The organism is Streptomyces sp. NPDC006368, assembly GCF_040612535.1.
In the GTDB taxonomy this organism is placed as follows: domain Bacteria; phylum Actinomycetota; class Actinomycetes; order Streptomycetales; family Streptomycetaceae; genus Streptomyces.
Map to the genome: position 1 here is coordinate 1 of NZ_JBEXQK010000029.1, position 55996 is coordinate 55996.

Consider the following 55996-nt stretch of genomic DNA (forward strand, 5'->3'; position numbering starts at 1 on the left):
CCCGCCTCCCGTCAGGGGAGGCGGGCCCTCGGTCATGCTCCGGGTGGCGGCGGCGGGGCTCGGCAGGGGCGGCGGTCAGACCACCTGATGGAGCCAGCGGACCGGTGCGCCCTCGCCCGCGTACCGGAAGGGCTCCAGCTCGTCGTCCCACGGCTTGCCGAGCAGTTTGGCGATCTCGGCCTCCAGCTGCGTCTCGCCCCGCGCCGAGCGGGCCAGCGCCGCGCGCAGCCGGTCCTCGGGGATCAGGATGTCACCGTGGATGCCGGTGACGGCGTGGAAGATGCCCAGGTCGGGCGTGGCGCTGTAGCGCTCGCCCTCCGCGGTGGTGCACGGCTCCGCGGTCACCTCGAAGCGCAGCATCTGCCAGCCGCGCAGCGCCGAGGCCAGCTTGGATGCGGTGCCCGGTTCGCCGCGCCAGGAGAACTCGGATCTCCAGGTGCCCGGGGAGGCCGGCTGCCGGATCCAGTCGAGCTGGACCCGCCCACCGAGCACACCCGCCACCGCCCATTCGACGTGCGGACACAGCGCGCGCGGTGCGGAGTGTACGTACAGGACTCCACGTGTCGTCACCGGGACCTCCAGTGTGGGACGAGGTTCGCCTTTCCCAGCGGCCTCAGTAAACAGCATCGGGAGCGAAACTCCGCAAAAGGGACAGCATGTGACGTGATGTAATTTACCGGAGCCGATGGGCGAAGGCGCCTGACGGTTCGACGGGGAAAAGCTACCGTGCGCCGGGCCGCTCGGTATGACGTACGGTCGGTCCGGTGGTCCGATGACACCAAGGTTTCACTCGCCAGGACGTCGACGAAAGGCCCAGGGGGATGCCCGCCGCCATACGCCCGCGCTCCGCCGCCACCCGGTGGGGAGCCGCGATCCTGCTGGTCGCAGCGGCCCTGACCGGATGTCAGGAGCCCGGCGGCGGTACGAGGACGGCGCCACGGCCGTCACCCTCGCCGACGCCCCTGTGGGACCGCAGCCCCGCCTCGCTCGCCGCTGTGGGTGACTCGATCACGCGTGGTTTCGACGCCTGTGGTGTCCTGGCCGATTGTCCCGAGGTTTCGTGGGCGACCGGTACCGACAAGCGGGTGAACAGTCTCGCCCTGCGGCTCCTCGGCGCGCCGTCGGCCGCCTCCCGCAGCTGGAACCTCGCGCGCTCCGGTGCCCGCATGGCGGAGCTGCCCGAGCAGATGGCGCGGGCCGCCGCGTACCGGCCGGAGCTGGTGACGGTGATGGTCGGTGCCAATGACGCCTGCCGGGACTCCGCCGATCTGATGACCCCGGTCGCCGATTTCCGCGCTTCCTTCGAAGAGGCGATGCGTGAACTGCGCAGGACGGCGCCCCGGGCGCAGGTGTACGTGGCGAGCGTGCCGGACCTGAAGCGGCTCTGGTCGACCGGGCGCACCAACCCGCTCGGCAAGCAGATCTGGAAGCTGGGCCTGTGCCGCTCGATGCTCGCCGACGCGGACGACCTGGGCCCCGCGGCCGAGCGGCGGCGCGAGCTGGTCCGGGCACGGGTCGTGGCGTACAACGAGGTCCTGCGGGACGTCTGCGCCCGGGACGCGCGGTGCCGGGACGACGGCGGCGCGGTGTTCGCGTACCGCTTCACTGGCGAGCAGCTGAGCCCGTGGGACTGGTTCCATCCGAGCAGCGACGGGCAGGAGCGGCTGGCGGAGATCGCCTTCCGCCAGGTCACGGCGGACCGCCCGCCCGTGTAACGGGCTGTCACGGGGCGAAGGGGTGGTGGTCCCCGGACGGTTGCCCGGGACCGCCCCGGGGCCGGCCTGGAGCAGGTTCAGACGTCGAGGGCGGCGCCCGGACGGCGGCCGGTGAGGGACCGGCCGGCCTGGATGTCATACGTCCCCGGGATCGCCCTCCACTCCCCCCGCCCTCGTCCCGGATCCCGAAGGCCCGGCGCGGCAGCGGGATGTCCGCCCGGACGGTCTCTCCGGGGGCCGCTTCGACCACCTCGGCGAGCAGCGCGTCGGGGTCGCGGCGCGGCCCGAGGTGGACGAGGGACAGCAGCATGCCCGGCAGCGGCGCCCCGTGCTCCCCGTCCAGCGGGTGGAGGAGGGACACCTCGACCGGGACGTCCCTGGTGAGGTGGACCTTGCCGCGCCCGGTCGGGCGGGCTTCGTGCAGACCTTCTCCGCGCTGCTCGACGAGAGCGTGACGGAGGGCCACCCGGCGCGGGAGTTCTTCACCCGGCGCCACACCCAGGTGCGGGCGGAGATGGCGGGCGTGGCTGCCGGGTGGGCTGGCGCCGGAACAGGCGGCGCCGCTGCTGACGGCGGTGATGGACGGGTTGCGGTAGCTGTGGCTGCTGGACCCGGAGTCGGTGGGCATGCCGGCCGCTTCCCGGGCCTTTCTGGGGTCGTCGGGGGCGCGGTAACGTTCCGGGACCCGACGGAAGGACGGCTTTCCCGTGTCCCCTGCCCCCTCTCTCGCCCGGATGGGTACGACGCTGGTGCTGGTGCTCACCGCGCTGGCCGCTTCGGCGCCGGCCTCGGCGACCGCCCCGAGCGCCGCCCCGGTTTCGGCGCCGACCGGATCCCCGCCCACCACCGAGGGAGGCGCCGAGGAGGCCCGCCTCGACCGGGCCGTACCGCGCGAGATCCTGCGGCGCGGCGGATTCGACACGGTGACCCCCGAGTTCGCGCGGGCGCTCGCCGGGGCGGGGTCGTACGCGGCGGCCGAGCGGGCCGTCGTACGGCACGGGTCGCTGCTGTGGCGGCGGGCGGTGGACCGGGTCCAGGGGCGCGGCCCCGCCGGCGGCGACCTGAGCCGGGACGACGACCGGCCGCTGTACTGGGCGCGGCTGGGCATGGCGCGTGAACTGCGCGGGTGGGAGCCCGGCTTCACCCTGCCGGCAGCACAGCGGGCCCGCCTCCTGGACCGGTTGGAGGTGACGTCCCGGGGCCAGGAAGAGATCCGCTTCCCGTCCGCGGGCAAGGGCGTCAAGCGGGTGCTGATGACCGGGTTCGACCCGTTCACGCTGGACCGTGACATCCGGATCAGCAACCCGTCGGGCGCGGCGGCCCTGGCGCTGGACGGGACGCTGGTCCGTACGGCGGACGGCGGCTGGGCGCGCGTCGAGACGGCCGTGTTCCCGGTGCGCTGGCGGGACTTCGCCGACGGTACGGTCGAGCGGGCCCTGCGCCCGCACCTGCCGCGCGTGGACCTCTTCACGACGGTGAGCCAGGGACGGGTGGGCCGCTTCGACATCGAGCGGTTCAACGGGGCCTGGAGGGGCGGTTTCCCCGACAACGAGAACGTGTCCGCGACAGGGCCGGTACCGGTCGCCGACCCGGCGTCGCAGCCGCAGTGGACGACGACGACCCTCCCGTACGCGGACCTCGTGGCGGCGGACACGGGCCGCTTCCCCGTGTACGACAACACCTCCGTGACCGAGGTCCCGCAGGGGGCGGCCGATCCGGTGGTGCGCCCCGCCGGGCCGACGCCGGGCTCGGCGGCCCGCGCGGGCGGCGGTGGCGACTACCTGTCCAACGAGATCGCCTACCGTGCGACGCTCCTGCGCGACCGGCTCGGCCTGCCCGCCCTGCCGGGCGGCCATGTGCACACGCCAGTGCTGCGGTTCGCGGCCGGCAACGCGGACGCGGTGACGGATCCGGAGTTCCTGCGCGACCGCGCGGACATCACGGCGCAGGTGCGGGCGATCATCGCGGTGGCGGCGGACACGGCCGGGTAGCCGTCGCCGCCGGGCGCGTCAGCGCTTGTGGAGGGTGTACGGGTTCGGCGCGGTGGGCGGGACCTGCGGATGCCGCGGGTCCTGGGGGGCCGTCAGGTCGCGGGCCATCAGGGTGGCACCGGCCACCGCGCCCGGCATCAGGAACACCGCGACGAACGGAACCAGGAACGCGAGCGTCAGGGGGACGCCGAAGCCGAGCGTGAGCATGCGGCGACCGCGCAGCAGGGCGAGGCGTTCCTTCAGTTCGACGCGGCGCCGCTGGAGGGCGACCGCCGTGAGCTCCTCGGCGAGGAAGAAGCCGGAGACGCAGAAGCCGATGACCGGGACCACGGTCTGGCCGATGACCGGGATGAAGCCCAGGGCGAAGAGGAGGATGCCGTACAGCGCGACGAGGGCGAGGACGCGCAGGCTGTCGCGGCCGGAGATCCACAGTTCGCGCCAGAGCGGCAGTCCCGACTCGGGAACGTCGCCGCCCTCGGTGCGGTCGACCTGCTCGGAGAGCGACTCGTAGAAGGGCTGGCCGACGAGGAGCGTCACGGCGGTGAAGGTGACCACGACCAGGAACAGGCCGAAGGCGAAGAGGAGGGCGGTCAGGAAGCCGCGGAACATGGACTGCCAGGGCGACGACCAGTCGTCCGCGAAGGGGGTGGCCCACGCGGTGAGGTCGTCGGCGCCGTACGCCAGGCCGATCAGCGCGCCGGCGTACAGCACGAGGGTGACCAGGCCGGGCAGCAGCCCGAACCCGAACCACCGGCCGTGCCGGCCGACCCACCGCTGGCCCTTGACCAAGTAGCCGAAGCCCACCCCGAGATCACGCATGGGGGCCACCCTATCGGGGGACGGCGGCAGGGCCGCACCCCGCGTGGGGTGCGGCCCTGCCGGACGACCGTGCCGGACGACCGTGCGTACGACGCGCGTCGCTGACGACGCGTACGTACGGACGCGATCAGACAGCCAGCTCGACCGTGATGTTGCCGCGGGTCGCCTTGGAGTACGGGCAGACCTGGTGGGCCTTCTCGATGAGCTCCTTGGCGGTGGCGGCGGACACGTTCGGGATCTTCGCGGAGATCCGGACGATGATGCCGAAGCCCTCGGCGTTCTTGCCGATGCCGACCTCGGCGGTGACCGTCGAGCCCGAGATGTCGGCGCCCTCCTGGCGGGCGACCACGCCGAGCGCGCCCTGGAAGCAGGCGCTGTAACCGGCGGCGAAGAGCTGCTCCGGGTTGGTTCCCTCGCCGGAGCCGCCCATCTCCTTGGGCGGGTTGACCACCACGTCGAGCTTGCCGTCGTCGGTGGAGACGCGGCCGTCACGGCCGTTCTCGGCGGTGGCGACGGCGGTGTACAGGACGTCGGACTGCTGTATGGACATGTAAGAGGTTTCCTCCTGTGTTGCGCCGCGACTCGCGCCCACGATCACGGCGGCCTGGAGTGAGCCTAACGGGTGAGCGAAACGATCATCTTGCCGGTGTTCTCGCCGCGCAGCATGCCGAGGAAGGCCTCGACGCCGTTCTCCATGCCCTCGACGACGGTCTCGTCGTACTTGAGCGAGCCGTCACGCAGCCAGCCCGACACCTCCTGGACGAACTGCGGCTGGAGCGCGGCGTGGTCGCCGACGAGCATGCCCTGCAGGCGCAGCCGCTTTCCGATGACCAGCGCCATGTTGCGCGGGGCGGGCGTCGGCTCGGTCTCGTTGTAGCCGGCGATCATGCCGCAGATGGTGACGCGGCCGTGCACGTTGAGCCGGGAGATCGCGGCCTCGAGGTGGTCGCCGCCGACGTTGTCGAAGTAGACGTCGATGCCGTCGGGGGCGGCCTGCTTGAGCTGCTCGGTGACGGAGCCGTTCTTGTAGTTGAAGGCCGCGTCGAAGCCGTACTCCTCGGTGAGGAGCTTGACCTTCTCGTCCGAACCGGCCGAACCGATGACGCGGGACGCGCCCTTGAGCCTGGCGATCTGGCCGACCTGGCTGCCGACGGCGCCGGCCGCGCCGGAGACGAAGACGGCGTCGCCCTCCTTGAAGGAGGCCACGTCGAGGAGGCCGGCGTACGCGGTGAGGCCCGTCATGCCGAGGACACCGAGGTACGCGGAGAGCGGGGCGAGGGACGCGTCGACCTTGGTGGCGTGCTTGGCGTTCACCTCGGCGTACTCGCGCCAGCCGAGGCCGTGCAGGACGTGGTCACCGACCGCGAAGCCCTCGGCGTTGGAGGCGACGACCTCACCGACGGCGCCGCCGTCCATGGGCTGGTCGAGCTGGAAGGGGGGTACGTAGGACTTGACGTCGTTCATCCGGCCCCGCATGTACGGGTCGACCGAGAAGTGCAGGTTGCGGACGAGGATCCGGCCCTCGCCCGGCTCGGCGACCGGGGCCTCCCGGAGGGCGAAGTCCTCGGGCTTCGGCCAGCCGTGCGGGCGGGCGACGAGGTGCCATTCACGGCCGGACGCGGGAAGAGCGGACATGGTGCGGTGCCTCCTGGAAATTGCTTCACTACCTGAAACAACCGTGGGGTAGATATTTCATGTTGTCAAGTAACTGGGTATCCTGGTGCCCATGGCCAGCAGCACACGCCCCGCAGACCCGCTCACCCTCGAGGTGGTCGAGCTCATCGCCACCGTCGTGGCCCGCTACCACGAGGAGTACGAGCAGGCAGCGGCGAAGCACTCCCTGACCGGCGCCCAGGCGCGCGTCCTCGGGCTGCTGTCGCTCGAACCGCTCCCGATGCGCCACATCGCGACTTCCCTGCGATGCGAGCCGTCGAACATCACGGGCATCGTGGACCGCCTGGAGGCACGCGGCCTCGTCGAACGCCGCCCGGACCCGGCGGACCGCCGGGTGAAGCTGGCCGCCGCGACCCCGGAGGGCCACGCGACGGCGCGCCGCCTGCGCGACGCCCTGCACTTCGCGCGCGAGCCGCTGGCGGCGCTCTCGGAGGAGGAGCGGACGGCCCTCCGCGACCTGCTGCGCCGGATGCTGGGGGAAACGGAGCTCTAGGTCCTCGAGGTGGCGTCGTCCGCCCGTAGGGCGGGCCCGGCGGCGTCTGGGGCGGACGAGTACTTCCCCGATCACGTCGTCGACAGGGGCAGAGCGATCCTGCTGCGGCTGTGCGAGCGGATCGAGGCTGAGCAGCCGTCGGACCTCGTGGCCCGCTACGTGCTCACCCAGGCCGCGACGGAGGAGTTCAACCTGCTGGAGGCGGAGTTCGAGGCAGCCGGGAGTGAAACCGAGACGGCTGCGCGGGAGGAGCGGTGCCCTCCTTCGAGCGGTCTCCTTCCTGCGGTCTCCTTCGGGGCAGGGGCTCGCCCGCAGCGCGCTCGCGCATGGGAGCGGCGCGCCGGCGCAGGGGCCTGAGAGACCCCCCCGGTCGCGTCAGACGCACCACCACAGGAACCAGTCGCACGACTCCGTCTGCGACGGTTCCGGCGCCGGCTCGGGCGGGGGCTCCGGGGCTGGGTCGGAGGTGGGCGGGTCGCCGTCGCCGCCCGGGTCCCCGTCGCCGCCCGGGTCGCCCTGGTCGCCGGGGCCGTCAGGGTCGCCCGGGTCCGCCGGGCCGGGATCGGCGGGGCGGGGATCGCCCGATTCGGGGTCGGCCGGGGCGTCCGGGGACCCGGGGGCCGACGCGGAGAAGGAGGCACCGGGGGCCGGGGCGCCCGCGGAAGCGGAGGCGCTGGGGGCACCGGACGCCCCGTCGCCGCCGCCCGACTCCTCGTCGCCCGACGGGCCGGGCGCGCCGGAGGTCGCGGAGCCGGTTTCGTTCACGGGGCTGGGACCGTCCGGCCGCTCACCGTCGTCCGACGGCCCCAGCGGTGCCGGTTCCGACGTCCGCGCCGCGTCCTCTTCCCGTACGGCGGTGGCGGCGCCGTCCTCCCCCGGGTGCTCGATCGCCAGCTCGGCCAGGCTCAGCGCGCCGGCCGCCAGCACCAGGGCCCCCAGCACGATCAGCGCCTTGCGGCCACGGCGCGTGCGGGCGCGGCGGCCGGACGTGCGGGCCCGGCGGCGGGTGTCCTGGGCGCGCGCACGGCGGGGCCCGGCGGGCGCGTGGCCCTCGTCCCGGCTCAGCTCGATGACGAGGTCGTCCGCCGCGGATATGTGCGGGGCGTCGTGCCGGAGCTCCTCGACGGGCGTTCCGCAGCCGGCGCAGGCCAGGGCGCCGTTGAGGTGCCGCTGACACTGGTGGCAGAAATCCATGGCGCCCGCAGAGTATGCGGGCGTCGCCCGCCGGAGATAGGCGGCCCTGTGAGGATCCTGTGTGGAACGGGCCATTCCTCGGCGCGGCGGCTCGATCCCCGCTCGGTTCCTGCCGGAACAACCGGAAGGGCCGGGAACAGCCGGGAAGGATCGTAAGGATCGTAAGGACCGGAAGGGCGGGAAGAGCCGGAAGGGGCAGGATGTCCGCATGATGGACAGCGCTCCGTTCGGTCCACTCGACTTCCAGCTCGTCCTGCTCCGCCGCATGGCCGACTTCCAGCCGGGCCTGGTCGAGGACGCCCGCCGTGAGCTGGGTGCCTCGATCGCCGACATGCGCGAGGCGAACCGCCGCTGGCAGGCCATGTCGCGCTCCCCCCGGGCGCGCGGCGCGCTCGCCCGCTACCGTTCCGTGCTCGGCGAGCCCGCCTCGCGCACCCGCCGCAGGATCGGCGACCTGGAGTGCGACGCGTTGCTCTGGCGCGTACCGCTCTGGCCCGACCTGCGCTTCGAGGTGCTCACCGCGCCCGGAGGCGACGTCGGCGGCGGAGGCGGTCGTGGTGGCGGTGGGGGTCGTGGTGGCGGTGGGGGTCGTGGTGGCGGTGGGGGTCGTGGTGGCGGTGGGGGTGGCGTGTGGAACGCATGGCTCATCAGGGCCCCCGGCGCCCCCGGCCCCGAGCTGCGGAGCGCCGCCGACCTGCGGCCCTGGAGCTGCACGGTCGACGAGGTGGCCCGTGCCTTCGCTCCGGCCCGCCCTCTGGAGGGCAGCGCGCCCACCCGGTGGCGGCTGGCGTTCACGCTGCCGGACGGATCACCGTGCGTCGCGGAGTTCACGTGGGGCCTCCTGCAGCGGCTCGTGGAGTTCCCGTGACCACCGGCTCGAACAGCCCCCGCCCTGTCACTCCGTCAGCTCCCCCAGCGCGCGCCGGGCGCCCCGCGATCGCACGATGCGAAGACGTACCGCTCTCGGGAGGATCACCGCCGTGACCGTCAGTCTTGAGCAGTTGCGCCGCTGCCACGTCGCCGTCGACCTGGGAGCCGCCAGAACCCGGGTGTTCGTCAAGGGCATCGGGCTCGTCGTCGACGAGCCGAGCGTCGCCGCCGTCAACACCCGCACCGGCGCGCTGATCGCCGTCGGCGAGTTCGCGGAGAAGATGACCGGACGCACCCCCGACTACATCCGCGTCGCACGCCCCGTCTCCGGCGGCACCGTCGTCGACATCGAGATGGCTCAGCGCATGCTGCGCCACCTCCTCGGCGAGAAGCTGCGCCGCCAGCTCCGCCGCAAGCCCCTGCTGCGCGCCGCCGCCTGCACCCCGCACGACAGCGATCCGCTCGCACAGCGGGCCACCGTCGAGACGCTCGTCGGCCTCGGCGCCCGCCGCGTCGAACTCGTCGACACGCTCATCGCGGCGGCCGTCGGCTGCGGACTGCCGGTGGAACAGCCCACCGCCACCATGATCCTGGTCTGCGGGGCGGCCACCACGCAGGTCGCGGTGTTGTCGCTCGGGGCGATCGTCACCGCCGCGCGCATCCCTGTCGGCGGCAACGCCATCGACCACGCGGTCATCCAGTACCTGCGCCACCAGCACGAGCTGATGCTGCCGAGCCAGTCCGTACGGCCCCTCCAGCTCGCCCTGCACGGCAATGGCCTCACCCCGGCGGGCCCGGCCTCCACCGAGATCCACGGGCGGGACGTGGCGACCGGCCTGGCCCGCTCGGTGCTCGTGGACACCGCCGCCGTACGCCAGGCCCTGCACACGCCGCTGACGGCCGTGCTCGACGGCATCGGCAAGGTGCTGCGCGACTGCCCGCCCGACCTGGTCGCCGACCTCGTCGACCGCGGCATCATGATGGTCGGCGGCAGCGCGTTGCTGCCCGGCCTCGACCAGATGCTGCGCGACGCCACCGGCATGCCGGTGCACATCGCGGAACGGCCCGACATCTGCACCGTCCTCGGGCTCGGGGCGATGCTGGAGGGGCGCATCCAGCCACTCACGCTGAACCCGCTCGTCGAAGCCGATTGAGTCCGGGCCGGTTGAGTGCGGGCCAGTGAGTCCGGGGCCAGTGAGTCCGGGTTCGGTGAATGCGGGTTCGGTGAATGCGGGTTCGGTGAATGCGGGTTCGGTGAGCCCCCGGCCGACGGGGTCCCGGCCCGGTGAGCCCCGGCCGACGGGGTCCCGGGGTGAGCCGCGGCCGTCCGGGTCCCGGCCCGGTGGGTCCGGGAGTCCCGGTGCGCTGTGAGTCCTGCCGGGTGAGGCGGGACGTGCCGTGAGTACGGGTTCGCTTCCGGCGCTCCTCCAAGCCGTCCTGAGCGTCGGCACCGACCTCGACCTGCGTACCACCCTCCAGCGCATCGTCGAGTCGGCCGCCGAGCTGACCGGCGCGCGGTTCGGGGCGCTGGGGGTCGTCGACCCCGAGCGGGGCCGGATCACCGCGCTGTACACGGTCGGCATGACCGAGGCCGAGCGGCAGCGCATCGGCCGGTTGCCCGACGGGCACCGAGGGGTGCTGGGCGCGCTGATCGAGGACGCGGAGCCGCTGCGGCTGGACGATCTGACGACCCACCCCCGCTCGTGCGGCATGCCGCCCGGCCACCCGCCGATGCGCTCCTTCCTCGGCGTACCCGTCCGCGTCGACACCCAGGTGTTCGGCAACCTCTACCTCACCGAGAAGCGGGAGGGCACGTTCACCGACGAGGATCTCGCGATGCTGCGCGTACTGGCCTCTCAGGCCGGCATCGCCATCGGCAACGCCCGGCTGTACGAGACGGCGCGGCAGCGGGAGCGCTGGATCGAGGGCGCCGCGGCGGTGACGACCGCGCTGCTGACGGGTGAGGCGGCGGCCGACGCGCTGACGACGGTGGCCGAGCGGGCCCGGGTGCTCGCCGACGCGTCGGCGGGCGTCGTCCTCCAGCCGACGGACGAGGGCGGCATGGAGATCGTCGCCGCGTCGACCCCGCACGACCCGGGGGACCTGATCGGTACGACGATCGCGCCCGGCTCGCCCGTACTGGAGCAGCTGCTGGGCGGGGAGCCCGTCTTCGTCGAGGACTCGGCCACCGACCCCCGGATGACGACGCGGGTACGCACGCGGTTCGGGCCGTCGATGATGCTGCCGCTGCAGAGCGGCGGCAAGCTCATCGGCACCCTGGCCCTGCCGCGCCGGCGCGGTGGCCCGCCGTACACGGCGGTGGAGCGGCTGCTGGCGTCGCAGTTCGCGTCGCAGGCGGCCCTCGCCCTCGTACTGGCGGACGCGCGGCACGACCGGGAGCGGCTGGCGGTGTACGAGGATCGTGACCGCATCGCTCGTGACCTGCACGACCTTGTCGTGCAGCGGTTGTTCGCCACCGAGATGATGCTGGAGTCCACGCGGCGGCGGGCGGAGGGCTCGTCCCCCGAGGACGAGCTGCTGGGCAGGGCCGTGGACGAGCTGGACTCCACGATCCAGGAGGTGCGGACCGCGATCTTCGCGCTCCAGCAGCCCCCGGCCGACGTGCCCCGCTCCGTCCGCGGCCGGGTGCTCCGCGAGACCGGTGGCGCGGGGGTCCTCCTCGGCTTGCGGCCGTCGGTCCACTTCACCGGCGCGGTGGACACCCTGGTCACCGGCGCCGTGGCCGATGAGCTCCTGGCCACCCTGCGCACCGCGCTCGCCGCGGCGCACCGCCGGGCGGACGTGTCCTCGGTGGACGTCGAGGTGGACGCGACGGCCGTGCTTCCGGACGGCCGCCCGGGCGTGCGCCTGGTGGTGACGGACGACGGCACCCGGGACGACGGCACGCGGGGTACGACGCTGACGTGGCAGTCGCCGCGCTGAGGAACGGCGCGCGCGAAGAGCGCGGGCGCGCGAGGAACGACGCGACCGGGGCCCTCTACGGGCGCGGCCCCGGTACGCCGTACGCGCAGCAACGCTCGGCGCCCGTCCCGTGCCCCGCCTTGACCGGCTTCGTGGATACCGTCGCGAAGCCCGCCGCCGCGCCCACGGTCCCCGCTCCACCGCCGCGTACCGCGAGCTCGTCATGGCCACGGTCGGCTTCACGCTGGGCGTGACAGTGGTGAGCGGCACAGCGGGCGCGGCTTTCCCCTCGGCGCCGGTGGGGAGAATGCTGGGGCCCGGCAGTTGAACAGCCCTGTGCGGCGATGCGAGGAGGACCACCTGTGAGCTCCCTGTTCCCGGCCCTGGCCGGCCGGCCGGACCGGCCCGCCCTGCGCTTCGGCGAGTCGGGCCGCGCGCTCGCGTACGGCGAACTGCGGGCGACGGCCGGAGCTCTCGCGGCGCGGCTGGAGGGAAGGCGCAGGGTCGCCGTCTGGGCGACGCCCACCCTGGAGACCGCCGTCGCGGTGGTCGCCGCGCTGCTCGCCGGCGTACCGGCCGTGCCCCTCAACCCGAGGACCGGCGAGCGCGAGCTGAGGCACATCGTCGGCGACAGCGCGCCGGACCTCGTGCTGGCCGCGCCGCACGACGAACTGCCCGCTCCGCTGGCGGGCGTGCCGCGCCTCGGCGTCCCCGTCGGAGGCGGGGACGCACCGCTCCCGGGCGGCACGGACCTCACGGACCTCACGGACGAGCCGGGGGACCCGGAGGCGCCCGCGCTGATCGTCTACACGTCCGGCACCACCGGCCCGCCGAAGGGCGCCGTCCTCCCCCGCCGCGCGCTCGCCGCGTCGCTCGACGCCCTGGAGGACGCCTGGGCGTGGACGGCCGACGACGTCCTCGTGCACGCCCTGCCGCTCTTCCACGTCCACGGGCTGATCCTGGGCACCCTCGGCCCGCTGCGGCGCGGCGGATCGGTACGCCACCTGGGCAGGTTCACGACGGAGGGCGTGGCGCGGGAGCTGGCGTCCGGCGGGACGATGCTGTTCGGCGTGCCGACGATGTACCACCGGCTCGCCGAGGCCCTGCCCACCGATCCGGAGTTGGTGAAGGCGCTGGCGGGGGCGCGGCTGCTGGTCTCCGGATCGGCGGCGCTGCCCGTCCACGACCATCAGCGGATCGCCGCCGCGACGGGGCGGCATGTGATCGAGCGGTACGGCATGACGGAAACCCTGATGAACACGAGCGTCCGCGTGGACGGCGAGGCGCGCCCCGGCTCGGTCGGCGTCCCGCTGGGCGGGGTGGAACTGCGGCTAGTCGAGGAGGACGGGTCGGAGATCACGGCGTACGACGGGGAGACCGTCGGCGAGATCCAGGTACGCGGTCCGAACCTGTTCACGGGGTACCTGAACCGGCCGGACGCCACGGCCGCCGCGTTCGACGGGGCCTGGTTCCGCACCGGTGACATGGCGGTACGGGAAGCGGACGGGGCCGTACGGATCGTGGGCCGCAAGGCGACCGACCTGATCAAGAGCGGCGGTTACAAGATCGGTGCCGGGGAGATCGAGAACGCCCTCCTCGACCACCCGGGTGTGCGCGAGGCCGCCGTCACCGGTGAGCCGGACCCGGACCTGGGGGAGCGGATCGTCGCCTGGGTGGTCCCGGCCGATCCCGCACGGCCCCCGTCGGAGTCGGAGCTGGCCGACCATGTGGCGGCCCAGCTCGCCCCCCACAAGCGCCCCCGGACCGTCCGTCTCCTCGACGCGCTGCCCCGCAACGACATGGGCAAGGTCATGAAGCGGGCGCTCCATGACTGAGCGCATGTCCGCGCGCGAAGCCATCGCGCTCGTCACCGACGCGTTCGTGGAACACACCCCGCCCGCCGGGTCCGCCGCGCCCGACGGGCCGCTCTCCTGGTACGGCTACGACGCTTCACGCGCGCGTGCCGCCGACCGTACGGGCGAGGACGAGTCCGTCCTGTACGGCACGGCGACCCTCGGGGAAGGCCGGCCGTGCGCGCTGCTCGCTTTCGAGTTCGGGTTCCTCGGCGGCTCGCTGGGCGAACGGGCCGGTGACCGGCTGGAGGACGCCTACCGGCTGGCGCGCGAGCGGCGCATCCCGCTCGTCTCGCTCGTCGCGACGGGCGGCAGCCGGATGCAGGAGGGGATGGTGGCGCTCACCCAGCTCCAGCGGGTGGCCCGGGCGACGGTGCTGCTGCGGGAGGCGGGGGTGCCGCACATCGCGGTGCTGCGCGACCCGGCGACCGGCGGGGGGTGGGCGACCGTCGGCGCGGGCGCCGATGTGATCCTGGCGCTGCCCGGGGCGCAGATCGGGTTCGCCGGGTCGCGGGTGCGGCCGGCGGACGCGGAGCCGACTGCGTACACCGCCGAAGGGCAGCTGGCGGCGGGACAGGTCGACGGTGTCGTACGCCCCGAGGAGCTGCGCGAGACGGTCACGCGCTGGGTGACCGCGCTGTCCGGCTCACCGACCGGGTCATCGGCCCCGTCACCGGCCGGGTCCGGGGCTCCGCGGCCGGTGCCGCCGCCCGGTGCCCTGGCGGACACGCCGCTCCCCGGCAGCGGCTGGGACGCGGTGCGCCAGGCCCGTGACCCGGCACGGCCGCGTGCCGAGGCGTACCTCGACCGGTACTTCGAGCACCGGCTCCCCCTCGTCGGCGACCGCTGCGGCGGTACGGACCCGGGCGTACTGTGCGGTGTCGGGCTCCGTCCCGACGGCGGCGCGGTCGCGTACGTCGCCCAGTGCGGCACGGCGACCCGACCGGCCGGTTACCGCACCGCGGCACGGGTGGTCCGGCTCGCGGACCGGCTCGGCCTCCCGGTGCTGACGCTCGTCGACACCCCGGGCGCCGCGAACGACGCCGAGGCCGAGCGGGCGGGCGCGGGCGCGGCGATCGCCGACGCGTTCGCGGCGATCGCCGGGGCGCGGGTGCCGGTGACGACGCTGCTGATCGGCGAGGGCGGCTCGGGCGGGGCACTGGCCCTGGCCGCCCCGGACAACACATGGGCGACGCCCGACAGTTACTTCTCCGTGATCGCCCCGGAGCTGGCCGCGGCGATACTCAAACGACCGCCGGACCAGGCACCGCACACGGCCGAGCAACTGCGGCTGCGCCCCCAGGACCTGGTGGAGCTTGGGATCGTCCAGGGCATCGTCCCGTGATCAATACACCTGGGTCGTGTCTTCGAGGTACCCAGCGCCCCGGTCCGCCGTAACGCCCCTGTCGGCCCCGGCACCCACCACCGCGCGCGTGCCGGCCGCGGCCTTGGCCGGACGGGTGTGAGGGCCGAAGGGCCGACGCTGGCGGGGCGGGCCGGCGCAGACCCGGAGGGACCCGTGCTCAGCCGGGGGAGCCGGGCGGGGCCGGGTCCTCCAGGCACTCGCCCGCCGCCCCGGTGTCGGCCAGGTCCAGCGCGGCGGTGAGTTCCTCGATGCGGGCACGCAGGGCGCGGATCTCGTCCAGCGGCATGCCGGTCGCGGCGGCGATCCGCCGCGGCACCCCGGCGGCCCGCTCCCGCAGCGCGAACCCGGCCGGGGTGGGACGGACGGTGACGGACCGCTCGTCCTCGGGGCTGCGCCGGCGCTCGACGTACCCGGCGCTCTCCAGACGCTTGAGGAGCGGCGACAGGGTGCCGGAGTCCAGGCGCAGGTGCTCGCCGATGCGCTTGACGGGCAGCTCGCCGTGTTCCCAGAGGACCAGCATGACCAGGTACTGGGGGTAGGTCAGGCCCAGCTCCTTGAGCGCCGTGCGGTAGACGCCGTTGAACGCGCGCGTGGCGGCGTGCAGGGAGAAGCAGATCTGGTGGTCGAGGCGGAGGAAGTCCTCGTCCCGCGCGGTACCGGCCGTGTCCATGACCCCAGGGTACCGAAGGAACCCCCGATTTAGTTGTGCACAACTGAATCGTGCGCTACAAATAGGGGAGCCATCCCGCCACCGCACGAGAAGGAGGGCCCATGAACGCCCTGTACACCGCCGTCGCCACCGCCAACGGCCGTGAAGGCCGTGCCGTCAGCTCCGACGGGCGGATCGACCTCCCGCTCGGCCTGCCGGCGTCCCTGGGCGGCAACGGCCAGGGCACCAACCCGGAGCAGCTCTTCGCCGCCGGGTACGCCGCGTGCTTCGCCAGCGCCATGAGCGCGATAGGCCGCCAGGAGAAGATCGACGTCAAGGACGTCTCCGTCACCGCCGAGGTCAGCATCGGCAAGGACACCGACGGCGGCTTCGGCCTCGCGGTCGTGATGCGCGTCGAGCTCCCCGACCACCTCGCGGGCGAGGCCGGCCGCGAGCTGCTGGAGAAGACCCACGCGTACTGCCCGTACTCCAAGGCGACCCGCGGCAACATCCCGGTGGAGATTGTCGCCGAGTAATCACCACCCGCCACCGCCGCGCGACGGCGACAGAAGGGCCCCGGACACGTCCGGGGCCCTGGCGCGCTGCCCGGATCAGTAACCCGGGCCCGCCCAGCCCGTGACGGCTGCCTCCTCCAGCCTGCGCGAGCGGTAGCTCTCCCCGTCGAGGGTGATGACCTCCGCGTGGTGGACGAGGCGGTCGACCATCGCCGAGACGGTGTCGCCGTCGCCGAAGACCTCCCCCCAGCGGCCGAAGGGCCGGTCACTGGTGACGATCAGCGAGGCGCGCTCGTAGCGGTGCGACACGAGGCGGAAGAACAGTCCGGCCACATCGTCGTCGAACGGCACGTACCCGACCTCGTCCACGATCAGCAGCGGATACGTGTCGAGCTCGGTGAGCAGCTTGGCGAGCCGCCCCGCGGCCTTCGCCTCCTGGAGCCGGTCGGCCCACTCGGCGGCGGTGGCGAACAGCACCCGGTGGCCGGCCTGGCAGGCTCGTACCCCCAGCGCGATGGCGAGATGCGTCTTGCCGGTCCCGGGCGCGCCGAGGAAGACCACATTGGCCTTGTGTGTGACGAAGTCGACTTTCCCGAGCCGGGCGAGGGTCTGCGGGCCGGGCGACCGCAGCTGTCCGTCGTCGAACATCTCCAGCACCTTGCGCGCCGGGAAGCCCGCCTCCGTGACCCGCTCCTCCGCCCCGGACTCCCACTCGTCCGGCTCCTCCCGCTCATCCCCGTGGGGCCGGCCACTCCCACGAGGGCGATCACCCCCACGAGCCCGGTCACTCCCATGGGGCCGGTCATCCCCCCACTCCCCCTCACCCGTCCGCGCGCCCCGCTGCCGGGGCAGCACGACGGGCTCGGGGTGCTGGTGGTCCTTCAGCCCGTGACCCCTCTCGTGCGCCGTCATGGGCCCGGACATGTACGCCAGGATCGCGGCCGAGAAGATGAACGCCATGTGGATCACCGTGCCCCACAGCAGCGAGTGCTGATCGGTGTGGTGCACGTCGACGAACATCTGGAGCAGATGCACCGACGAGATCCCGACGATGGCGGTGGCCAGCTTCACCTTCAGCACATTGGAGTTGACGTGCGACAGCCACTCGGGCTGGTCCCGGTGCCCTTGCAGGCCGATGCGCGAGACGAAGGTCTCGTACCCGCCCACGATCACCATGATCAGCAGATTGGCGATCATCACGACATCGACCAGCTTGAGGACGGCGAGCATGACGTACGTCTCGTCCGCCTGCCCGCTGAAGACATGGTTGATGAGGTTCCACAGCTCATTGAAAAACTTGTAGACGTACACCCCCTGGGCGGCCACGAGGCCGAAATACAGGGGTGCTTGGAGCCAGCGCGTCGCGAACAGGGCACAACCGAGCGTGGTCATGTTCGACGCGGACGAGGCGGAGCGGGACAACGGCACCTCCAACGACGGGGAGATGCGCCATTCTTGTGGGCTGTCGGCGAAAATCTGAATTCGAGGCACCCGTTGGGATGAATAGAATTCCAGTAACACCGGGTCGACTTGAGGGCTCATCGCTCTGCCGACACCCGCCCGGGGCCGACATGTCGATATGTGCCTACCGGATACGGGCGCGGCAGCCGGTTGTCAGGTTTCGCGCCGGACCGAGAGAGCGCGTAGTCGTAGCCGCCGCAGGCGTACGCCGTGTGGACGTCGGTCAACCGAGGACTGCGCCGGAGGACGTTCCTCGTGTGGAGGAGTGGCAGGTGATACGCCCCTCCGTGACCTTCTCACTGACCGTCCGGTAGGCCTGGGCCGCCCTGTCCGGGTCGGTCTCGGCGATGGCACGGTCGAGGAGGTTGTTGATGTCGGGGTCATTGACCTGCGCGAGATCGGGGTTGTTGCTCGGCGCGATGAAGCGGCCGTCGACCAGCGGCTGGGGGTCGAGCTTCTTGACGCGAAGGTCGATGCCGACCTGCTTCGGTGCGGCCCGAAGCGACTCGGCCGCGTCGATGTGAGTCCGTTTGTCATTCGGCACGGCGATGTTGGTGGTGAAACCGTCCGGCCTGCCGCACCCCACCAAGGCCTCCCGGGCGCGGGTGCGGGTGCCGGGTGCGTACGCGTCGAACTGGTACGGGCCGCCGGCGAACGGCTTGCGTCCGTACCCGCCCTTCGTGTCCTTTCCCTCCTTCACCGGAGAAGCGGCGGCCATCGCCGGCATGTGTTCGAAGTCCCTTTGGGCTTGGGCCGTTTGCACACGATGGTTCTGGCGTCGGGGGTTCGAATGGCGCTCAGGCCCAGCTTGTCCTCGTACGGGCCGCGGTGGCCGCCCGGGATCGAGGACCTGCTGGAAATGGAGGGGAGGCCGGGCAGTGTGTCCTGGGCCCGGAGACGTTCGATGCCGTACTCGATGTCCCGCGAGGTCACCTCTTCGCCGTCCTGCCGGGTGACCCCGTCGCGAAGCGTGTAGGTGTAGGTCCTGCCGTCCTCGGACACCTTCGCGGTGCTGGTGGCCAGGTCCGCCGCCCGTTCGGTATTGCCGAGGCCGGGCTCGGTCGCTTACGTGACCAATTGCCGCGCGTAATACCGGGCGAAGTTCCACATGAAGCTGAAATAGCCGCGCTGCGGGTCCCATGAGTCGGCGTCCTGACCGCCGGTGAACTTCAGCGTGCCGCCCTCAGCGTCCGATCCGTTGGCCACTTTCCCGATGGCGACTCCATATCCATCGGTGGAATCGCCGCCGGGCTCGTCATCGCGCCAGGCGAGGACGGTGGGAATGCCGGCCGCCGGGAGAAGGGGGAGCGTGACCGCGCCGACCACGACCCGCGTGTTCCGGACCTTCCTCCGGTGCTTCGGGCCGGGGCGGACAGGAGGGCCGCCCGTATCGGGTTCACCGGCGTGTCGTCACGCTCGTCGCCCACGTGCGACCGGTCGTCGCCCTGTTCGCCGGCGACGCCGGGGGGCTCGGGGGACGCGAGGGGTCCGGAGGGCTCACGGCGCCCGGGAACAGCTTCGGTCAGCAGCTTCCGGGGGAAGAGGTCCCGATGGTGAGGGTGGCCGGGGTGGCGCAGCAGCCGCCCTCGGTGGGTTCTTCGGCGGTGGGCCGGTCGAACAGGCCCGATCCGCCGCAGACGCCGGTCTCGGGCAGGGTCAGCTCCACGCGCTCGGCGGCCTCCTGGTCGCCGGCGAGGGCGGCGGCGATGGAGCGGACCTGCTCGTAGCCGGTCATGGCGAGGAACGTCGGAGCGCGGCCGTAGCTCTTCATGCCCACCAGGTAGACGTCCTTCTCCGGGTGGGAGAGCTCGTTCACGCCGTGCGGGTAGACGGTGCCGCAGGAGTGCTGGTTGGGGTCGATCAGCGGGGCCAGCGATACGGGTGCCTGGAGGCGCTCGTCGAGGCCGAGGCGCAGTTCGGAGACGAAGGAGAGGTCCGGGCGGAGGCCGGTGAGGGCGATGACCTCGTCGACCGGGTCGAGGCGGCGGCCGTCCTCGGCGACCAGGACCAGCCCGTCGCCGCTCCTGTCGACGGCGGTGGTGCGGAAGCCGGTGACGGCGTCGGCGTGTCCGTCGTCCACGGCGGCCTTGGCGGCCAGCCCGAGGGCGCCGCGGGCGGGAAGCTGGTCGGCCTCTCCCCCGCCGAAGGTGGCGCCGCTGATGCCGCGGCGCAGGATCCACACGGCGCGGGTTCCGGGGACCTGCTTCGCCAGGTCGGCGAGCGCGGTCAGGGCGGTGAAGGCGGAGGCGCCGGAGCCGATGACGGCGGTGCGCCTGCCGGCGTACCGGGCGCGGACGGCGGGGTCCGTGAGGTCGGGGACGCGGTAGGAGACGCGGTCCCGGGCGGCCCGTTCGCCGAGGGCGGGCAGGCCGTCGCCGCCGATCGGGCCGGGCGTGGACCAGGTGCCGGAGGCGTCGACGACGGCCCGCGCGGTGATCCGCTCCTCGGTGCCGTCGGCGTACGACACATGGACGGTGAAGGGCTGCCGCTCCCGGTCGGCGTCGACGACGCGGTCGCGGCCGAGGCGGGATACGCCGGTGACGCGGGCGTCGTAGCGGACCGTGTCGCCCAGGACGTCGGCGAGCGGCTGGAGGTAGAGCGAGGCCCAGTCCCCGCCCGTGGGGTACGCCGTGGTGTCGGGCGTCGTCCAGCCGGTGGGCGCGAGGAGCTTCTCGGCGGCCGGGTCGATGAGCTCGGACCAGGGCGAGAACAGCCGTACGTGCCCCCACTCGCGTACCGCGCCGCCGGCCACGGGGCCGGCCTCCAGGACCAGGGGTTCGATACCGCGCCCGGTGAGGTGGGCGGCGGCGGCCAGGCCGACGGGGCCCGCTCCGATGACGACGACGGGAAGGTGCTGCTCGCTCATGACGGTGGTCTCCTCGAGGGAAGCCTGATTCGACGGATGTCGATGTCTTGAGCTTGTCACCGGCATCGACGAGTGTCAACATAGACACATGTCGAAGTCTCGGATGGTCGAACTCCCGGTCGTACAGGCCGAGGAGGTCGTCCCGTGCTGCCCGCCGATCACCTCCGCCGAGCTGTCACAGGCCGACGCGGAGAGGATGGCCGGGATGTTCAAGGCGCTCGCGGACCCGGTGCGACTGCGCCTCTTCTCCAAGGTCGCTTCGCACACGGGAGGCGAGGCGTGCGTCTGCGACATCGCCGACGTCGGCGTCTCTCAGCCCACCGTCTCCCACCACCTGAAGAAGCTGCGCGAAGCCGGTCTGCTCACCTCGGAACGGCGCGGCACCTGGGTCTACTACAAGGTCGCCCCCTCCGTGGTGGCGGCCATGTCCGGCCTGCTCGACGTGCGCTCCTGACCGCGCGGGACATCACCGCGCGGTCGTGAACCTCCGGCGCCAGGCCAGGGACACGTACACCAGCGCCACCAGGACCGGGACCTCGATCAGCGGGCCGACGACCCCGGAGAGGGCCTGGCCGGAGGTCACGCCGAAGGTCGCGATGGCGACGGCGATGGCGAGTTCGAAGTTGTTCCCGGCGGCGGTGAAGGCGAGCGTGGCGGTGCGGTCGTACGCGAGACCGATGGCCTTGCCGAGCGCGAAGGTGCCGAACCACATCACCGCGAAGTAGACGAGCAGGGGCAGGGCGATCCGCACGACGTCGAGGGGCTGCGAGGTGATGGTCTTCCCCTGGAGCGCGAAGAGGATCACGATCGTGAAGAGCAGGCCGTACAGCGCCCACGGACCGATCCTCGGCAGGAAGCCGGACTCGTACGCTTCACGGCCGAGCCTCTTCTCGCCGATCCGCCGCGTCAGGAAGCCGGCGAGGAGCGGGACGCCGAGGAAGATGACGACGTTCAGCGCGATCTTCCACATCGAGATGTCCAGGTGCTCGCCGTGGCCGAGGCCGAGCCGGCCGGGCAGCAGGTCCAGGTAGAACCAGCCGAGCAGGCCGAAGGCGAGGACCTGGAAGACGGAGTTGAGGGCGACCAGCACGGCCGCGGCTTCACGGTCGCCGCAGGCCAGGTCGTTCCAGATGATGACCATCGCGATGCAGCGCGCGAGGCCGACGATGATCAGGCCGGTGCGGTACTCGGGCAGGTCCGGCAGGAAGATCCAGGCGAGGGCGAACATCACCGCGGGGCCGAGGACCCAGTTGACGACCAGCGAGGAGACCATGAGCCTGCGGTCGCCGGTGACGGCGTCGAGCCGGTCGTAGCGGACCTTCGCCAGGACCGGGTACATCATGATCAGCAGACCGGCGGCGATGGGCAGGGAGATGCCGCCGATCTCCACCTCGGCAAGGGCGTCATTCAGCCCCGGGATCAGCCGTCCGAGGCCGAGTCCGAGGGCCATGGCCAGGAGGATCCATACGGCGAGGAAGCGGTCGAGCGTGGAGAGCTTCGCGACGACCGACGATTCCTCGGTGGACGCGGGCGCATCGGTGCGGGTCACGGGCAGGCCCTCTTGTTGTCGGCGGCGGTACGGGCGGACTCGGCCAGGTCGGCGAACTGCCCGGCGAGCCGGCCGATGACGTCGGGCCTGAGCCGGTAGTAGGTGAACCGGCCGCACGGCTCGGTCTCCACCACTCCGGCCTCCCGCAGCACTCTCAGGTGGTTCGACAGGTTCGTCTGCCGGGCGCCCGTCTCCTCCACCAGGTGCGTGGTGCAGAGGGTCTCGCGGGACAGCAGGGTCACGATCCGCAGCCTGAGCGGGTCGGCCAGCACCCGAATCAGATCAGCGTCGACTGACGTCATCATGCGCTGATACTGTCACATCAGTGGTGACTGACACCATTGGGTGCTGATGGGCGCTGATGGGTGCCCGCGGCCCGCCTGTCCTGAGATGAGAGACCGCCGTGCCCGACAAACCCTCCGTGCTGTTCGTCTGCGTCCACAACGCCGGCCGCTCCCAGATGGCCGCCGCCTGGCTGAGCCACCTCGCCGGGGACCGCGTCGAGGTCCGCTCGGCGGGCTCCACCCCGGCCGACCATGTCAACCCGGCCGCCGTCGAGGCGATGCGCGAGGTCGGCATCGACATCTCCGCCGAGACCCCGAAGATCCTCACCGTGGACGCGGTCAAGGAGTCGGACGTCTGCATCACCATGGGCTGCGGCGACACCTGCCCCGTCTTCCCCGGCAAGCGGTACCTGGACTGGACGCTGGAGGACCCGGCCGGCCAGGGCGTCGAGGCGGTCCGGCCCATCCGTGACGAGATCAAGGCCCTGGTCGAGGGCCTGATCGACGAGATCGCCCCGGGGAGAGCCGGCTGAGGCCGCGAAAAACCGGCCCACCGTGGAAGCATAAAAAATACGCAGGTCAGAACGATTCTTCTGACCTGCGCTCCGGTGGGGCGGGTGGGACTCGAACCCACGGCCGACGGATTATGAGTCCTTTTCTGATCTTCCGATCCGCCCCGCTCTTGCCTCGATCTTCCTATAACCGCAGGTCAGAGGTACTTCGCCGTTCTGGCTCTGCGCCGGCCTTCCTGATCCTTCCGGGTCCTTCCGTCCACTGCGTGTCCACTGGGCGCCCCCCGAGAGCCTTTCCGGAGGACGCGCTTAAGGATGTCTGCGGGATCGATGCAGGTTGAGCGTGGAGGAAGACGACGTCTCGAACTCTCACGCAGCGGAGTGCCTTACAGACGGAAAGGACCTCGCCCCCTTCGCCCGGGGGTGGAGCCATACGGCGTTTCTACTGGTCAGCCGCCTGTGGACAAGAGTACCGAAGTCGGCTCCGAGCGGGGCCAGCATGTTCGCCCGGCTGCGTGCTGACACCCTGGTCGATGGCATCGACGGCCACTTGTGACCCGCCTTGTTTCCTTGTGAACTTGTCGCATGCACCGCTGGAAAGCGTTGAACGATCGACAACTCACGCTCCTCAGGAAACTTGCTGCCGACGAGGATCCCGGCGCTCAGGATCCGGGCATGCGGCGGTCAACCTATGCGCTGCGCGATCAGGGTCTCGTGACGGTGAGCCGCCGGGGTGGCGGCTGGCGGGCGGAAGTTACTGAGGCAGGGCGTTTCTACCTGCAGCACGGTCATCATCCGGAGCATCCGGCACACGGGCGCACGGCTGCTGGCGAGTCGAAGGCATCGGTTACCGTGGCGAAGGGCAGGGTCCGCGGCTCCACGACAGCGACGACAGCTCATGGGAGCAAGCCGGCGACCACCCGTAAGAAGCAGCCAACGCCGTACAGCGAAAGGCCCATCCCCGTCGCACGCCGCGCAAAAGCGACCAAGCTCGTGGAGCGATTGGTCGCCGAACGCCATGTGGTCATATCAGAGCCTGACGAGGATGAGATCACCGAGTGGCGACGTGTCATCGACTTCGCCAAGCGGCACAAACTCGCGCCGGCGGGCAAACGCATCGAGAAGCAGCGACTGTGGAACGCGGGCCGTGATCTGCAAATCTCGTTGATAGACGGCCCACATGCCAACTCTGGGCGGAGGTCCCCAGAGGAGAACCCGCGGGTTTCAGTCCCCGGGCAGTTGCGCTCGCCGCACCGCGTCGTGGCGGCCTTGAGAGACAACGAGCGCCGGCTTCTTATGCCGCCCTCTCTGCGTCGCCGTGCTTTGCTGCTGCTGCAAGGGCTCGCAGCAGAGGCGGAACGCCGGGGATACAAGGTACGCGAGCAGCGGGTCCCTGAGCGTGACCACCGTTCAGCGCACTATTACAACGGTCGGTACTTTCCCGCGAGTTGTCGGGAAGGGGTGCTGGAGATCGTTATCGACGGCTTCACCAGCTGCGTCACTATCAAGCAGGAGTTTCCCCAGTCTGCCGACCCGAACCGTTCTCAGCAGCTCGCTCTGGACATCGGGTACAGCCGGTCCAAGAGGCAGCACCACTGGGGCGACCGTAAGCGGTCGAAACTCGAGGACGTCCTCGGGATCGTGCTCCGGGAACTGGAGACTCGCGCGGTCGAGGAGCAGCAGAGGAAGCTGGATGAGGAACGCGCGAAGGAAGAGCGCCGCATCCGTTGGGAAGCGGCCATGGCTACCGCCAGAGAGAAGGCTGCTCAGGCTCGCTTCGCAACGATTCTCCGTGAGCAGGCAAGGCAGTGGCAGGATGCGCACGCGCTCCGCCAGTACTGCGACGCTTTGGAGCGCAGGATCAATGTAGCGGCGGACGAGGACGTCGACGTCGAATCGGCTCGTGCCTGGTTGCGGTGGGCACGCGACTACGCGGAGACCCTCGACCCGCTGACACAACTACCGACCATGCCGTCGGGGCTGGCGTTCGAGCCTGAAGATCTCAAGCCGCACCTCAACGGGTGGAGTCCGTACGGTCCGGAAGCGCACGCATCGGCTTGGAGCACTTCTTGAGGGGAGGCGTGCCTCGCCTCTGTGTTGTGCGAGCATCGTCAACCGAACACCTGACCGTGCGACAGGGCCGCGCCGTCTCCACGCGAGAGCGCGGCCCTGCCTGCGGTGATCAGCCTCGCTGCGAGGTCACTCCGGGATGTTTCCTCCCCCTGGTGTTGCGGAGTCCACGCCTGATGCGCCTTCCGTTTGTTCGAGGTGGTGCACTGCAGCGATCTCTGCGGCGAGCGCCTGCCGAGCCTGCCTGAGGCGTTCGCGGTGCTTCCTTAGTGCCTCTTGGGTGCGCGCGAGGGCCTTTGCTTGACGTGCCTCCAGCTCAGTGAGCCTGGCTATCTGCCGTTCGGAGTGAGCAATCTCGTCTGATCTCAGAAGTGTCGTGGGCCGGCGAGCTACCGGTCTACGGGCTGGCGTGCGTCCCTTGTTCATCTGTGCGTGGGCGAAGGCCAGGAACTCGTCGCGGGGGATGTACTTAACGCGCCTGTCGCCGACACCCGTCAGCAAGACGATCTCCGGGAAGGTTGCGTGGCGCTTGGCCCAGTTGCTGACGGTGGAGCGAGTGACGCCGACGAGGGCTGCTCCGGCGGCGAGGTTTATCAGTTCATCTTCGCGTCCCTTGTACTCGGGGCGGAGCCACGTGACGGACTTGGGGTCGCTCACGCAGCCTCGCTCTCGTTGTACCCAAGGAGCAACGTTTCGGTGATCGCTGTCCGATGCTCCGTCCTTGGTGGTTGTACGGCGAGGTCGTAGCCGCCTCCGGGCGCTTTGCCGGGCAAGTGCCGTTTCTCGATTCCTGTGCGGATGGTGCGCACGGGCCCGCCTGTGTCGAGCCAGCCCTTCGGGTACAGGTGCGTGGCGTGAGTGGTCCAGTGCCGGCCTCGGCGTTCGGGGAGCGCAGGGAGGTCGCGCCATCCCTCGTGGGTGTGGTCGTGGGCGTCTTCGACGGCTGGGTCAGTTCGTCGGCGGTCGGGGCCTTCCCAGGTGCAGCCGAGGCACGCGCCTCGGTGGAGATAGGCCCAGATGTCGCCGGAGCCGTCTGGGGCGAGGCGGCCCCAGCTACGGACGAGGACGGTGGGCTGGTGATCGGCGGTCGGTTCGGGCGGGGTGTGATGGGTGAAACCGGGGTGTCCCCAGGCGATGCGCCAGCAGTGGCGGCTGTTGCTGGTCTTGTCGCGGTAGCGGGGCAGGTAGGCGGCGTGGCGTGCGACGGCGCCACGGCGTTCGTCAGGTGTGGTCATGGGTCGGTCTCCGGAGCGGGGTGCCCGGCGATTGCCGGGGCCACCGTGTCGGTCAGAGGGTGTCGAGATCCGGTCGGCCTGCGGCGAACTCCGCCGCCGCGTCGCGGTACATCGCCAGGAGCCGGGCCGGGTCGCACTCGTTGCGGATGCCGTCGAGCAGCAGCTTGGCCATCGTGTAGCCGGGGTAGATGTCGAGGGCTTCGGCGAAGGCGTGGCTGGCGGTGACGGTGTCGCCCTGCCGCCAGGCGACCCAGCCGAGGAGGGTGAGGAGCGGCGGCGCCTTACCGGTGTGTGGCGGCACGCAGCGCCGGGCGAGGTAGCCCCACAGTTGCCGCTCGTAGGGAAGGTCGCTCTCCTCGCCGGTGGACAGCGCGGCGTCCCTGGCGTGCGGGTCTTGCAGGCCGAGGATGATGCGGGCGGCGATCTCGTCCATGAGCTGGGGACGGCCGTTGCGGAAGTCGGCCAAGGCTCCGTTGATGATGTCGATGGTGCCGTAGCGATCGAGGAGCCGTTCCTCTTCGCTGAGGGACCTGGTCGTAGTGGTGGCTGGTGGCTGCGTCGAGTGCTTCGCGGAAGCGCACCGCGGTGGTGTCGGTAGTAGGGCGGTACTCGCTGGCGACCTCGACGGCGTGCTGGAGGTGCCTCAGGCGGTGGGCGTGGCCCTCGCGGGCGGAGGCGAGCCAGTCTCGGGGGTCTTCGCCGTCGATCGTGCCGAGGTGTATGCCGGTGGCCAACTCGGGGTCGGTGGTGATGGTGTCGCGCAGGGCGAGCCGGGCGGCGATGAGGTCGCCTTGCCGCCAGGCGACGAACGCGAAGAGCGTCAGGATGGGCACGGCCTCTTGCTTGAACGGTTCGGCGCAGTGCCGTGCGAGGTAGGCCCAGAGGCGTCGGGCGTGGGGAAGGTCGCCGTCCTCAGCGTGCGCTATGCCGGCCTCCACGGCGGCGTCGTCCTGAAGGCCGACGATGAGCTGCGTGGTCAGGGCGCGGGTGAGGGCGGTCGCCCCGTCACGGAACCGGCTCATGGCGGCGTCGATCTGCTCCAGCGTCAACGCGAGCGTGGTGTCGCGTCCGGCGGTGGTCACGCACCGCGAGTTGAAGTGGTCGGCGGCTGTGTGCAGGTCCGTGAGGAACGCGGGGTCCGCCGTGGCCGCCCGGAACTCCTTGATGATGTCGCGGGTGCGAGGGCCGGGAGCGCGGCCGAGGCGGGCCATCTGTGCGGCGACGCTGGTGGGGTCGTCGGGCGACGGGAGCGGCTGGCCCTCGCAGCATCCGTCGATGTCGCACTCGTAGGCCCACCACCGGTCCGCGACGAGGCCGATCGTCGCCGGTCACCGCCCGGAACAGGTTCATCTGCCGCTGGTAGCGGTTGCCCTCCTCGATCATCTCGCCGGTGCCAAGGACGAGGGCGCCGCCGGCGAGCATGTTCGTGGCGGATAGGCCCCGGCGACCGGCCCCGGCGGTCGCCCGCTGGAGCCGGGACATCGACCGGGCGCCGTCGTCCCCGGCCGCGCGCAGCGCCGCACGGGCCGCCCCGGCGCGGGCGGTGATCCGGTTCAGCTCGCCGACGGCCGCCCGGGAGGAACGATTCAGCGCGGCGAACTGTGCGGCGAGCCGCGCCCCGTTGGCGTCCAACCGCGCCAGGGAGCGGTTCGCGGCGTCGGTCCGGTCCCCCAGGGCCCGCATCTGGGCGGAGGCAGCACGGGTTCCCGCGATCAGGTCGCGGACCTCGGCGCGCATCGCGACCGTGAGGGTGAACCCGGCCACCGCGGCGGCCTCCTTACATGGTGCGGGGGTGGATCAGGGGCGCGGCTCGTACTGCTCGCGCGGCAGGAGCTGGATCTTCACGCCATAGCCGGAGCGGTCCTGGGGGACGTGATCGCGTTCCTGCTCGATCAGCTCGCAGCCGGGGCAGCGCAGGGTGTCGGTGACGTAGGCGTGGGGGTCGCCGCCGCGTTCGCGGTCCCACTCCTCCAGCCGGGTGTGGCACTCCGGACACACCGACCGCTGCCACTCCGCCCAGGCCATCGCCTTGGCCCGGTCGAGGTCGGTCCAGCGGCCGTCGCCACCGAGGAACTGCGAGTGCGGGATCCGGTACCGCTCGCACAGCTCCAGTTCGGCGCGCAGGCCGGCGTCACGGCTCAGCCTTTTCCCAGCTCGACCCGGCTCTCCTGCTGGATCTGCCAGGCGGCGTCCCACAGCGCGTTGGCGTCCGGCGCCGACCAGCCGTTCAGCAGCTCCTCGGCCTCCTCACGGCTCATGCCGTCCACGGAGGCCGCCGCCACCAGAGCGGCGGGGAAGGTGTCGGCGTTGAAGATCGCCCCCTCCTCCGCCTGCTGTTCGGTGGGCGGGTGCTCGCTGATCAGCTCCTCCAGAACCGGGCGCGGCAGAGCGCGGAAGGTCAGAAACTCCGAGGCAGCGTCGAGCGCCGCCAGGGCCTGGCCCCGCGCCGCGTCGGCGTCGGCGGCCTGGCGCGCGGCCAGCTCGTCACCGGGGTTGGCCTCGGCGACGAACCGGGCACGGCGGGCGGCCTGCTCAGCCTCGTCGTACCGCTGGCGCAGCTCGGCGTCATCGCAGATGCGCAGCCGGTTCTGCGGGCGGGCTCGGCGGCGGAGCCGTTCCATCTTGGCCGACCACGCCCCCTCCGCCGCCCTGGCGGAGGGGGACGGGCGCTTGGCCTGTGCGGGGCGCGACACGATCAGCCCTCGTCAGCGTCGTGCTCGCGGACCGTCGCCTCGGTCTTGGACTTCGTGGTGCTGACCACGGTCACGTCGACGTGGTCACCGTCGGGGTGACCGTGCCCGTGGTCGTCGTCGCAGTCCTCGGCCGGCAGCGGACGGGGATGGGCCTGCGGCACCGGGCGGTCGAGGGACGGCTCGTCGGTGATGGTGAAGTCGACCTTGAACTTCGCGGCCTCGTTGCCGGTGCTGTACGTCGCGGCGCGGGTGGCGACCTGCACGGGGAACACGTCCACCGAGCGAGAGCCGGGCAGGTCGCCCTTGCGGAGAAGGATGACGTAGCCCTTCGCGCCCTTGGGGAGCTGCTGCTCGATCGCGTCGGAGAACCGATCCTCGTAGAAGGTCAGGCTGGAGTTCTCGGCCTTGTCGTTGCCCGGGATCGAGGAGTTGAAGGTCGAGCCCATGTCGGGGGTCTCGATGGGGTCGTTCTCCAGCGCCCAGCCCTCGATGTCCGAGACGGCGTCGGTCAGGGCGAAGGCGTTGGTGATCTCTCGGCGGCTGGGGTACTTCGGGTCGTTCAGGTCCTTGGACCACAGGATCTTGGAGATGCCGCGCCGCAGAAATCGGGTCTGGGTCTTCTTCGTGCTCGTGGACACAGGTCCGCTCCCACTTCTGGGGCAGCGTCCCGTGCCGAGGCCCTGCCCCTTGAGGTTCAAAGGGGGTTCGCCTGGCCTGGGGCCTAGCGTCCGCGCGGGCCTCCGCGGTGAGGATCAGAAGAATCGATTCTTCATGCTGGGGTCACGGTGATCGTGACCCGCTGCACGTAGGACACGATAGCGCCTGCCGCCGACACCGAGGGCTCTCCTCCGGCGTCGTAGGTCAACTCCCGGTCGATGACACGCGCTTCGGGAACGTGCAGGTCGTGGGTCCAGCGTCCGTCGGTCCGGCCGACGACGCCAGCGCGTACGCGGTCGGCCAGCCACTCGACCTGATCGGCTCGTTCCCCGACCGAGGTGACCTGGTAGGCCCAGGCGGCATCGGCGTGCCAGTCCCACAGGGGCGGGCCCGCGAACTCGGCGGGCAGTGAGTCGAGGATCGTGTACGGCACGGGCGCGGGCTCCCACCCGGACTTCCCCTGGACTCGCGGGAGTTCACCCACACCGCAGGGGCGGCCCGTGGCGTGCTCCAGGAGGGCGGCGAGCGCGCGGGTCACCGGAAGACGAGCGGTCACGGCAGCACCCCGTCCGCCAGGGCCTGGATGAAAGCCGGTTCGGTCTGCCGGAACGCGGGCTCGACGTGCGGGAACGGCGGCTGCCGGTAGTGCCGCCCGAGGCTGTCCACGCCGACGAAGCCGTACTCCAGCCGTCGCGCCTGCGGGGAGTCGGAGAACACCTCGGCGGTGACCTCGCCGCCGCCGGTGCGCATCCGCACGTCCCAGGAGGCGCGGTACTGCCCGGTGATCACGTTCGGGCCGGGCCTGCCGCTCGCGTTCCGCTGGATGCGGACCCGCAGCAGCATGGCGTGGTGCCGTGTGATCGTCCGCGTGCGGGCGCGGGTGGCCGGACCCATCCGGGCCAGCGCGGCGGCCAGCGCGATCGGATCACGGAACGCGGTCGCGTCCGGGTGGGCGTTGGGGTGCGGGTTCGCCGGGGCCATCAGTCGATCACCTGCACCCTGACGATGCGCACCACGCTGTAGGTGCCCACGGCTTCGTCGGAGACGCGGAAGCGACGGCCCACCAACTGCGGGTCGCGGGGACCGCCGGGGCGCACGGAACCGGCCACACGGATCACGTCGTCGCCCCGCAGCACCGGGGCTTCCACCGGCAGCACGGCCTGGTAGTCGGTGGTCGGCGGCTCGACGGCGACCGACCCGCCCACGGCCTGTGTGATGGCCGGGCGGCCGAGCGGCATCACCGCGCCGAGCCCGTCCCAGACCAACTGCTCGTCCGGCGCGGGCGGCACGAGCTGGCCCGTGGACTCGTCCAGCACGTCATCCGTACGGCCTGCGCTGTCCCGCCACGCTTCCAGCTTGTCGTCCAGGATGCGGCCGACGACTCGGCGCGCACCCTCCACGTCAAAGGCCACGAGCCCACTCCACAAGCTGGGTCAGCATCGCCTTTGTCAGCGAGTACGGCTCGGAGCCGAGGTCAGGGCGGGCCAGCGTGGCGCGCTCCAGAGCCTCCGGGTCGATCGCGTCCAGGAAGATGGCTGCCACTGGCCCCGGGTCGGGCGGGTCGGCAATCGCGACACGGGCCATCCCCGACCACTGACTGTCGCCGCGGTCCGCAACGTGCAGCAGGACCTCCGGCCGTTCCCCGGCGAAGTGGCTGACCGAGTACGCCTTGACGGCGCTCGGGTCGATTCGCGAGCCGTCGATCTCGATGTCGGCCCGACCGCCCCGCGCGCTGATCTCCACGCGCCGGGCGGTGGCCGTGTCGTTCGTCTGATCCATTCAGCCGACGCTAGGAGCACTGTCGGACACCTCGAGGCGGCGGTAACGGAGCCCCGGCGGGCGCCGTCCCGTGCCTGGCCAGCCGTACGGGCGTCCTGGCGTGGATCTACGGGTTTGCTCCGTCGGTCCGTTAACACTTGGCGACGGGCCTTCTGGGCACCATTCGCAATACGTACTCTGGCCACAATGCTCCGATCAGCGAGGGGAAGCCGACGTGAATGAGAGCGTTATGCTGGGGGACCGGCTCCGGGTGGCACGCAAGACGCGGGGACTGTCCGCCGCGCAACTTGCCCAGCGGGTCGCGGTCTCCCCCAGCCTGGTGCAGAAGCTGGAGTCCGGCGCGCGGAAGGCGACGCCGAGCCTGATACTCGCCCTGTCGAGGGCCCTGCACTTCGGCCCCGAGGTACTGACCGGTCAGCCGTACTACGGGGACCCCGAGGCGGAGGACGGCGTGCACGCCGTCATTCCGGAGCTGAGGCGCATCCTGCTGTGCTTCGACACCCCAGATGAGCTGGAGACGCGTCCACGCGCTCTGCCGGTCCTGGCCTCCGAGGTGGACCAGATCGCAGCTCTCCGGCGTGATGCCCGATACGTGCCGATGGGGCCGCTGCTCCCTCCGGTGATCACAGAACTGACCCACGTTGCTCTCAGCGCGCGTGGCGATGAACAGCAGAAGGCGTTCTGGCATCTGGCCCGCGCGTACCGTGCGGTCAACAGCCTGGCCCACAAGATGGGGCACCACGACCTCGGCAATACGGCCCTGGAGAGGGTGAGGTGGGCAGCTGACCGCAGTGGCGATCCCCTCATGCAGTTCACGGCCGGGTTCCTGGTGGCGGGGTCGATGCTGCGGCAGGGAGCTACCGAGTCGGCTCGTCGCAAGCTCAAAGGCCTACGGCACGAGTTGGAGCGGTCCCAGCCGGAGCATTCGTACACCGACGACGCGCTTGCGGTCGACGGGGCACTGCTGCTGAAGCTGGCGGTCGTTGAATCGCGGGACAACAACCCCGATGCGGCGGAAGAGTTCCTGCGCGAAGCAGAGCAAGTGGCGCTGATGGCCGGCAACCGGGACAGCCTGGCCTACGAGATGAGCTTCGGCCCAACAAACATCAAGATCCACTCGGTGCATACGTTGATCGACACCGGCGACAGCGAGCAGGCCCTCGCCCGGCTCGCTGAATGGGGACAGGGCGGAGCGGCATGGGCGCCGCCTGCCTCCACGGTGGGTGAGCGATCCAGCCACCATCACATCGACGTCGCCTCGGCACGCCTGGCGGAAGGTGACCGCGGCGGAGCGTTCGCAGAGCTGAAGCGAGCCCGGAAGATCGCGCCGAACCACACGCGATTCCACCCATCCGTGCGCGAAACGCTCGGCTCGCTGCTGCGCATGGACACGCACCCGTCCGCCGAGTTGTCCGCGTTCGGCACATGGGCTGGAGTCGCGTAGCACAACTCCCCTTACACTCGCGGGACTTGGCCTGAATTGGGTGCGGACAGTTTGTCCGCGCACACCCGCCTCCAGAGTGGAATGGTCCTCTCACACTCAGTTGTGAGGGGGCCTTTCCTATGTCGGACGCGATCCCGACCACTCGACTGCCAAGGTGGATGCCTCTCGGCAGCGAGCCGGAGTTGTGTCCCGCCGGCACGTGGTGGGACGCCATCCGTGCACCCGAACATCTGGGCCGCAGGGCCGTAGAACTCATCGAGGAGCAGGGGCTCCCTGTGGGCTCCGTCGTCCTCGACGAGGGCGGCCGTGAGCCGCGCATGTACTTCCTGACCCCGGTCGGCACCGCTGAACGGTGGGCGGAACAGGGCACTGTCGCGTTGGGACCGTCCTGCCACGTCCTGGTCCCGTCGGCGAAGCGGACGTCCGGCCCCGGTCTCCACTGGTACCGGCTGCCCACCGGCCCCCGTGCCGTGATCTCACCTGACGGGCTTCACCGCGCCCTGATCAAGGCGCGCCGGGAGCGCGAAGGCCCCCATTAGGACTCGCTCTGCGGCCTGAACTCCTCCCCGTGGGAGCTGCCGCAGAGCGGCTAGGCGCCGCCCCACTCACTCCCCGTGGGGCGGCACCCGCCGGACCCCGGCGGATGCAAGTGATTGTTCCAGCACGTCCGACACACAGAGAGGATCAACTGTGCCTCAGCCCAGGCGAGAGAAGAAGGACCACCTGATCTACGCGGACGTCGTGGACTCCAAGTCCAAGGCGGGCGTCTGGATGGGTGAGCGGGCCTCCTTCCAGGAGAAGCAGGGCCGCATCATCGAGGCGCTCAAGGAGCAGACCGACTGGGTCGAGCTGAAGGACGCGATCATGGTCATCGGCACCGACCCGGCCGGCATCACGGTCATCGCCCCCAACCCGACCCTGCCCGGCGTGATCGTCCTCGCCGACGGTGGCTCCCTGGCCACCTCCGCGAAGCTCCAGGCCACGGCCGAGGACAAGGTCCGCGAGGTCATGGCCGAGCTCGGCATCGCCGAAGAGGAAACGGCGGCCTGACCAACATGGCCGTCCCCCGGATGCTGTGGGGGAAGTACTTCCAGTACGAGCGGGACGGGGAAGCAGTTCTCCTCGACCCGGTCGGGCTGGACAGTGTGTTCATCGACTCCGGCGAGGTCCACGACCTCGCCGGGGTCCCCCCGACCGCGACCCATGAAGCCCTCGCAGGGCTCGGCTTCACCTCCGACGGCCCCATGGCCGACCGGCGAGAAGCACTCCGTAACCGTCTTCGACTCCTTGGGCTCGACGCCACACCTGACCGCATCAGTGGTCTGCGCGTAGTGCTCACCGACCGCTGCAACATGGCCTGCACTTACTGCTTCGTCGATACGAACACCGGCAAGCCGGACATGACGAAGGAGGAGCTGTCGGAGGGCTTGGAGTTCCTGTTCGAGCAGAACGCCGGCCAGCAAGAGGTGTCCATCCAGTGGTTCGGCGGCGAGCCGACGATCCGCTTCGACCTCATGCAGTACGGCGACCGGCTCGCAGACACCCTCGCCGACCGCTACGACGTCGCAAGGGTCCGGCGCACGGTCGTCACCAACGGGGCCCGTCTGACCGACGAAGCCCTCGACCACTTCGTCGCGTACGAGTATGGGGTCGGCATCTCCATCGACGGCCCCCCGGGTATCAATTCCGCCCACCGCCTCCTGCTCGGCGGACAGCCCGCAGACGACCGCATCCGCCGCAACGTCGCCCGATTCGTCGAGGCGGAGGGGCTGCACGTGGGCTGCAACCTCACCCCAACGGCCGCGAACATTGGGCGATTGGCCGAAACTGTCCGGTGGATCATCGATGACCTCGGGCTGAAGTTCATCTACGTCAACACCCCCATCCCGACTGCGGGCCGCTGGCAGGTAAAGGGCGCCGACCTGGCTCAGGAGCTCTACGAGGCCCGCCTGGCCGCCCTGGGTCGCGGCGGAATGCTGTTCTCTGTCCTCGACCGCGCCTTCCAGGCCCTCGACACCCGCCGGCCGATGCTGTTCGACCACATGCAGGGGGACCGCAGTCTGAACGCCGCCCTGCTGCCCGGCAACCGGGTCAGCCTGTGCGACATCAACTTCACCGAGCCGTCATTCCTGCACACCCTGGACGAGTTGCGGGCCGATCCCGGCCGCCTGGCTGGTGTGGCGAAAAACGTCGCACCCATCTCCGAGTGCGGGAACTGCCCGGCACTCGCCATCTGCGGCGGCCCCTCCCGCAACGAGCAGGCCCTCGTCGGAGGCACCAGCCCTGATCCCGAGATGTGCGCGTTCTACACGAGCACCGTGGAGATCGCCGTGTGGGACAACACGGGGGTGCAATGAGCGTCAAAGTCCGTACGGCGCTGGTCTCCACGGCCGGGCACTGCAAGGTGGCCTGCGGCTTCTGCTTCCGCGCTGACCGTGCTCACGGCTTCCTCGACACCGCGACGTACACACGCACACTGTCGCGGCTGCGGGAGGCTGGCGTGGAGGGCGTATGTCTGACGGGTGGCGAGCCCACCCATCATCCGCAGCTCAGGCAGCTTGTACGGCTGGCGCACCAGTTCGGCATGTCGGTGTCGATGGTGACCTCGGCTCGCTCCATGGCCGAGGTCATCGCCCTCTCCCACGTGACCCACCTACTGAGCAACGTGACCGTGTCCGCCGACTCGCAAGGCGCGATGCTGCTGGGACGCACCACCCGCACGGCGGCCTCGGGCATCGCCACGCTACGCGCCATCAGCACCGAGACGAAGATCCTCCACGTCACCTGCTGGGGTCTGAGCGATGATGAGTGCCAGGAGCTGGCCGACCTCGTGTCCGAGGCAGGCGTGGAGGTCCAGTTCAGCCCCGTCGTCCTCGACGAGCGCGCCTTGCGCCGGGACGGCAAGTCGGTCCAGGACTATTGGGTACAGCAGCATCTGGACGCCGACGTGCTGAGCCGCTACTTCAACCTGTCCGATCGGTACCGGGCCTACCTCGGCGAGCTCCGGGACCTACAGCTGCCACCGGCGGGGGGCGAGCGGTGGTCGTGCCGCTCGGCGACCGCGTACGTGTCCGCGGACGGTCACATCCGGCGCTGTCCCTACGGCCAGGCATCAGTCAGCGTCCATGCGCCTCGGGCCAGCATCAGACAGTTCCTGAGCGATCCGGCGCAGGACCGCGTGACCCCGGACTGCGCTGCAATCTGCCGATCCTCCGCCGCATCCGACGACCGCGCGGCGTCGTGCGCCGCGCCGGCGTGAGCGGCGCTACGTACACAACTCCATGGACCGCCCTATGACGATCACGACACCGGACGACTTCATACATCGGTGGCGGCAACCACCGAACTTCTCCCTGGAGGTCGCCTTCGACTACACGTTCCTGCCCGCCATCGACGTCCTCGACCACATCCGCCGGGACACGGAAGTGCGCTTCACGATCCTCGGGGACGACGATTGGCAGGTGCGCATGGACCGCACCGCCGCCTTCCGCACCGCCCCGCTCGAAGAGATCGTCACGTGGCCGTTCCGGCTGGTGCACTTCAACCTCAGCCGCTTCTACGACGACCTTCTGCACGGCTTCCAGGACGAGGTGATGATTCCCTGGCGCGCCCATCTGTCCGCCCGGGGTTTCACCTGGCAGCGCCTGGCTCCGATCCTCTTCCTGTCCACCGAAGGGGCGTCCTCGACGTACCACAACGACAACTCGCATGGCCTGGTCTGGCAGGTGCATGGCAGCAAGACGTTCCACAGCTACCTCACGCCCGACAAGCACCTCTCGGCCGATGCCGCGGTGATCGGTGAGACGACGGGTGAGGAGCCGCCCGAGCATGACGCGGCCGACCGCCAGTCGGTCGTCATGCGGCCCGGCTCCCAGTTGTGGAGCCATGCCCTGACCCCCCACTGGGTCACCACCGAGTCGTCGCTCGCCATGAGCGTCACCCTCTCCCACGGCGGCCTGTGCCACCAGGGCCGCTTCTCCGAGCGGGAGTTGGCACTGCGGGCCTACTGGGACAAGAACCCTGCCGAGGCGTGGACGCATGACCTGCGCAGCGTCCGCTACTGAGACCGCGTCCCACGACACGAGGCATCGGCCCGTGTCGTGGGACGCGCCCATCAGCCGGTTACGGCGTGAGACGGTTCGGTCCGCGGAAGAGGAAGGTGGCCTCGCGGATCGACTCCAGACCGAGGAGCACCATCAGCACCCGGCCGAGGCCCATGCCCAGGCCACCGTGCGGCGGGCAGCCGTACCGGAACGCGTTCAGGTAGTCCTGCAACGGCTCTGGGCTCATGCCCTTCTCGGCGGCCTGCTTCAGCAGCACGTCATACCGGTGCTCGCGCTGTGCGCCGGTGGTGACCTCCAGCCCCTTCCACAGCAGGTCGAAGCTCAGAGTCACACTCGGGTCGTCGGCCGGCCGCATGTGGTAGAAGGGCCGGATGCTCACCGGGTAGTGCGTGATGAACACGAACTCGTGCCCGGTGGCCTCCTGGATGTGGGCGCTGATGCTGCGCTCGCCCTCCGGGTCCAGGTCCTCCTTGATCCCTTCCGGGTCCCAGCCTCCCTTGCGCAGGATCTCGTGCGCCTCGGCCATGGTGATGCGAGGGAAGGGCGTCGTCGGGACAGTGATCTCCACACCGAAGTGCTCTCGGATGGCCTCACCGTGGGAGTCGGCGACCTTCGCGATCGCGTGGGCGAGCATCTGCTCCTCGAACGCCATCACGTCCTCGACGCCGTCGATCCAGGCGAGCTCGACGTCGACGCCGGTGAACTCGGTGGCGTGCCTGGAGGTGAACGATGGCTCGGCACGGAAGACGGGGCCGATCTCGAAGACTTTCTCGATGCCGGCCGAGATTGCCATCTGCTTGTAGAACTGCGGCGACTGCGCCAGGTAGGCGCTGCGGCCGAAGTAGCCGAGCTTGAAGACCTCCGCTCCGGATTCCGAGGCCGTTCCCATGAGCTTGGGGGTGTGCATCTCCGTGGCGCCCTGCGCGTAGGCGTACTCGCGCATCCCCTGTTCCAGGGTGGTCTGCACGGCGAACATCAGCTGTGTGGCGGTCCGACGGCGCACGTCAAGGAAGCGCCAGTCCAGCCGATGCTCAATGCCGGTGTGCTCGTCGATCGGCAGCGGCGTAGCGGCCAGGTTCAGGACCTCGACCGACTCAGGGACGAGTTCCAGGCCGCCGAGCTTGACCTGCTCGGCGTCGACCACACGGCCGGTGATCTTGACTGCGGACTCGGGGGTGAGAGCTTCGAGCTGGGCCTCAAGCGGCCCGTCGTCACGCTTGTGGGTCACCTGCACCATGCCGGTGCTGTCCCGCACGATGACGAACTGCATCTTGCGCTGCAGGCGCAGGGTGTTTACCCACCCGCAGACAGTGACGGTACGGCCGACGTGTTCTCGCAGGTCAGAGACGTGTACGCGGCTTTGGATCATTGCGGTCCTCCGAAGGACATCGTCATGATCCCTTGGGAGTGCGGGCGAGAAGGGCAACTCGCGGTGCCACCGCACTTTCGCCGCCACAGCGTGGCGGCCTCATTCGGGCCCGCTGACGGGGGCCAACCGGCGGGGCATTGGACCACCGAACGGGGTCGTTCCTCCCCGCGCTCAGGAGGGTCTTCGCCTCGGGGCGCGAGGCCGCCTTTCCAGCTTCCGGCGGCTCTCTCGACTCGCGTGATCCCGGGCTACTCGTCTCCATCAACGCGTTGCCCAGCAGGATACGGATCTCACGGGCACCGCCGCAATCAAGAACACACTTCTGAACGGGAGGAACGGCTGTGAGCGTGCCCGTGCGACGGGCGGTGGCCGCCGACGCCGGGGAATTGGCCCGCCTGCGCCAGCTATCGCTGACCTGCCCGGCGGTGCCTTGGAGCAGGCCCCGGGATGTACCGGACGGGCCGTGGGTCAAGGAGTGCCAGCAGGTGTTCGCTGCCATGCTCGATGGCCCGGACACGGCCGCCGCGTTCGTGGTGGATGCGGCTCCCGGCCGCGTGGCGTCCTGTGCGGTGGGGTTTCTTCTACCTCGACTTCCTGGCCCGGGGAGCAGCAAGCCGTTCAACGGTGACATCAGCACCGTCGCCACCGATCCAGAGTTCCGCAGGCGGGGCTATGCCCGGGCAGTGGTGACGGCCCTCATGGGCTGGATGGCCGTGCGCGGCTGCAAGCGCATCAGCCTCACGGCCAGCCCAGAGGGAGAGCCGCTCTATACGTCGCTCGGGTTCGTGTATGACGAACCTCGGATGACCTGGCGGGTCCAGTGATTGCCCGGCACCGGAGTGACCAGAGCGTCCCGCTCGATCAGCACCCGGCGCGCGACGACGTCGCGCTGCGGCCGGCGGTGGAGGACGCCGCGATGGGCCGTTGGGAGGGGGCACGGGATCTGCTGGCGGCGACCGGCCCGGACTGGGACCGCCGGATCTTCCGCCTTCAGGTACTCGCCGAGGCCGGAGCCCGCCTGCGGTTTGCCGACACCTGGGCAAGGGCCGAACCGCGCTCGCCGCACGCACTCGCCCTCCTGGCCAACGTTCAGGCCCTCCGGGCCATGATCGCCGGGCCAGGCAGCAGCGGTCGGGGCCTGATGGAGGAAGCCTGGGCCACCTGTCGCGCGACCCTGGAAACGTGGCCCGAGGACGTGGCGCCGCTGGTCGTGATGCTCGCGCTGCTCCGCACCCACGCCCCGAACCGCAAGACCCTGAACGCGGTGTGGGACGAGATCATCAAGCGCGACCGATGGAATCGCGAGGCGTACCACGAGGTCGTGACCTTCCTGCTCCCCCGCTACCACGGAGAGCAGGGCGAGGCGATGTGGTGGGCCGAGGAGCAGGCGGCCATCGCCCCTCAAGGGCTGCCGATCGCGGTTCTGCCACTCGTGGTGATCGCCGAGGCCCACCGGACCCGCCAGGAGCAGGACCGCGACGCTTACGGGCTCACCATCCATCCATGGGTCGACTGCCCGCAGATCGACCACGTGCTGGAGGGCTGGTGGCGCTACCGCGCCCCGCGACCGCACGCCTGCTTCGCGGATGACGCCAACTACCTGGCTCACGCCCTGTCGTTCGCGAACCGTCACAGCGAGGCCCTTGAGGTCTTCGACGCGATCGGCCCGTACGCCACGCAGGTCCCCTGGTCGTACTGCGGACAGGCCCGCGACCTGTTCCTACGGCACCGCGCCTGGGCCTACAGCCCACCGCGGCGCCGACGCCGCTAAACCCTCGAACTACCCCTCAAACGAACGAAGGACGGAATTCCTGTGCCCCTCGATGTCTCTCGCGTCTCTGACGAGGAACGCCTGAAGCAACTCGGCTACCAGCAGACACTCTCCCGCTCCATGTCGGGCCGCGCCAACTTCGGCGTCAGCTTCACGATCATCTCCATCCTGTCCGGCTGCATGACGCTCTACGGCTACGGGATGAACACCGGCGGGCCAGCGGTGATCATGTGCGGCTGGCTGTTCGTCGGCTTCATGACGCTCTTCGTCGGGCTGTCCATGGCGGAGGTCTGCTCCTCCTACCCCACCAGCGCGGGCTTGTACTTCTGGGCGCACCGCATGGCGCCCGCGAGAACGGCCGCGGCGTGGGCGTGGTTCACCGGCTGGTTCAACACCCTGGGCCAGATAGCTGTCACCGCGGGCATCGACTTCGGCGCCGCCACCTTCCTCAACGCCCTACTGGACCTGCAGTTCGGTTACGCCGCCACGCCCGGCCACACCATCACGCTGTTCGGGGTCATCCTCGTCCTGCACGGCGTACTGAACACCTTCGGCGTGCGCATCGTCGCCTTCCTCAACGAGGTGTCCATCTGGTGGCACATCCTCGGCGTCGTCGTCATCTGCGGCGCCTTGGTGCTCATCCCTGACCACCATCAGTCGACCAGCTTCGTCTTCGGCGAGTTCGTCAACAACACCGGCTTCTCGTCGAGCGTCTACGTGGTGCTCATCGGACTGCTCATGGCTCAGTACACGTTCACCGGCTACGACGCCTCAGCCCACATGACCGAGGAGACCATCGACCCCTCCACCGCGGGCCCCAAGGGCATCGTCCGCTCGATCCTCGTCTCCCTCGCCGCCGGCTTCGTCCTGCTGTTCGGCTTCACCTACGCCATTCATTCCTACTCGGGCGCGCTCGAGTCGACCACCGGGGTGCCACCGGCGCAGATCCTGATGGACGCCCTCGGCGCGGCGGCCGGCAAGTGGCTGCTGTTGGTCATCATCGTCGCCCAGCTCTTCTGCGGCATGGCCTCAGTGACCGCCAACTCCCGGATGATCTACGCCTTCTCCCGCGACGGCGCGCTCCCCTTCTCCAGGACGTGGCACAAGCTCAACCCGGCCACTCGCACCCCCACGAACGCCGTCTGGCTCGCCACCGGTGGGGCCTTCGCTCTCGGCCTGCCCTACCTGTGGAACAGCACCGCCTACGCGGCCGTCACGTCCATCGCGACCATCGGTCTCTACATCGCCTACGTGATCCCCACCTTCCTCCGACTGCGCCAGGGCGACAGGTTCGAGCGCGGTCCCTGGCACCTCGGTTCCTGGTCCACCGTCGTCGGCACGATCGCCATCGCATGGGTCTTGGTGATCACGGTGCTGTTCATGCTGCCGCAGACGTCACCGATCACCGCGCACACCTTCAACTACGCGCCCATCGCCGTCGGGGTCGTCGTCGCCTTCTGCGGCGCATGGTGGCTCATCTCGGCCCGCCGTTGGTTCCTCAAGCCGGCGCACTCCCGCAGCTCTGGTCTCAGCCGGGAAGCTCGCGGAGAGGAGGCCCACCGCCAATAGACTCCGTCCGACGACCCGGGCCCTCAGCGTCGCGGTCAGCTCGTACGAGTGGATTGTGGCAGCGTGCAGGCACGAGAGACGGCCTTCAAGCGGACGCACACCGCGACGCTCAGCCAGCTGGTCAGAAACGACTGGCCCGTAAATGAACTGCGAATGTGAGGGGGCTGCGTTTCACAGGCGCGGCAAGCGTTCGAAGTCATGCCACCCTCGGCTCACCACCGTGCTACCCCTCGTCTGTGGATCTGCCGAGGCACCGGGCCCTGTTGCTAACGCGGACCAATGGCTGGGCCTGTCCTCACTTGCCCGCGTACCGATGGGCCTCTCCACCCGATCTCAGCAGAACGATGCGGCAGTGGCTTCTACCCGATGCTCGCTCACCCGGCGACGTATGCGACGGCGTCGTGGCTATGGATGCTTTCTAGGTTGCGGACCCTCACCGAGTGACGAAGACCCCGTTCGCGGCAGACGTGGCTGACTTCGCGGGCAATGTCTTCGACGAACACAGGGTGGTCGTAGGCCTGCATCGTCAGCACACGTTCATCTGGACGCTTTACCAGGGGCACGACGGGAGCGGACGCACACCGTTCCAAGAGTCGTACGGCCTGCTGCACCCCAAACGGATAGGGAGTGTCCCCGTGCCCTGTCACGGACAGCGTGACGCGGCTGCGCTGGTTGTGGGCGCCGTAGTCAGAGATCGCTTTCGAGCACGGGCACAGACTGGTGACCTCGGTGGTAACCGACGTGACAACCGTCGTGTCTCCGTCGTCCCAGCGGCCGTCGAACCGGACATCGTGGACCTGGTACGACTCGGCGCCAGTCGCTGGCGCGACTACGGTCGTGCTCAGCGGGACGGCTACTGACACCGCGAGCGCCGGTGCATCCAGTAGGTCCGCACCGACTTTCACCACGTGCGGCAGCCTGCGCGGATCGAACCGGCGAAGGTGCTCGTGGACGAGAGCCACCATGCGGCTCATGTGGGTGCCCCGGCGGTCATGCTGGAGCCGCACGGTCACGTCGATCTCGGCGATGCCCTCCTGGCGGAGGTGACCGTCCTCGAAGTACAGCGGGTAGCGCAGGCCGCTGATGCCGACATCGTCGATCTCGATGCCGCGGGTGTCAGTCTCGTTCTGGATGTCGTGCATCGCTCACTCGCCCCGATAGGTGCAGCCAGACGTGCACGTCTCGCGAACGGTGAGCGCGGAGAGGTCGGGCAGGGTCGGCTTCAGCCGCTCCCAGATCCAGCGGGCGAGGACCTCGCTAGTCGGGTTATCCAGGCCCTCAATGTCGTTGAGGTAGTAGTGGTCGAGCTGCGCTTCGAGGGGCTTGAAGGCCTTCTTGAGGTCGCCGAAGTCCATGACCCAGCCCGACTCGGGGTCGACGGGAGCCTCGACATGGACGATGACCTTGTAGGAGTGGCCGTGCAGGCGCGCGCACTTGTGGCCCTCGGGCACGTTGGGCAAGCGATGTGCAGCTTCGAAGGTGAACTCGCGGAAGATTTCCATTACTGAATTCCCAGATACTTGTGCGTCTGGAGAGAGAGGATCCAGCGCGGGTTCTTCATGCAGTAGTCGACAGTCGCCCTGGTGTTGGCTTCAACGTCCGGGCCGTCCATGGGCTGGAGCCGGAAGTACCGGAAATCCAGATGCTCGAACTGACCGGGGTCGCCGCCCAGTTGCGGGTAGACCAGCTTCAGTTCGTCTCCGCTAGTCACGACCAGTTCGGAGCCGATCTTGGGGCTGACGCAGAGCCAGTCGATGCCGTTCGGCGGTACGCGGGTGCCGTTCGTCTCTACGGCAACCTCGAAGCCGCGGGCGTGCAGCGCGTCGATCGCCGCTTCGTCGAGTTGTAGAAGCGGCTCGCCGCCGGTGCACACCACGAAGCGGTGCTCCCTGGATGACGACGGCCACGCCTGCTCGATGGCTTGAGCGAGGTCGTCCGGGGTCCGGAACCGGCCGCCGCCTTCCCCGTCGGTTCCGACGAAATCTGTGTCGCAGAACTGGCAGATCGCACGGTGACGATCCTTCTCAAGGCCCGTCCACAGATTGCACCGGGAGAAGCGGCAGAAGACGGCTGGACGGCCTGCGTGACTCCCTTCGCCTTGCAGGGTGTAGAAGATCTCCTTGACCAGGTAGGTCATTCTCACGCGCCCTGGTACTGCACGGGGTCGGTGACGCCGGCCTCGGCGAAGCCCTTGAGGCGGAGCAGGCAGGTCTCGCAATGTCCGCATGCCCGCCCCTGCTCGTCCGGGTCGTAGCAAGAGGAGGTAAGGGAGTAGTCCACGCCGAGGCGCAGGCCCTCACGGACAATGTCGGCCTTCGACATGGCGATGAGCGGCGAGTGGAGCTTGAGACGCTGCGTGCCCTCGACCCCGGCGCGGGTGGCCAAGTTGGCCATGCGCTCGTAGGCCTCCATGTACTCAGGGCGGCAGTCCGGGTAGCCGCTGTAGTCGACCGCGGTCACTCCGGTGAAGATGTCGCTCGCCCCAACCGTCTCCGCGTAGGCGAGGGCGAAGGAGAGGAAGATCGTGTTGCGTGCCGGGACGTACGTAATGGGAACGCTACTGCCGGTGTCCTTGTCCCCGGCGTCGTCCAGAGACTCATGCTTCGGAACGTCGATGTCCGACGTGAGCGCGGATCCGCCGAAAACTCGCAGGTCGATGTCCGCGATGACGTGCCGAGCGACCCCCTGCGCCTCAGCCACACGCTTCGCAGCCTCAAGCTCCACGCTGTGCCGCTGCCCGTAGCGGAAGCTCAGCGCGTACGGCGCGTAGCCCTGGTCCTTGGCGATCGCCAAAACGGTCGTTGAGTCCAGTCCGCCACTCAGTAGAACGATCGCGGGACGCTCCGCCATGCCTGCTCCTAGTTAGCTCCGTGTGTACTGCGGCAGCCTACGCGAAAAGTGACAGGTAGAGTAACGACGACAGACTGGTAGTTATGAGCGTCGGGAGCCGAGCCGCGTGAGGCAACTTTCACTTGTGGTCACATGTACGGACCGTAAGGCTGTAGCGCCGGAAGCCTCACTGCACGCAAGGTCACTGCCAGTTGGGACCGTGGAGGAACGCTCGACCATCTGGAAGGGGCGCGTCGCGGACGCCTCCGCCACCCATCCACTCGACAGGCTCTACTGCGGCGACCACTGGACACAGTCGCGTCGCCTCGTCGCTACGGCCACCAAGGCTGGTTTCGACGCACGGCTATGGGTCGCGTCCGCCGGCCTCGGCCTTCGGCCAGCATCCGAGCCGGCCCCGGCATACGCGGCGACATTCAGCACGCGACACGCTGACTCGGTAGCCACCTCTGCGGATGGAAGCGCCCAGTGGTGGAAGTACCTACAAGAGGGACAAAGCCGCACAACATTGCAGGAACTCGGAAAAAGCGGGCCAATCTTGATGGTTCTGTCCGAGGTCTACGCGAAGGCCATGGAAGCCGAACTCCGAGCTCTGGGTGCCGTTGCGAGCGAGGCGCTACTGGTAGGCGGTGTCGAAGAGATCCCCGGCATCCGAAGAGTCGCCTCCGATGCAGGGCTGCGACTCGCGCTCGGCGGAACCCTCACGAGCCTCAATGTCCGCATGGCCGCTTCCTGGCTCCAGCACTGCGAGGACAGTCGACTGACCTCTGAGACCACCAGTTCCGCCTGGCACGAGTGGGCGTCGGCTGTACCGAGGCCGGAACAACTCAACCGTCAGCCCATGACCGATGCAGAGGTCATCGCCTTCATTAGGCAGGAGACGGAGGCTCAACCGGGCATCTCACGGACGCGGCTGTTGCGGATCTTGCGCGACAGCGGCCGAGCATGTGAACAGAGCAGGTTTGCCACCCTGTTCAAGCGAACCATGGGGGATCAGTGACCGAGAACCTCATCACACGCAGAGCTCTGCGGATCAATCAGCACCCCGACATCCCCTTGTACCTTTTTGCCCTGGAAGCCGGAGAAGTCGACCTCGTAGCCGACGTTGCGCGGATCTCACGCGATGAGGCCGGAAAGCTCCTCGGCTACCAGCGCCCCGAGAAGAAACAGCACGTAAAGCAGATCTTGGAGTATCTGGACGGGGACGAGGTGCTGTTTCCGAACGGACTCATCCTCGCACTCCCATCCTCAGTACGTTTCAGAGGAAGCCGCGGACCGAACCCTAGCGACGGCCTTGCAACCATTGGGATGCTTGAGATCCCACTGCCAGAGTCACGGGAGGCTCCCCGTCCGGCTCTCATCGTTGATGGCCAGCAGCGGAGCCTGGCCCTTGCCCGTACTCGGAATGCCAAGTTGCCTATCACAGTGGCTGGCTTCGTTTCCGAAGATCTGCATGTCCAGCGCGAGCAGTTTTTGCGGGTCAATACAGTGTCGCCGCTCCCCAGCGACCTGGTTTCGGAACTCCTACCGGAAGTAAACACTCAACTGCCTACCAAGCTCTCGGCTCGTAAACTTCCGGCGATCTTGGTGAATGCACTAAGCCAGGATGGTGACTCACCCTTTAAGGGCCTGATCAAACAAGCATCGACGACAGCTAGCCGGAAATCTGAGACGGTCGTTAAGGACAACAGTCTGCTTCAGGCGATCACCGCGTCATTGTCGCCTTCTGGGGTGCTCTTCCCTTACAAAGACTTGTCCAGCGGAACCATTGATACGAGCACTATTCGCAAGATCCTTGTCGTCTACTGGACGGCCGTGCGAGACACCTTTCCTGACGCCTGGGGAATCTCCCCCAATAAGAGCCGACTAATGCACGGCGTCGGCATTCGGTCAATGGGACAGCTCATGGACCGCGTCATGGAGAGAGTGATGTTTGAAGTAGACATCAACTCGGATGAGGCGTACAGCAAGGTCATGGCCGAATTGGCCCTGGTCGAACCCTACTGCCGCTGGACCAAGGGGCGCTGGCCCGAGATTAACTACAACTGGAACGAATTGGAGAACATCACAAAGCACATCAACATCCTGTCAAATTACCTGATTCGCGTTTACCAGAAGGCAAGGATGGGCGCAGCGTGAGGTTCTACTTTCCGGACAGTCAGGACCAGGTCAGTCCGAGTTATGACTTCCTCAATGACGAGTATTCTCCTTTTCGCGTCCGACAACGGGACGATTTCTACGCCCATCAGGCTGTGAAGCCGGCACCTTACGACGGCATCCTGGTCAGCAAGGCCATTGTCGACGGGTCCGTCAAGGGGGCGGGTAAGTACAGCGCACCGCAGCGTGAACGCCTCTACCGGCTTGGCGTGCGGAATTTCTTCAGGCTCCCCAAGACGATGAGCAGCCTGGGAGACTGCGGAGCCTTCAACTATATCAACGAAGAGCGCCCACCCTATACGGTTGATCAGGTACTCGACTTCTATATCGGCTGCAAGTTCAACTCCGGAATCAGCATCGACCACGTAATTTTCGGATATGAGCCCGAACTCACCGAAGAGGACGCAAACCCTGCATGGGTAAAGCGACGCGAGATCTCGCTGGAGTTGGCTGAAGAATTCATCGCTGCTGTCCGATCACGCAATTCCAAGATCCTGGAAGAAGACGACAAGCTCGAACCGGTCGGCGCAGCACAGGGCTGGAGCCCGGACAGCTACGCCGACAGCGTTGCCCGACTTCAGAAAATGGGCTACAAGCGGATTGCCCTAGGCGGCATGGTTCCACTAAAGACGCCCGAGATCGTGGCGTGCCTGAAGAGGATTGCACAAGTTCGCGCAGAAGGAGTTGACTTCCATCTCCTCGGAATCACTCGCGTAGACAGCATGGAAGAATTCGCGAAATTCCACGTAGAAAGCTTCGATAGCACCTCTGCTTTCCGTCAGGCCTTTATGGATGAGCGCAACAACTATCACACCGCAGATAAGGCCTACACGGCGATTCGCGTTCCGCAGGTCGACGGAAATCCAGCTCTCAAGCGATTGATCCTGGCCGGCGTCGTATCCCAATCCGAAGCAATCAAGGCCGAGCGAGAGTGCCTTCAACTGCTGCGTGATTACGACAAGGATTTGGTGGATGCCTCAGAGGTCTTGGATGCCTTGCGCCGCTACCAGGTGCTCCTCGGCGATGCCAAGAAGCTGAAGCAGTTGGACAACCAACTGAAGCGATACGGCGCCACGCTGGCTGACAGGCCATGGAAGCACTGCACATGCGACCTCTGCCGGGAACACAAGATCGAGATGGTCATATTCCGTGGGTCCGAGCGTAACAAGCGCCGCGGATTCCATAACATGACGGTACTCGAAGCAAAGATGCGCAAGCTGTCGTTCACATAATCACCCAGAACGCGCATAACACCCAAAGTAACCCAACAGGAGATGATGTGGCCGACCGCTACGAGCTGAAGCTACCCGCCCTCAAGATCCTCCAAGGCACCAAGGAGATCTACTGCTTCGCCGTCGACGGCAAGAAACTGCACGACTTCGCCGCCGTGTCGCGCATCCGCCGTGATGACCAGAAGCGGTTGCAGGGGTACCAGCGGCCCGAGGTCCTCAGCCACATCCGCTCAATCCGCCGCTACCTCGAGTCCGAGGGAGCGATGCTCCCTAACGCCGTGGTCCTCGCGTTCGACGAGCGGGTGAGGTTCGAACCAGCGGTCCGCGGCGGCGATGTGAAGTACTCCATCCCGGGCGAGCTGATCATCCCGGTCGACGAGTCACTGGCCGACGACGAGAAGCCGGCCTGGCTCGTGGACGGACAGCAGCGCAGCGCCGCCATCAGGGACGCTGACCTCGCTGAGTTCCCTGTCGCCGCCGTGGGCTTCATCGCATCCGGTCAGGAAGAGCAGCGGTCGCAGTTCATCCTGGTCAACTCCACCAAGCCGCTCCCCAAGGGACTCGTGTACGAGCTCCTGCCCGAGACCACCGGCCAGCTGCCGCGCTCTCTCGCGCGCAGGGCACTCGCCGCGAGGCTCATGGTCCACCTGAATATGGGGGACGGTCCCTTCAGCGGAAGGATCAGCAGTCCCACATCCCCCACCGGAGACATCAAGGACAACAGCGTTCTGAAGATGCTGGAGCACAGCATCTACGAGGGCGCCTTGTACCAGTACCGCAACGCCACCGACGGCACCGGGGACGAGGAGCGGATGCTGGCCCACCTGCTGGCCTTCTGGACGCCAGTGGCAAGCATCTTCCGCGAGGCGTGGGGGAAGCCCCCGAAGGAGTCCAGGCTGACCCATGGGGTGGGCATCCAGGCGATGGGCTTCGTCATGGACCGGCTCACCGCGGATGTCCCGGTCGACAAGGTCGACTGGGATGACGTCCGTGCCATTCTGCGTGGGCTGGAAGAGCACGTGGCCTGGACCTCGGGGAAATGGAACTTCGGAGATAACCATCAGCCCAACTGGAACAGCCTGCAGAATACGTCCAAGGACGTACGGCTGCTCAGCAGCTATCTGCAAGCCCGAGTCAGCGCCTAGCCCATAGCTCGCCTGTCGCTGCCCGAGGCCTTGCTGCGGCGGCCGCCCGGTCCTGGGCGGCCGCCGTTCTGTTAGGACTCTGCTGCTGCGAGGCGGAGCGCATCGACCGCAGCGCGGAGGAGTGATGCGGAGCCACTCCCGTTCGCATATCCGACGTGCTTTGTCGTCTTGTTCTGATCAATGAAGCCGGTGGCCGCGTGCTTGGCGCAGCGCGTGGCCAAAACGATCACATTCGCAGTACGGGCCTTCTGCCGCAGTTGCGGCGTGCCTACGTGGTCGTAAGCCGTCAAGACCTTCACAGCGGGAGCGAGCCGCTTCAGTTCCTCCTGGCATCGGGTGAGCACTGCCTCGTCCAGTGAGTAGAGCAGCAGTGTCGCCGAGGGGAACTCGACGGGCGTGCTCTCCTTGCCGTCTTCGCCAGCAGGAGCATCCCAGGAGAAGCTGATGCCGAGGTCTTCAGAGAGCCGGCGCGCGAAGGCAAGGTCTGCCTCAGTGAGGCGGCGGCTGTGTGCAGACAGAGGCCCGAGCAGCTGCGAGCACAAGCTCGTGCGGGCCTCAGGATCAGGGCACGCTGCAAGGAACAAGCGGTCGACGAAGTCCAAGACAGCCGAGGCCCGTTCGGGAGCAACCCACCGATCCGTGTCCGAACCGATGTCCTTAAGGATCTCCGCGTACTGATCGGCAGAGGGAGCAGCGCGAAGTGCGATCTCCATCAGCGCCTGCAAGGCCGCCAAGTCGCCAGGGCTGTAGCGGTTGAAAAGCACTGCGTTGCGGATGAATGCGTGGGCGCATTCGGGTGCGGGGTCGTCGTAGCCCACGGCATCGATGAACGAGCCCACTGCCCGCCATAGTTCTCGCGCGGCGCCGTCGCTCAACCCGTCCAGGAATTCGGCGAGGGCCCCATCGTGCTCTGCAGGAGTGGGCCACAGGGTCCACTGTTCCTCATCCAGTGCGTCCTTCGCCGCGCTGTCGCCCTCGGCGAGCGCGAAGAACAGGGCTGGCCAATCGTTGATCGGAGTGGCCGTGTCTGTCGACTCCTCGGGTTGCGCGACCGTGGAGGCATCGAGGTCGCCCGAAGCCTGGGCAATGAGCGCATTGGCCTCGTTCAACACGAGCATGGGGATCTCGGGTGTTTGGTCGAGGTCCTCAGCAGCCGTCACGAACCGGCGTGCGGCCTCTGCGTTCTTGAGGATCACGCAAGCCAGAAGGAGCACCGTCATGGCCTGCGGTCCATACGACCGCGGGTCGCCTGCGAGCAGCTCGGGGACGGCCCTGCCGTGAGTGATGAGGTTGGACTTGGCCGCCTCCAGATTCCGAGCCGCGAGTGGCTCCTCCAGAGCAACGGTGTACACAGCGTTCAGGATTGCTGCCTTCACCGGCGCAGGAGGATCTTGCCTGGCTACGTCCTGGAGTGCCGGGAACTCCAGCACCTTGGTACTCGCTCCGAGACGGTCAAGTCTCTTGAGCTTGAGATGTGCGAGATTCGTCGCGGTAAGCCCGCCCGCGGCGGCGAGTTGCTCAAGGAGGTCAAGCGACGCAGCTTCGCCGCCGGCCGCGAGAGCCGCGTCGAACTCGGCGATGAGACGCCCGACCGGCTTTACTACGCGCCATAGCCTTGGCGGACGCCTCAGGTAGGTCTGCTGCATCAGTAGCAGAGCATCAGTCAGGCCCTGCCGGTACTTGTCGCTTTCCCCGGTTGTCAGCCGGAAAGTGGAACGTTCGCCAGCCAGGTCGATGACGGCGCGTTCTACGGGATCGTCCCGGTTGAGGAGAGTTGGACGAAGGCCACCGCGCTCCATGTTGCTGTAAATGTACGTAGGCCCGGCAAATGCCTCAATGAGTTCAGCTGTCTTGCCGGCATCTGCTGGGTCGCGTGCGATGGCGTACATCGAGTACGACTGGTTTGCGGCGACCCAACGAGGGAGAACGATGGGCGCGTCGTTATCGCCCAGCGCGATCTTGACGAAGGGCTCGGTGCGCGCTGTCCACGAGTGCTTGGGGTCCATCTTGGGCCACGCGTCGTTGCCCTCGCCGAAGAACCTGTGCAGGAACGCCTGGATACGATCAGTGGTCCAGGAGGTGGTCTGGTTCATTCTCCGTTCCCCCACCGCTCGGCCAGGTCAATGCGTGCTTGGGCGGCAGCGTCGCTGCCTGCCCGGTAAGTGATCTTTTCGTCGTTCCGGGCCATGCCTCGGATCGTGAAGTTCATCGATCCACTCAGCATCCAATCATTCCCGCACAGGGTCTTCTCGTGGATATCCGGGTCGCGGACGATGTGAAGCTTCCTTCCCGATGCCGCCTTCATCAGGCGGCGCAGGAAGTCCTCGTTGTGGGGGTCATCGCGGGTCACGACGTGTACCTGTGCGCCACCATGGGCGATGCGGGCCACGGCGTCTGAGAGTCGGCACCCCACGGGAGGGGTGTCTCCAAAGAGTGCGTCGTAGGCGCCGTGGCTGTTGTCGAGGACCTGGACGTCGGTGATCCATGCGGACACCAACCACAGGTGGTCGCTGGGTGCGATGAACTCCGCGATCAGCGCGGCGGACAGCATGGTGTCAACGCGAATCGCGGTGTGCGGCCCAGTGCGGAGGGTTCGTTCCTGGGATTTCACTGGGCTGCCTCCCTCAGTTCGACCCTGACTCGAATCTCGTTCTGGTGGCGGACCACGCCGCAGACTTCTCCGTAGACGCGCAGCACATCCCGGTCGATGGGCGTGACCGGAACCTGCTTCAAGGCTTGAGCCATCAGAGTCGCGTCTCCCGCTGGACAGACCAGCTCGACAGCCGAGGTCGCGGTCAATTGCTGCCGGTAGGCGTTATCCCAGGTGGGCTTGGTCACGTCGATCACCGGTACACGGTCATCGTGTGCGGCTTGGACCAGCAGACGCTCGAGGACGGGGTCGTCAGCGTATGGCTGGTAGTGCTTCAAGTCCTGAGTGCGGGCCTGGTGGCCACGAGGCCAGAGAAGACTGAAGACCTGGTCTGCGGTCAGGGATCGGGCTCCTTCCAACTGGAGCTTGCCGGATCCCACGGCGTATGCGATCACGCGGGCGTCGACCTCGACCCGGAGACGTTGCTCCAACTCCGTCCATGCGTCAACAAGGACGAGAGCGGTGACGTCAGTATCGGGCCCGGACCCCGGGCGCAGAAGCCGCGTGGACAGGGCAGCAACGGCTGCATGCCGAGGCGGGCCGTCGAGCCGTGCCCAGGCCTCGCGAAGGACGTCCAGAGCGTCCTCGGCTTCTTTGGCGGAACTGCCGGCCCGGAGTGTCGCCATTGCCTGGGCAGCTGTTCCGCTGGGTTCGTCGATGACGTGCCGGAGGAACCGGGTCAGTGTGGCGTCGACGTACTCGTATTCGCTGGGCGCGAGGCTGCTCGTCACAAGCCCCCAGAATTGCCGGGGATCCTTCGAGTAGAAGTCGACCAACTGCTCGACGATTCCCAACCCACCCACGGACGTTTCGCTGAGCCACACCTCGGTGAGCGAGTCCTCTCCCTCACCGGGGAGTGTGTCAACGATGAGATCGCCGTCCTGTGCGTTCGGACACGCGCGTTGAGCAGCAGCGAGAATCGCAGCCGCCATCGTGTCGCGGTATGTGCGCCGGGCGAGCTGGCTGGTCTCGGCTGAAATGTCCTCTGCTACCAGCAGCTCCGCTGCCCTGTCCAGAGCTGTGATGACCGTGCTGTCGGCGACGAGCTTGATCAACTCTGATACGAGTCGATCACCGTCGACCTCCTGCTCAGTCACGTCGGAGTCACGGTAGAGCACTTGGAAGATCTTGGAGAGATCGTGAGTCCAGGCGCCGTTCTTCAGCAGCGCACGGACGTCAGCGTTCGTGCGGCTCCCGTCGAGTCCGGCCAGAGCGAACGCGGTCAGATAGATCTGGGCCAGGCGCTCCCGCTGGAACCTGTCGGAGATCTCGGCCAAGGCAGGATCGTCCTGAACCGTGTGCAAGAAGGCCAGCGAGCGCCACTGAGGCGTAGTGAGGTACTCCCTGACAGCCGGATCGTCGAGGTTGAGCGGCTTGAGTTCGAAGCGGATGGCATCAACGCCCAAGGCGAATCCGAGAGCGGCCGGTCGTCCCCGGAGTTCGTACCGAACAGTGCGGGCTTGACTGTTCTGGCGTTCCCGGCGGACGTTGCACTCAGCGCCGAACGTCATGCGGCGCACTTGTACAGGGTTGCCGGCCGCGTGAGTCGCAAAGCTGACCGTGTCAATGCGACGTTGCCAGGGGGACGGCTTCGGCACGGTGCCCTCACTGAGGGGCGCGTCGTCCTCCACGACGATCTGGGTGCCCCACTGGGGCTGGCCGTGGGACTGGTCCACGATGTCGGGATCGGGTTGGGAAAGCGCCAGGCTCAAGGGGCGGACGACTTCGAGGTTGGCGCCATCGTGTCCATGAGGCTGCCAGGTGCCCTCCAGCCTGCCCTCGGTAACGATTTCCCTCAGGTTGAGCACATTGGCGTCCTCGTCGGGGATGGGGAGCCACGTGCGGTGAGTGTCGTCCATGTACCCGAAGCGCCGGCTGACCCGTCCCGGCACGGCTTCAGTCAATGCCTTACCGATGGGCATGTGTTCGATGGATCCGTCCCCGTTGTCGAAGGGGAGTTCCAGATCGACCTCAGGAAGGTTCAGCGGCTCGAACAGGGTCCGGGTGATGAACTCGGGGAGCATGGCCTTCTTGCCCATGCCGGGGTCGTTTACAAGAGGTTCCCAACGGGAGCGAAGCCGGCGAAGAGCCGTGGGCACGACGGCCAGGAGGAGGGAGCGAGGCTGTTCCCACAACACGGCCTGTGCCTCGTCAACGCTGATCTTCAACGCCTTGACGAGGTGCCGTGCAAACTCGTCCTGGACACGCTCCTCTGTCAGCAGTTGATGCAAGATCCTGATCAGTCCGAGGCGCTCGTTCTCGTACTCGGACAAGATCCTCGGGTCATCCGGGGTCGTCAGGAGCTTCCGCACGTCGCCGCGCCCGACCTGGACACGCATCCTGCGCCCGGCCCAGTCAAGAAGAGCCTGGGCTCCCTGGATCTTGAGGACGTACCGGTTCTTGAGCGGCAGGGTCGTGGCAGCGACCTCCGGAGCAAAGAGCGTTTCGTAGCCTTGGTAGGCCAGGCGATCGCGACCGTAGTCCGACAAGGTCACGATGGTTAGCGGCCGAGTCCCGCGCTCTCGGCCAGCGCGGCCGCGGCGCTGGATGAACGAAGCGGCATTCCGCGGTGCCTTGTGTTGAAGGACGAGACCAACCCGGGGATCGTTGAAACCCACTTCCAACGACGCTGTAGCGATCGTGAGGTTCGCATTGCGGTTCACCCCCGCGTCCTGGGATGAGGTCCGCCCGATGATCAAGGGGTGCATGCGGAGATCGGGGTCGAGTTCATGACCGATCCGCTCGACGAGTTCCCAGTTCTGTCCCTCGAGGTAGCGGGGCCCGGGCTCAGGGCGCGCACGTGACCGCAACCCGGCCAGCACGTCTCCCCGGCGATTCGTGCGCCCGCGGTGGTCCTGGTCGCCCTCGGCGTCTCGGAGGTACTTGTAGAAGCGGTTGGTGACGTCCAGGGCATCCGTGAATAGGAACCCGGTCGAGCCGTAGAGGAAGGCGTCGTCACCGTTGTCGAGTACGCGGCCCCAGAGCATCGCAGTCTGGATCGACGTGGACAGGAGACTGGCTCCCGAGACTGGGTCGCCTCGCAGCGCGAGCGCGTACTCGCGGCCTTCTCGCACCATGGTGGCATCGTCGGGTGCAATGGGGTCCACGTCACTCTCGCGCAGGCCGACCAACTGTGCGAAGAACTGGTTCGCGTCGCGCAGTGTGGCGCTGAGGCCCACGAAAGTTACGGGTTTGCCTACTGCGTCCCTCCATCTGCGTAGGAGGTAGGCGACCTGTGCCCCGTGCACTCCCGAGTAGGTGTGCACCTCATCGAGGAGCATCAGGGACGGCACGCTTCCCCCGCGCCAGCCCAGGAGGCTATCGAGGTAGCCGTCGGCGCTGCAGTTGTTCAGCATCTCCGTAGTGGTGAACAACAGGTGCGGCGGGTTCTTCTTCAAGGACTCGCGAGTCAGGGCGAGTTGGCCGTCCGGGATTTCGTCCCCGCAGCGTCGACATATGAGGCGTTCAACGCGTTCAGCGCGGTCCCTGTCGGACCAAATCAACTCGCCGTCTTCACACTCAGGGCTGGGACAGGGAAGGAAGGGACACACGGCGCCGTCCCCTACACGTGCCCAACGGCCAGAACCTCGTCCGGGCTGAAGTCGCCAATCGTCGGCGTGATTCGGGGTGCCTCCGTAGAGTGCGCCGAGGCGCAGAGGCCTCTTCCCCTGGCTGACGAGCGCGCTCTGAACGCTGCGAGCATTGACGATCGCATCACGCAACTGATCCCGCAGCAACTCAGTTCGCGGATACAGAGCCAGAGTGTGGATCCTGTTCTGGACCCTGTTGGTCGCGTGCTCCGCTATGGCTGCGAAGGCGGGCAGGTAGAAGGACAGCGTCTTGCCGCTACCGGTGCCGGCGCTGACGATGATGCCCTTGGAACGGTTTTGGCCCTGGAGTGAGGAGAAGACAGCTTGCGTTGCCTCCAACTGAAAACGGGCGAGGTTCTTGCCGCCCAGTTGGTCCTGGGCAACGCGGTCTTGGAGATCGCCCCAACCGGGAAGGGTGCGCAGCTCCTTGAGTGCTTGGGAGCCTGGGATGTCTCGATCAGGGTAACGGCGGTAGCGAACGTGTAGGCGGTAGTCAGCAACGAGTCGCTTCCCTTGCCGCCACCATCCGTTGGGGGTGTCGTCTGCCCAGTCTCCGCGAGGGCGGAAGAGTTGGCGCAGTCCGGCAGTCAAGCGCAGAGCCTCGGCAAAACGAGTGCGGTAGCGGATTGATCCGTCGCTGGGCCAGGGCACCTTGAAGAGCAGCGCGCGGCCCTGCATCTCGCGGAGAATCTCGACGGCTGATAGTGCTGGCGGATTGTTGCATTCGTCGAGGAACTGCTCGATGCAGCTGAGGACGTCATCCTCTGAGAGCGCGCCTTCCGTCATGCCCCACATGAGGAGGGGCAACTCAAGGTCTTCAAGTTGGTTCAGGAGTTCGTTGGCGAACTTCCGGCCTACTGTGCTCTGGTTCACGAACCCTTCCTCTTCAGGGTGATGTGGGCGTCCATCCGGCATTCGCGAAGGAGTGCGATCTCTTCGTCTGTGACGTCGCTTAGCGTCAGGCCAGGTTGCTCACGTAGCCGATTTAGCA

At 68.6% G+C, this 55996-nt stretch carries 56 protein-coding genes, 1 tRNA gene and 4 pseudogenes (1 of these 61 cut by a window edge); 27 read left to right on the forward strand and 34 right to left on the reverse strand.

What is annotated here, in order from left to right:
• Positions 1 to 75: 75 nt before the first annotated feature.
• On the reverse strand, positions 76 to 570 hold the full coding sequence (locus ABZZ38_RS20760) for a DUF3145 domain-containing protein (protein WP_356741905.1): 495 nt from the start codon (positions 568 to 570) through the stop codon (positions 76 to 78).
• A gap of 251 nt (positions 571 to 821) precedes the next feature.
• Here ABZZ38_RS20760 and ABZZ38_RS20765 point away from each other — a divergent pair, with 251 nt between their 5' ends.
• From ABZZ38_RS20765 to ABZZ38_RS20775, 3 genes and pseudogenes are all read left to right on the forward strand, one after another.
• On the forward strand, positions 822 to 1715 hold the full coding sequence (locus tag ABZZ38_RS20765) for an SGNH/GDSL hydrolase family protein (protein ID WP_356741907.1): 894 nt from the start codon (positions 822 to 824) through the stop codon (positions 1713 to 1715).
• Positions 1716 to 2121: 406 nt separating this feature from the next.
• Positions 2122 to 2308: pseudogene (locus ABZZ38_RS20770) on the forward strand (TetR family transcriptional regulator); the annotation flags it as partial.
• 141 nt (positions 2309 to 2449) lie between these two features.
• On the forward strand, positions 2450 to 3706 hold the full coding sequence (locus ABZZ38_RS20775; protein WP_356742088.1) for a pyroglutamyl peptidase: 1257 nt from the start codon (positions 2450 to 2452) through the stop codon (positions 3704 to 3706).
• An 18-nt stretch (positions 3707 to 3724) separates the two neighbouring features.
• On the opposite strand, the gene ABZZ38_RS20780 is transcribed toward ABZZ38_RS20775, so the two are convergent.
• The 3 genes from ABZZ38_RS20780 to ABZZ38_RS20790 all read right to left on the reverse strand — a co-directional run bounded on the left by ABZZ38_RS20780 (position 3725) and on the right by ABZZ38_RS20790 (position 6160).
• Positions 3725 to 4525: an EI24 domain-containing protein gene (locus ABZZ38_RS20780; protein WP_356741909.1), complete on the reverse strand. Its 801-nt coding sequence runs from the start codon at positions 4523 to 4525 to the stop codon at positions 3725 to 3727.
• Positions 4526 to 4652: 127 nt separating this feature from the next.
• Positions 4653 to 5075 carry an organic hydroperoxide resistance protein gene (locus tag ABZZ38_RS20785; RefSeq protein ID WP_356741912.1) on the reverse strand — a complete coding sequence of 141 codons (423 nt, stop codon included), beginning with the start codon at positions 5073 to 5075 and terminating at the stop codon, positions 4653 to 4655.
• Between the two features lie 65 nt (positions 5076 to 5140).
• Entirely contained in the window at positions 5141 to 6160 is a 1020-nt protein-coding gene (locus tag ABZZ38_RS20790; RefSeq protein ID WP_356741914.1) for an NADP-dependent oxidoreductase, read from the reverse strand.
• Between the two features lie 91 nt (positions 6161 to 6251).
• On the opposite strand from ABZZ38_RS20790, the gene ABZZ38_RS20795 reads away from it, so the two are divergent.
• Entirely contained in the window at positions 6252 to 6692 is a 441-nt protein-coding gene (locus tag ABZZ38_RS20795; protein WP_356741916.1) for a MarR family transcriptional regulator, read from the forward strand.
• A 9-nt stretch (positions 6693 to 6701) separates the two neighbouring features.
• Positions 6702 to 6944, forward strand: a pseudogene (locus ABZZ38_RS20800) (DUF5713 family protein); the annotation flags it as partial.
• A 123-nt stretch (positions 6945 to 7067) separates the two neighbouring features.
• Here ABZZ38_RS20800 and ABZZ38_RS20805 read toward each other — a convergent pair.
• Positions 7068 to 7886: a hypothetical protein gene (locus tag ABZZ38_RS20805; RefSeq protein WP_356741918.1), complete on the reverse strand. Its 819-nt coding sequence runs from the start codon at positions 7884 to 7886 to the stop codon at positions 7068 to 7070.
• A gap of 208 nt (positions 7887 to 8094) precedes the next feature.
• Between ABZZ38_RS20805 and ABZZ38_RS20810 the strand changes: the two genes are divergently transcribed.
• The 5 genes from ABZZ38_RS20810 (at position 8095) to ABZZ38_RS20830 (ending at position 14876) form a co-directional block, all read left to right on the forward strand.
• On the forward strand, positions 8095 to 8754 hold the full coding sequence (locus tag ABZZ38_RS20810; RefSeq protein WP_356741919.1) for a hypothetical protein: 660 nt from the start codon (positions 8095 to 8097) through the stop codon (positions 8752 to 8754).
• Positions 8755 to 8866: 112 nt separating this feature from the next.
• Complete coding sequence (locus tag ABZZ38_RS20815) at positions 8867 to 9910, forward strand: rod shape-determining protein (protein WP_356741921.1); 1044 nt, start codon at positions 8867 to 8869, stop codon at positions 9908 to 9910.
• Between the two features lie 244 nt (positions 9911 to 10154).
• Complete coding sequence (locus ABZZ38_RS20820; protein ID WP_356741923.1) at positions 10155 to 11699, forward strand: GAF domain-containing protein; 1545 nt, start codon at positions 10155 to 10157, stop codon at positions 11697 to 11699.
• 341 nt (positions 11700 to 12040) lie between these two features.
• The gene (locus ABZZ38_RS20825; RefSeq protein WP_356741925.1) at positions 12041 to 13513 is read left to right on the forward strand and encodes an acyl-CoA synthetase; all 1473 of its coding nucleotides are present in this window, start codon (positions 12041 to 12043) and stop codon (positions 13511 to 13513) included.
• Positions 13506 to 14876, forward strand: coding sequence for a carboxyl transferase domain-containing protein (locus ABZZ38_RS20830; RefSeq protein ID WP_356741928.1), 1371 nt, complete (start codon positions 13506 to 13508; stop codon positions 14874 to 14876). The genes ABZZ38_RS20825 and ABZZ38_RS20830 overlap by 8 nt, the downstream gene beginning before the upstream one ends.
• Before the next feature lie 178 nt (positions 14877 to 15054).
• On the opposite strand, the gene ABZZ38_RS20835 is transcribed toward ABZZ38_RS20830, so the two are convergent.
• Entirely contained in the window at positions 15055 to 15567 is a 513-nt protein-coding gene (locus tag ABZZ38_RS20835; RefSeq protein WP_356741930.1) for a MarR family transcriptional regulator, read from the reverse strand.
• Positions 15568 to 15668: 101 nt separating this feature from the next.
• On the opposite strand from ABZZ38_RS20835, the gene ABZZ38_RS20840 reads away from it, so the two are divergent.
• Positions 15669 to 16082 (forward strand): organic hydroperoxide resistance protein, encoded by a 414-nt coding sequence (locus ABZZ38_RS20840; protein WP_356741932.1) that lies wholly within the window; start codon positions 15669 to 15671, stop codon positions 16080 to 16082.
• A gap of 75 nt (positions 16083 to 16157) precedes the next feature.
• On the opposite strand, the gene istB is transcribed toward ABZZ38_RS20840, so the two are convergent.
• The 5 genes from istB to ABZZ38_RS20865 all read right to left on the reverse strand — a co-directional run bounded on the left by istB (position 16158) and on the right by ABZZ38_RS20865 (position 20388).
• Positions 16158 to 17453, reverse strand: coding sequence for an IS21-like element helper ATPase IstB (istB, locus tag ABZZ38_RS20845; protein WP_356741935.1), 1296 nt, complete (start codon positions 17451 to 17453; stop codon positions 16158 to 16160).
• 292 nt (positions 17454 to 17745) lie between these two features.
• On the reverse strand, positions 17746 to 18240 hold the full coding sequence (locus ABZZ38_RS20850; protein WP_356741940.1) for a hypothetical protein: 495 nt from the start codon (positions 18238 to 18240) through the stop codon (positions 17746 to 17748).
• Positions 18219 to 18524, reverse strand: coding sequence for an ABC transporter substrate-binding protein (locus ABZZ38_RS20855; RefSeq protein ID WP_356741945.1), 306 nt, complete (start codon positions 18522 to 18524; stop codon positions 18219 to 18221). The genes ABZZ38_RS20850 and ABZZ38_RS20855 overlap by 22 nt, the downstream gene beginning before the upstream one ends.
• 63 nt (positions 18525 to 18587) lie before the next feature.
• Entirely contained in the window at positions 18588 to 18848 is a 261-nt protein-coding gene (locus tag ABZZ38_RS20860) for a hypothetical protein (protein ID WP_356741947.1), read from the reverse strand.
• A 196-nt stretch (positions 18849 to 19044) separates the two neighbouring features.
• On the reverse strand, positions 19045 to 20388 hold the full coding sequence (locus ABZZ38_RS20865; RefSeq protein WP_356741949.1) for an NAD(P)-binding domain-containing protein: 1344 nt from the start codon (positions 20386 to 20388) through the stop codon (positions 19045 to 19047).
• Between the two features lie 88 nt (positions 20389 to 20476).
• Between ABZZ38_RS20865 and ABZZ38_RS20870 the strand changes: the two genes are divergently transcribed.
• Entirely contained in the window at positions 20477 to 20842 is a 366-nt protein-coding gene (locus ABZZ38_RS20870) for a metalloregulator ArsR/SmtB family transcription factor (RefSeq protein ID WP_356741953.1), read from the forward strand.
• Positions 20843 to 20854: 12 nt separating this feature from the next.
• Here the strand turns inward: ABZZ38_RS20870 and arsB are convergent, their stop codons facing one another.
• Entirely contained in the window at positions 20855 to 21937 is a 1083-nt protein-coding gene (gene arsB / locus ABZZ38_RS20875; protein WP_356741956.1) for an ACR3 family arsenite efflux transporter, read from the reverse strand.
• A complete protein-coding gene (locus tag ABZZ38_RS20880) occupies positions 21934 to 22242 on the reverse strand; it encodes a metalloregulator ArsR/SmtB family transcription factor (protein WP_356741958.1) in 309 nt (102 codons plus the stop codon). Before ABZZ38_RS20880 ends, arsB begins: the two co-directional genes overlap by 4 nt.
• Before the next feature lie 98 nt (positions 22243 to 22340).
• Here ABZZ38_RS20880 and ABZZ38_RS20885 point away from each other — a divergent pair, with 98 nt between their 5' ends.
• Positions 22341 to 22754, forward strand: coding sequence for an arsenate reductase ArsC (locus tag ABZZ38_RS20885; RefSeq protein WP_356741960.1), 414 nt, complete (start codon positions 22341 to 22343; stop codon positions 22752 to 22754).
• A gap of 76 nt (positions 22755 to 22830) precedes the next feature.
• Here ABZZ38_RS20885 and ABZZ38_RS20890 read toward each other — a convergent pair.
• A tRNA-Ile gene (locus ABZZ38_RS20890) sits at positions 22831 to 22899 on the reverse strand.
• A 419-nt stretch (positions 22900 to 23318) separates the two neighbouring features.
• On the opposite strand from ABZZ38_RS20890, the gene ABZZ38_RS20895 reads away from it, so the two are divergent.
• Positions 23319 to 24806 (forward strand): hypothetical protein, encoded by a 1488-nt coding sequence (locus ABZZ38_RS20895; protein ID WP_356741962.1) that lies wholly within the window; start codon positions 23319 to 23321, stop codon positions 24804 to 24806.
• Positions 24807 to 24932: 126 nt separating this feature from the next.
• Here the strand turns inward: ABZZ38_RS20895 and ABZZ38_RS20900 are convergent, their stop codons facing one another.
• From ABZZ38_RS20900 to ABZZ38_RS20950, 11 genes and pseudogenes are all read right to left on the reverse strand, one after another.
• The gene (locus ABZZ38_RS20900) at positions 24933 to 25460 is read right to left on the reverse strand and encodes a hypothetical protein (RefSeq protein ID WP_356741965.1); all 528 of its coding nucleotides are present in this window, start codon (positions 25458 to 25460) and stop codon (positions 24933 to 24935) included.
• Positions 25457 to 26038: a DUF6349 family protein gene (locus tag ABZZ38_RS20905; RefSeq protein ID WP_356741967.1), complete on the reverse strand. Its 582-nt coding sequence runs from the start codon at positions 26036 to 26038 to the stop codon at positions 25457 to 25459. Before ABZZ38_RS20905 ends, ABZZ38_RS20900 begins: the two co-directional genes overlap by 4 nt.
• A 52-nt stretch (positions 26039 to 26090) precedes the next feature.
• Positions 26091 to 26600, reverse strand: a pseudogene (locus ABZZ38_RS20910) (DUF4192 family protein); the annotation flags it as partial.
• A gap of 184 nt (positions 26601 to 26784) precedes the next feature.
• Positions 26785 to 27357, reverse strand: a pseudogene (locus ABZZ38_RS20915) (DUF4192 family protein); the annotation flags it as partial.
• A 478-nt stretch (positions 27358 to 27835) separates the two neighbouring features.
• On the reverse strand, positions 27836 to 28234 hold the full coding sequence (locus ABZZ38_RS20920) for a hypothetical protein (RefSeq protein WP_356741969.1): 399 nt from the start codon (positions 28232 to 28234) through the stop codon (positions 27836 to 27838).
• Positions 28177 to 28731, reverse strand: coding sequence for a hypothetical protein (locus tag ABZZ38_RS20925; protein WP_356741972.1), 555 nt, complete (start codon positions 28729 to 28731; stop codon positions 28177 to 28179). The genes ABZZ38_RS20920 and ABZZ38_RS20925 overlap by 58 nt, the downstream gene beginning before the upstream one ends.
• A gap of 2 nt (positions 28732 to 28733) precedes the next feature.
• Positions 28734 to 29369: a hypothetical protein gene (locus ABZZ38_RS20930; protein WP_356741974.1), complete on the reverse strand. Its 636-nt coding sequence runs from the start codon at positions 29367 to 29369 to the stop codon at positions 28734 to 28736.
• Between the two features lie 131 nt (positions 29370 to 29500).
• Positions 29501 to 29944 carry a hypothetical protein gene (locus ABZZ38_RS20935; RefSeq protein ID WP_356741977.1) on the reverse strand — a complete coding sequence of 148 codons (444 nt, stop codon included), beginning with the start codon at positions 29942 to 29944 and terminating at the stop codon, positions 29501 to 29503.
• On the reverse strand, positions 29941 to 30369 hold the full coding sequence (locus tag ABZZ38_RS20940) for an HK97 gp10 family phage protein (protein WP_356741979.1): 429 nt from the start codon (positions 30367 to 30369) through the stop codon (positions 29941 to 29943). The genes ABZZ38_RS20935 and ABZZ38_RS20940 overlap by 4 nt, the downstream gene beginning before the upstream one ends.
• A complete protein-coding gene (locus ABZZ38_RS20945) occupies positions 30369 to 30800 on the reverse strand; it encodes a DUF6093 family protein (RefSeq protein WP_356741984.1) in 432 nt (143 codons plus the stop codon). Before ABZZ38_RS20945 ends, ABZZ38_RS20940 begins: the two co-directional genes overlap by 1 nt.
• On the reverse strand, positions 30790 to 31167 hold the full coding sequence (locus tag ABZZ38_RS20950; RefSeq protein WP_356741987.1) for a hypothetical protein: 378 nt from the start codon (positions 31165 to 31167) through the stop codon (positions 30790 to 30792). Before ABZZ38_RS20950 ends, ABZZ38_RS20945 begins: the two co-directional genes overlap by 11 nt.
• Before the next feature lie 214 nt (positions 31168 to 31381).
• Here ABZZ38_RS20950 and ABZZ38_RS20955 point away from each other — a divergent pair, with 214 nt between their 5' ends.
• The 6 genes from ABZZ38_RS20955 (at position 31382) to ABZZ38_RS20980 (ending at position 36675) form a co-directional block, all read left to right on the forward strand.
• Complete coding sequence (locus tag ABZZ38_RS20955) at positions 31382 to 32611, forward strand: helix-turn-helix transcriptional regulator (RefSeq protein WP_356741991.1); 1230 nt, start codon at positions 31382 to 31384, stop codon at positions 32609 to 32611.
• A gap of 158 nt (positions 32612 to 32769) precedes the next feature.
• On the forward strand, positions 32770 to 33150 hold the full coding sequence (locus ABZZ38_RS20960) for a hypothetical protein (protein WP_356741993.1): 381 nt from the start codon (positions 32770 to 32772) through the stop codon (positions 33148 to 33150).
• A 151-nt stretch (positions 33151 to 33301) separates the two neighbouring features.
• Entirely contained in the window at positions 33302 to 33661 is a 360-nt protein-coding gene (locus ABZZ38_RS20965) for a hypothetical protein (RefSeq protein ID WP_356741995.1), read from the forward strand.
• Positions 33662 to 33756: 95 nt separating this feature from the next.
• A complete protein-coding gene (locus tag ABZZ38_RS20970) occupies positions 33757 to 34968 on the forward strand; it encodes a radical SAM protein (RefSeq protein WP_356741997.1) in 1212 nt (403 codons plus the stop codon).
• A complete protein-coding gene (locus ABZZ38_RS20975; protein WP_356741999.1) occupies positions 34965 to 35870 on the forward strand; it encodes a radical SAM protein in 906 nt (301 codons plus the stop codon). The genes ABZZ38_RS20970 and ABZZ38_RS20975 overlap by 4 nt, the downstream gene beginning before the upstream one ends.
• Before the next feature lie 34 nt (positions 35871 to 35904).
• Positions 35905 to 36675: a hypothetical protein gene (locus ABZZ38_RS20980; RefSeq protein ID WP_356742002.1), complete on the forward strand. Its 771-nt coding sequence runs from the start codon at positions 35905 to 35907 to the stop codon at positions 36673 to 36675.
• A 58-nt stretch (positions 36676 to 36733) separates the two neighbouring features.
• On the opposite strand, the gene aspS is transcribed toward ABZZ38_RS20980, so the two are convergent.
• A complete protein-coding gene (aspS, locus tag ABZZ38_RS20985) occupies positions 36734 to 38044 on the reverse strand; it encodes an aspartate--tRNA(Asn) ligase (protein ID WP_073751581.1) in 1311 nt (436 codons plus the stop codon).
• Positions 38045 to 38385: 341 nt separating this feature from the next.
• On the opposite strand from aspS, the gene ABZZ38_RS20990 reads away from it, so the two are divergent.
• The 3 genes from ABZZ38_RS20990 to ABZZ38_RS21000 are packed head-to-tail and all read left to right on the forward strand — an operon-like array spanning position 38386 to position 41384.
• The gene (locus ABZZ38_RS20990; protein WP_202977427.1) at positions 38386 to 38868 is read left to right on the forward strand and encodes a GNAT family N-acetyltransferase; all 483 of its coding nucleotides are present in this window, start codon (positions 38386 to 38388) and stop codon (positions 38866 to 38868) included.
• Positions 38865 to 39815, forward strand: coding sequence for a hypothetical protein (locus ABZZ38_RS20995; RefSeq protein WP_356742005.1), 951 nt, complete (start codon positions 38865 to 38867; stop codon positions 39813 to 39815). The genes ABZZ38_RS20990 and ABZZ38_RS20995 overlap by 4 nt, the downstream gene beginning before the upstream one ends.
• Before the next feature lie 42 nt (positions 39816 to 39857).
• Positions 39858 to 41384: an amino acid permease gene (locus ABZZ38_RS21000; RefSeq protein WP_356742007.1), complete on the forward strand. Its 1527-nt coding sequence runs from the start codon at positions 39858 to 39860 to the stop codon at positions 41382 to 41384.
• Positions 41385 to 41758: 374 nt separating this feature from the next.
• On the opposite strand, the gene ABZZ38_RS21005 is transcribed toward ABZZ38_RS21000, so the two are convergent.
• The 4 genes from ABZZ38_RS21005 to queC are packed head-to-tail and all read right to left on the reverse strand — an operon-like array spanning position 41759 to position 44234.
• A complete protein-coding gene (locus tag ABZZ38_RS21005; protein WP_356742009.1) occupies positions 41759 to 42526 on the reverse strand; it encodes a GTP cyclohydrolase I FolE2 in 768 nt (255 codons plus the stop codon).
• A gap of 3 nt (positions 42527 to 42529) precedes the next feature.
• Complete coding sequence (queD, locus tag ABZZ38_RS21010) at positions 42530 to 42886, reverse strand: 6-carboxytetrahydropterin synthase QueD (protein WP_356742011.1); 357 nt, start codon at positions 42884 to 42886, stop codon at positions 42530 to 42532.
• Positions 42886 to 43521, reverse strand: coding sequence for a 7-carboxy-7-deazaguanine synthase (gene queE, locus ABZZ38_RS21015; RefSeq protein ID WP_031477140.1), 636 nt, complete (start codon positions 43519 to 43521; stop codon positions 42886 to 42888). Before queE ends, queD begins: the two co-directional genes overlap by 1 nt.
• 2 nt (positions 43522 to 43523) lie before the next feature.
• Positions 43524 to 44234: a 7-cyano-7-deazaguanine synthase QueC gene (queC, locus tag ABZZ38_RS21020; protein ID WP_356742015.1), complete on the reverse strand. Its 711-nt coding sequence runs from the start codon at positions 44232 to 44234 to the stop codon at positions 43524 to 43526.
• Between the two features lie 199 nt (positions 44235 to 44433).
• On the opposite strand from queC, the gene ABZZ38_RS21025 reads away from it, so the two are divergent.
• The 4 genes from ABZZ38_RS21025 to dbpB (ABZZ38_RS21040) are packed head-to-tail and all read left to right on the forward strand — an operon-like array spanning position 44434 to position 48765.
• A complete protein-coding gene (locus ABZZ38_RS21025; protein WP_356742018.1) occupies positions 44434 to 45231 on the forward strand; it encodes a hypothetical protein in 798 nt (265 codons plus the stop codon).
• The gene (gene dbpB / locus ABZZ38_RS21030; protein ID WP_030951621.1) at positions 45228 to 46370 is read left to right on the forward strand and encodes a DGQHR domain-containing protein DpdB; all 1143 of its coding nucleotides are present in this window, start codon (positions 45228 to 45230) and stop codon (positions 46368 to 46370) included. The genes ABZZ38_RS21025 and dbpB (ABZZ38_RS21030) overlap by 4 nt, the downstream gene beginning before the upstream one ends.
• Positions 46367 to 47620: a tRNA-guanine transglycosylase DpdA gene (gene dpdA, locus ABZZ38_RS21035; RefSeq protein ID WP_055550327.1), complete on the forward strand. Its 1254-nt coding sequence runs from the start codon at positions 46367 to 46369 to the stop codon at positions 47618 to 47620. Before dbpB (ABZZ38_RS21030) ends, dpdA begins: the two co-directional genes overlap by 4 nt.
• A gap of 47 nt (positions 47621 to 47667) precedes the next feature.
• On the forward strand, positions 47668 to 48765 hold the full coding sequence (gene dbpB / locus ABZZ38_RS21040) for a DGQHR domain-containing protein DpdB (protein WP_356742025.1): 1098 nt from the start codon (positions 47668 to 47670) through the stop codon (positions 48763 to 48765).
• A gap of 71 nt (positions 48766 to 48836) precedes the next feature.
• Here dbpB (ABZZ38_RS21040) and dpdD read toward each other — a convergent pair whose 3' ends face one another.
• The 4 genes in view from dpdD to ABZZ38_RS21060 are tightly spaced (each overlapping or abutting the next) and all read right to left on the reverse strand, a layout consistent with a single transcriptional unit that may run on beyond the window.
• Complete coding sequence (gene dpdD / locus ABZZ38_RS21045) at positions 48837 to 50858, reverse strand: protein DpdD (RefSeq protein WP_356742028.1); 2022 nt, start codon at positions 50856 to 50858, stop codon at positions 48837 to 48839.
• The gene (dpdK, locus tag ABZZ38_RS21050) at positions 50855 to 51376 is read right to left on the reverse strand and encodes a phospholipase D-like domain-containing protein DpdK (protein WP_356742032.1); all 522 of its coding nucleotides are present in this window, start codon (positions 51374 to 51376) and stop codon (positions 50855 to 50857) included. Before dpdK ends, dpdD begins: the two co-directional genes overlap by 4 nt.
• Entirely contained in the window at positions 51373 to 55878 is a 4506-nt protein-coding gene (gene dpdJ, locus ABZZ38_RS21055; protein ID WP_356742037.1) for a protein DpdJ, read from the reverse strand. Before dpdJ ends, dpdK begins: the two co-directional genes overlap by 4 nt.
• A protein-coding gene (locus ABZZ38_RS21060) for a hypothetical protein (RefSeq protein WP_356742039.1) crosses the window boundary here: on the reverse strand, positions 55875 to 55996 show its end. It continues 553 nt past the right edge of the window; only the last 122 of its 675 coding nucleotides appear in the window; its start codon lies off the right edge, out of view; it ends in the stop codon at positions 55875 to 55877. The genes dpdJ and ABZZ38_RS21060 overlap by 4 nt, the downstream gene beginning before the upstream one ends.

Bases quoted from the DNA above. Each gene is read 5' to 3' on its own strand.
- ABZZ38_RS20765 (WP_356741907.1), top strand. From the start codon at position 822: ATGCCCGCCGCCATACGCCCGCGCTCCGCCGCCACCCGGTGGGGAGCC.
- ABZZ38_RS20775 (WP_356742088.1), top strand. From the start codon at position 2,450: ATGGGTACGACGCTGGTGCTGGTGCTCACCGCGCTGGCCGCTTCGGCG.
- ABZZ38_RS20780 (WP_356741909.1), bottom strand. From the start codon at position 4,525: ATGCGTGATCTCGGGGTGGGCTTCGGCTACTTGGTCAAGGGCCAGCGG.
- ABZZ38_RS20785 (WP_356741912.1), bottom strand. From the start codon at position 5,075: ATGTCCATACAGCAGTCCGACGTCCTGTACACCGCCGTCGCCACCGCC.
- ABZZ38_RS20790 (WP_356741914.1), bottom strand. From the start codon at position 6,160: ATGTCCGCTCTTCCCGCGTCCGGCCGTGAATGGCACCTCGTCGCCCGC.
- ABZZ38_RS20795 (WP_356741916.1), top strand. From the start codon at position 6,252: ATGGCCAGCAGCACACGCCCCGCAGACCCGCTCACCCTCGAGGTGGTC.
- ABZZ38_RS20805 (WP_356741918.1), bottom strand. From the start codon at position 7,886: ATGGATTTCTGCCACCAGTGTCAGCGGCACCTCAACGGCGCCCTGGCC.
- ABZZ38_RS20810 (WP_356741919.1), top strand. From the start codon at position 8,095: ATGATGGACAGCGCTCCGTTCGGTCCACTCGACTTCCAGCTCGTCCTG.
- ABZZ38_RS20830 (WP_356741928.1), top strand. From the start codon at position 13,506: ATGACTGAGCGCATGTCCGCGCGCGAAGCCATCGCGCTCGTCACCGAC.
- ABZZ38_RS20835 (WP_356741930.1), bottom strand. From the start codon at position 15,567: ATGGACACGGCCGGTACCGCGCGGGACGAGGACTTCCTCCGCCTCGAC.
- ABZZ38_RS20840 (WP_356741932.1), top strand. From the start codon at position 15,669: ATGAACGCCCTGTACACCGCCGTCGCCACCGCCAACGGCCGTGAAGGC.
- istB (WP_356741935.1), bottom strand. From the start codon at position 17,453: ATGACCACGCTCGGTTGTGCCCTGTTCGCGACGCGCTGGCTCCAAGCA.
- ABZZ38_RS20850 (WP_356741940.1), bottom strand. From the start codon at position 18,240: ATGGCCGCCGCTTCTCCGGTGAAGGAGGGAAAGGACACGAAGGGCGGG.
- ABZZ38_RS20865 (WP_356741949.1), bottom strand. From the start codon at position 20,388: ATGAGCGAGCAGCACCTTCCCGTCGTCGTCATCGGAGCGGGCCCCGTC.
- ABZZ38_RS20870 (WP_356741953.1), top strand. From the start codon at position 20,477: ATGTCGAAGTCTCGGATGGTCGAACTCCCGGTCGTACAGGCCGAGGAG.
- ABZZ38_RS20880 (WP_356741958.1), bottom strand. From the start codon at position 22,242: ATGATGACGTCAGTCGACGCTGATCTGATTCGGGTGCTGGCCGACCCG.
- ABZZ38_RS20895 (WP_356741962.1), top strand. From the start codon at position 23,319: ATGCACCGCTGGAAAGCGTTGAACGATCGACAACTCACGCTCCTCAGG.
- ABZZ38_RS20905 (WP_356741967.1), bottom strand. From the start codon at position 26,038: ATGACCACACCTGACGAACGCCGTGGCGCCGTCGCACGCCACGCCGCC.
- ABZZ38_RS20940 (WP_356741979.1), bottom strand. From the start codon at position 30,369: ATGGCCCCGGCGAACCCGCACCCCAACGCCCACCCGGACGCGACCGCG.
- ABZZ38_RS20950 (WP_356741987.1), bottom strand. From the start codon at position 31,167: ATGGATCAGACGAACGACACGGCCACCGCCCGGCGCGTGGAGATCAGC.
- ABZZ38_RS20960 (WP_356741993.1), top strand. From the start codon at position 32,770: ATGCCTCTCGGCAGCGAGCCGGAGTTGTGTCCCGCCGGCACGTGGTGG.
- ABZZ38_RS20975 (WP_356741999.1), top strand. From the start codon at position 34,965: ATGAGCGTCAAAGTCCGTACGGCGCTGGTCTCCACGGCCGGGCACTGC.
- ABZZ38_RS20980 (WP_356742002.1), top strand. From the start codon at position 35,905: ATGACGATCACGACACCGGACGACTTCATACATCGGTGGCGGCAACCA.
- aspS (WP_073751581.1), bottom strand. From the start codon at position 38,044: ATGATCCAAAGCCGCGTACACGTCTCTGACCTGCGAGAACACGTCGGC.
- ABZZ38_RS21005 (WP_356742009.1), bottom strand. From the start codon at position 42,526: ATGCACGACATCCAGAACGAGACTGACACCCGCGGCATCGAGATCGAC.
- queD (WP_356742011.1), bottom strand. From the start codon at position 42,886: ATGGAAATCTTCCGCGAGTTCACCTTCGAAGCTGCACATCGCTTGCCC.
- queE (WP_031477140.1), bottom strand. From the start codon at position 43,521: ATGACCTACCTGGTCAAGGAGATCTTCTACACCCTGCAAGGCGAAGGG.
- queC (WP_356742015.1), bottom strand. From the start codon at position 44,234: ATGGCGGAGCGTCCCGCGATCGTTCTACTGAGTGGCGGACTGGACTCA.
- dpdD (WP_356742028.1), bottom strand. From the start codon at position 50,858: ATGAACCAGACCACCTCCTGGACCACTGATCGTATCCAGGCGTTCCTG.